Here is a 41,190-nt window from a genome sequence, read left to right as displayed (position 1 = left end):
ACATCGAGGCCGTGCAGACCCTGCGGCAGGTGCTGGTGCAGACCTGCTGTCTGCACACCGATGCGCGCGGGCGGGAGGTGGTCAGGAAGCGGGAGGCCGAGACGGACGGCGTCCCGCCCGGCAGTATCCGCCCGGCCTCCCCCTACGACACCGACGCGCGCTGGGCCGCCAAGGGCGAGGACCTGTTCTGGTGCGGCTACAAGATCCACCTGACCGAGAGCTGCCACGCTCCGGCCGAAGCCGAAGCCGAAGCCGAAGCCGAAGCCGAAGCCGAAGCCGAAGCCGAAGCCGAAGCCGAAGCCGAAGCCGAAGCCGAAGCCGAAGCCAGGGCCGACATCCTGCCTCCGAACCTGATCACCGATGTGATGACCACCGACGCCACTGTGCCGGACGTGAAGGCGACCGCCCCCATCCAGCAGCGGCTCGACGAGCACGGACTGCGGCCCGGTGAGCACTACCTGGACTCCGGCCACCCTTCTGCCGGCCTCGTCCACGACGCCGCGAAGCAGGGCACCGACATGGTCACCCCGGCCCTGCTCGACCACTCGGCGCAGGCCAAGGCCGCGAGCGGCTTCGACAAGGCCGCCTTCACCGTCGACCGGAAGACCCGCCAGGCCCGCTGCCCCGAAGGGCGGACCAGCAGCGGCTGGTATCCCGTCACCCAGCACGGCCGCGACGCCATCGTCGTGGAATTCGCCAAGGCCGACTGCCGCACCTGCCCCTCCCGCGGCAAGTGCACCGCAGCGGCCCGCGGCAACCGCATGCTCACGCTGCGGCCGAAGGAACTGCATGAAACCCTCGCCGCCGCCCGCGCCGAGCAGAAGACCGACTCCTTCAAGACCCGGTACAAGCCGCGGGCCGGGGTGGAGGGCACCATCAACCAGGCCCTGGACGTCACCGGGATCCGCCGGGCCCGCTACCGCGGACTGCCCAAGGTCCGCCTCCAACACGCCTTCTCCGCCGCCGCTATCAACATCGTGCGACTCGACGCCTACTGGAGCGCGCATCCCCTGGACCGCCACCGAACCAGCCGCCTCACCCGCCTCAGCTACCAACTCACCAGCTGACCAACGGAATTGCGCACCAGAGTCAACGCCAACGCGTACGAGTACTGCGCGGGCGACCCCGTCAACTGCTACGACCTCAACGGGACCTTCCGCTACAGTTACTGGAAGAACGCGTGGTGGTCGCCCATCCAGTACTTCTGGCTGAAGGTCAAGTTCACCTGCAATGAGACAAGGACGCTGGCCTGGGGTTCGGGACTGGCCGGCGGACTGCTCGGTATCGTGAAGGACTATTTCCCGGGATACTGGAAGCACGTTGTCAACGGCATGCGTTTCTATGCCTGGTACATCGCCGCCACGGCTGGCTACATCTACTACCGCACCAAGAGCTGTGCGACAGTCCAAGGCGGATCCGCTAAGTGGCGGTACGGCCGGTCGTCGGGGTGGCACATGCTGCCCATGGCCTGGAAGAGCCGATGCTGACCCCGAAAGCGGACCGATGAAAATGAAAACTAATCGCCTGATGGGTGCCGCAGAGGCAATCGCATGCGTGGCCCTGGCCGGAATGTGCATATCTCTGGCGGTGGGCGGACATCCCCTGGCCTGGCTCTTCGGCTTCGGAAGCCTCTCTTTCGCTTGGGACCTGTGGCGCAGGTTCGATAGGACGAAGGCCCACAACGGGGATCCGACGGGTCAGCACGACCACTAACCCGTCCCTATCAGAACAGAGGGTCTGCCGTGGTGCCCACGGCAGACCCTCCGCGTGAGGGCAACCGTCGCCGCTCGGAGGGATGGTGACTGGGTCGACGCGGATAAAGACGGCTGCAGCACTCGCAACGAAGTCCTCCTCGAAGAGGCCGTCAACGCCCCCGAGACCAGCGGGCGCTGCGCCCTGACCGGCGGCACCTGGTACAGCCCCTACGACGACACCTACGTCGACGGCGCCCGCGACCTCGACCACCTCGTCCCCGCACGGAAACCGCAGTTCAGTGGCCCGCTGCTGTCTCAGATCGGTGTCATTTCCTCAGACTGTCCAGCCGCCCCCACCACTGTCCGGGGCGTCACGAACCTGCATCGGCAGCCATCCGTTCCATCCACTCACGCACCTTCACTGCTCGCTCGATGCGGCTGACGATGTCCTTCCAGACCGCCTCTCAAAGATCGGCTCCAGCACCAGTTTCAAGGACGCCTGGACCACCCGGTCGGCCACGGTCGGGATGCCCAGGCGGCGGAGCTTCCCGCCCGCCTTGGGGATCATCCGCTCGCGCACCGGCAGCGGGCGGAAACTGCGGTCCTTGATACTCGACCGCAGTCCGTCGAGGAACTCCTCGACGCCCTGCCATGCCTCGATGGAACGGGCCGTTCGCCCGTCCACCCCCGGCCGTCTTCGCGCCCTTGTTCCCACTCACCCGATCCCACGCCACCAGCAGGAACGCGGGATCGGCAACGAGGTTGAACAGGTCGCCGAACCTGCGACGAGGATCGTCACGGGCCCAACGGTGCAGTTTCGCCTGGATCTTCAGTACCCGTCGCTCCGCTGTGAACAAAGCGTGCTCCAGTTCGTCGGTGTTCACCAACGACCGCGTCCTCCTGACCTTCCAGTAACAGCCACTGCTCGGCTTACTGGCCCCCTTCGCCCTGCGGCCGCCTCTCGCGACCTCCACAGCGGGTCGTCACTCCCGCGACTACTACGGGGCCTCCGCCCCGCCCCACGGTCCTCGGCCGGAACGGGCCTTCCCGCCATGCCGGACCGGCTGTCCGGCAACGGGGCGAACCGGGGAACGGTTCCCACGTTCACCATGCGATCGGTCGGTCAGGGAAGTGCCCAGCTCTACTCCGGCAGCATCGCCGCGTCTACGCCGCAGACCTTCAACGCGGCCTCCCCACCGTCAGAGCTACACGGCTTCGGAGTTGAGGACCCCGGATGACCCGGACCCCTCACGCACTGCACACCGGCCCGGTATCCACCAGGTTTGAGCCGGCTTCGCTGTTACGGAGCTTCGACCACTGGTTCACTCGCGTTACACCTTCTGACCTCGCTCGACGAGCCCGTGCCGTCTGGCAGTTCCGGCACGACTCGCCTTTGTCGGGGCCGCTTGCCACGCCTCACCGGCGTCCCTGGATCAGGCTGCCCCCAGCTTCGTCAGGCCGCTGCGACGGCCCAACGGAAGTGGTCTTGCACCGCCTCCCGATCACCACGGCGCCTCGTGGCGCACAGCTCGGCCGCGAAGAAACTCGCCGCCGCCTTCAGGATCTCGTTGGCCCGCTTGAGTTCGGCGTTCTCCTTCTTCATCGCCTTGAGCTGGGCGGACTCCTCCGTCGTCGTCCCCGGCCGCGCCCCCGCGTCGATCTCGTGCTGCTTCACCCGGTTCCGCAGCGTCTCGCGGGAACCGATGCCGAGCTTCTCTGCCACCGCCTGCAGGGCGGCCGTCTCGTCCGAGTGGCCGTCGCGCACCTCGGTGACCATGCGCACCGCACGACGGCGGAGCTCAAGCGGGTAACGGGAAGGTCGTGCCATGACTCAATCCTTTCATGAAATCGAGTCTCCATTCGAGCCGGGGCGGTTCATCCGCGAGTGAGGACGGAGGGGCCGGCGGCCACGGCAGGCTGAGCCGGAACCCGTGATCCGGCCCCGTCGCGGCAGCGTCGGGGCCGGCCCCGTAGCCGGCATCCCTGCGCCGGTCGGTTTACGCCGGTCGCCCTGCGCCGGTCGGCCTTCACCGCCGCCTGCTTCGCCCAGCTCGACCTGGCCCCCCACCGGCCGCACCGACCGCAGGGCTCCCGCCGCCCTCCCGCCGCCCTCCCCTACCTGGAGGGCGGCGCCTCCCGGCGCTCCCGACCGGCGGTACGGGCGTCCGGGCCGAGCGAACGCGCGGCGACCTGCGCCACATGCCGGGTGAACACCTCACCGGCGTCGGGGGTGAGGGAGCGCAGGGCGACGAGCGCCGTGAGGGCGACATCGCACAACTCCGAACCGACGTCCTCCCAGGAATGCGTGGTGCCCTTGCGCGGGTTCTGCCCGGTCGCGCCGATCACCGCCTCGGCGACCTCGCCGACCTCCTCGGACAGCTTCAGCACGCGCAGCAGCAGCGCCTCCCGGCCGCCGACCGCGCGGTGGGCGTCCAGCCAGGCGTGCAGGCCGTCGACGGAGTCCCAGAGACCGTCCGGTGACGAGCAAGAGGCGGGGGACGGGGAGGAGGCCGCCGAGGGTGAGGCCGCCGTGGGAGAGGCCGGGGAGGGGGAGAAGGGGAAGGAGGGGGACACGGGCGGGTTCGGGATCGGGCTCGGATGCGTGTCGCTCATACGCCAGACCCTGGCACAGGGCGCCGACAACGCCCGACCGGCCGCCCGACCCGCCGGCCGTCGCCCGGCCGTCAGTCGAACAGAACGTCCTGCTCGCCCTCCCGCGCCCGGCGCAGGCGCCGGCTGCGTGCGCCCACGACGACCGCCGTGGCCGCCGCGGTCGCGGCGAAGGCCGCGACGACCATCCAGTCCCGGTCGGCCGAGTGCCCGAGGGCGTGGTCCAGCGAGAGGCGGCCGGGCCCGGTGACGGCGAGGCCGGCCGCCGTCAGCCCCAGGGTCGCGGCGTGTTCGTAGCCGCCCTCCTGGTTGAAGAAGCCGTTGGGCGCGTGCACGGCGGCCGCGCCCGCCATCGCCCCGGCCGCCGCCGCACCCGCCGCCGGAGTGGCGAGGCCGAGTGCGAGCAGCGCGCCGCCGCCCGCCTCCGCGAGGCCCGCGGTCGTCGCGCTGACCCTGCCCGGTGTGTAGCCGATGGTCTCCATGAACTGGCCGGTGCCCTCGATCCCGCCTCCGCCGAACCAGCCGAACAACTTCTGTGTGCCATGGGCCGCCAGGGCGCCGCCCGTCCCCAGCCGGAGCAGCAGCAGGCCCAGATCACGTCGGTCGTAACAGGTCACGTCGTCTCCCGGTCCCCGAGCAGTTCCCAGTCCCCGAGCAGTGCCGGTGCCCGAGCAGTGCCGGCGCCAGTCGCAGTCGTTCGGCGTGACCACCGTCGCACTCCGGCGTCCGGCCCTGCCTGCGGCCGTCCCCCGTTCGGGTGGTGCGGCCGGCGCCCTGGGGCGGCCGCACGCCAGACCGGCGCGGCAGCCGTCCCGCCCACCGGCGCGTACCCCGCGGCCCCCCGCGGGTCCGCCCCCTACCGGTGCGGTGGAACGACTGCCGCCTCCTCCCCCTCGATGTGGTCTGCGGAGTCCGCGGAAGCCATCGGCCTCACATGTGAAGCTTTCGTGCAGGAGGGTTGAGCATACGCCCGCCGCGTGCCTCCCTGCTGCGGACCGTTGCCTTTCGTTTGTGCAGCTTGTGAATTCCGGAGGTCTTGACTCCGGATCGGCTCAGCCGGCTTCCCCGGGGTAGCGGACGCCGATGCGCTCCCGGATCGCGTCGAGCGTCCGCATCACCGCGAGCGTGCCGTCCAGCGGGACGAGCGGGGACTCGGTCTCGCCGGCCCGCAGGGCACGCATCGCCTCGGCCGCCTCGTGCTTGAGGGTGTTGCGGGACCCGTCCGCCGGGTCCGCGGTGAACTCCTCCGCGTCCCGGCCCTCCCGGTGCAGCACGAACCGGTCCGGGAAGAAGAAGCCGTACGGGATGTCGATCCGGCCCTCGGAACCGGTGACCGACGCGGAGGTCGCGGTGCCGCCGACGATGGAGCAGTGCACCGACGCGACAGCCCCGTTCTCCCAGGAGAGCAGCGCGCCCGTCTGGAGGTCGACCTTCTCCTCCGAGAGCGTGGCCTTCGCCACGACGTCCGACGGCTCCCCGAGCAGCAACTGCGTGAACGACACCGGATACACGCCCAGGTCCAGGAGCGCACCGCCGCCCAGCGCCGGGTCCCGCAGCCGGTGCGACGCGGTGACGTTCGCCGCCAGCCCGAAGTCGGCCTGCACCGTGCGCACCTCACCGATCGCGCCGTCGTCGATCAGCGCCTTCAGCCGCCGCACCATGGGGTGGCAGTACATCCACATGGCCTCCATCAGGAAGCGTCCCCGGTCGCGTGCCAGGCCGACCAGTTCCGTCGCCTCGCGCGCGTTGAGGGTGAACGGCTTCTCGCACAGCACGTTCCGCCCGGCCTCCAGGCACAGTCCGGCCGCGGCCCGGTGCGCCGAGTGCGGGGTGGCGACGTAGACGATGTCGACCTCCTCGTCCCGCGCGAGCGACTCCCAGTCGCCGTACGCCCGCGGTATCCCGAACCGCTCGGCGAACGCCTTCGCCGGCTCGGGCGACCGCGAGGCCACCGCCACGACCTCCGCGTCCGGCAGATCGACCAGATCCGCCGTGAACGTCGCGGCCATGCCGCCCGTCGCCAGAATTCCCCAGCGCACGTTCTGCCCTGTCATCCGTTCCGCCCTTGCTCGTTCGTGGTGCATGGTTCGTTCGTCGTTCGTCGTCCCGGTCACTCTTCGGTGGAAGCGCTTCCATGACATCCTCGCGAACATCTTCACCCGGGAACGCCGCTCCGGGCGAGCACCCCGTACGGACTGAGAGCATAGGGAGCCTGCACACCAGAGAGGGAGGGGCCACATGCCCGAGGGCGGGGCGTCCACATCCACCACGACATCGAGTACGGCGCCGGGCACGGCCACTGCGACAGCCACCGCGGGCAGGGGGAGCCCCCGCGGGAACCCGGGGGCCCCGGTACGGGTGACCGCGGCGACCCGGGCGACCCTCCTGCTCACGCTCATCCTGGGCAGCCTGACCGCCACCGCCCCGCTGGCGATGGACATGTACCTCCCCGCGCTCCCCGAGGTCACCCGGTCGCTGGGGTCGACCGCGTCCACCGTCCAGCTCACCCTCACCGCCTGCCTGGCCGGTATGGCGCTCGGACAGCTGGTGGTGGGACCGATGAGCGACCGGTGGGGGCGCCGCAGGCCGCTGCTCGTCGGCCTCGCCGCCTACATCGTCGCCACCGCGCTGTGCGCGATCGCGCCCAGCGTGGAACTCCTCATCGCCTTCCGGCTGGCCCAGGGCCTCTCGGGCGCGGCCGGCATCGTCATCGCGCGGGCGGTGGCCCGTGACCTGTACGACGGCGTGGCCATGGCCCGCTTCTTCTCCACCCTCATGCTGGTCTCCGGCGTCGCCCCGATCATCGCCCCGATCATCGGCGGGCAGGTGCTGCGGGTCACGGACTGGCGGGGCGTCTTCGTCGTCCTCACCGCCCTCGGCGTCCTGATGGCGGCCGTGGTGTGGGCGAAGCTGCCGGAGACGCTGAAGCCCGCCGAACGGCATCGCGGCGGGATCGGGGAGGCGCTGGGTTCGATGCGCAGGCTGCTCGCCGACCGGGCCTTCAGCGGCTACGTCCTCACCGGCGGCTTCGCCTTCGCCTGCCTCTTCGCCTACGTCGCCGCCTCCCCGTTCGTCGTCCAGGAGATCTACGGGGCCTCCCCGCAGACGTTCAGCCTGCTGTTCGGGGTCAACTCGGTGGGCCTGGTGGTCATGGGCCAGATCAACGGCAAGGTGCTGGTCGGCAGGGTCCGGCTGGACCGGGTGCTCGGCCTCGGGCTCGCCGTCGTCGTGACCGCCTCGACCGCGGTGCTGCTGATGGCGCTGGGCGTGTTCGGGGACGTCGGGCTGGCGCCGATGGCCGTCGCGCTGTTCGTGCTGATGTCCGCCATGGGCATCACCATGCCCAACACCCAGGCGCTCGCCCTGATGCGCGTCAAGCACTCCGCGGGCTCCGCGTCCGCCCTGCTCGGCACGTCGTCCTTCCTCATCGGTGCCATCGCCTCCCCGCTGGTCGGGATCGCGGGCGAGGACACCGCCGTTCCGATGGGCGTCGTCCAACTGACCGCGGCCCTGGTGGCATCGGCCTGCTTCCTGGGAATGTGCCGCCCCTGGCGCGGGCGCACGGCCGCGGACGACGGAATCACCCTGCGTCCCCGCGCGGCCGGAGGACCCGGCGGACCCGGCGGAAGCAGTACAGCCGACGGAACCGACGGAACCCGTGGTACCGGGAGAGCGGAGGCGGACAGCTGAGCGCACCGAGACTGCGCCACGGGACACCGGAGCGGGCCGGGCTCGACCCCCGCGAACTCGCCGCCCTCGTCCGCGAGGTCCGCGCCCGCACCGCCGGGGAACACCCCTGGGCCGCCGGCGCCGTCGTGGTCGCCGGCCGGGGCCCGGTGCTCGCCGTGCGGGAGGCGGCGGGCTGGGCCGTACGGTACGCGGCGTACGACGAGCGGACCGGGGCCGCGGTGGAACTGCCGCCCGGCGACCGCGTGCCGATGACCGTGGACACCCCCTTCGACCTGGCGTCCCTGACCAAACTGTTCACCTCGGTGGCCGCCGTCCAGCAGATCGAGCGCGGCACCCTGGGCATCGACGCCCGGGTGGGCGCGTACCTGCCGGACTTCCCGGCGGCCGTACGGCACGGCGTCACCGTCCGGCAGCTGCTCACCCACACCTCCGGGCTGCGCCCCGAAATCCCGCTGTACGACTGCGCCGACGACGCCGAGCGCCTGGCCCGGCTCCGCGCGGAGCGGCCGATCGGGGGGCCCGGCACGTACTGCTACTCCGACCTGAACATGCTGCTGCTCCAGCACCTCCTGGAGCGCCTCACCGGCCACGCCCTCGACACGCTCGTCCGCGACGGCATCACCCGGCCGCTCGGCATGACCGCGACCGGCTTCGGCCCGTGCCCGGGCGCGGCGGCCACCGAGGACCAGCGGCGGCCCTGGGCCAAGGCGGACCGGGGCATGCTGCGGGGCGAGGTGCACGACGAGAACGCCTGGGCGCTCGGCGGTGTCGCGGGCCACGCCGGTCTCTTCTCCACCGGCCCCGACCTGGCGGTCTTCTGCCGCGCCCTGCTGGCGGGCGGCTCGTACGGTCCCGCCCGCATCCTCGGCCCCGACTGCGTGGACCTGCTTCTCGCCCCGCCCGGCCTGGGCTTCGCCGTGGACCAGCCGTGGTTCATGGGGGAGCTGGCCGGGCGGGGCGCGGCCGGCCACACCGGCTTCACCGGCACCTCCCTGGTGCTGGACCGCGCCACCGGCACCTACCTCGTCCTCCTCGCCAACACCGTGCACCCCCGCCGCCCGCCGGCCCCGTCCAACGGCCCCCGCGCGACGGCGGCCACGCGGGTGGCCCGCGCGGTCCGGGGGAAGTGAGGGGCGCCCCACGGACGGGCGGCGCCCGCCGGGCCGGGGCGGCCGACGCGGCGGCCGGCGCACCGTCGTGGCAAGACCGCCGACGTGCTCGAATCCGGTCCCGGCGTGGGCCCCGTCCTTCCGCGGGCGTTCGTCCCGCTCCCGGGACTCTTCCCGGCGACGGCCGCCGCGGTGGAGTGGGTGCGGTGTCGTGGCCGGTGGCGGGGGCCGTCCGCCCGCGCCGTAGAATCGCGAGGTGAACGCCCCCGCTCCCGTCTCGCCCGGCTCTCCCGCCGCCACCCTGCGCGGCGCGCTCGCCGGGCTGCTCGACGGGCTTCCGCCGCGGCAGGCGGCGCAGGCCGTCGAGCGGCTGATCGCCACCTACCGGGGTGCCACCCCGACCGCGGCGCCCATCCTGCGCGACCGCGCGGACGTCGTCGCGTACGCCGCGTACCGGATGCCCGCCACCTTCGAGGCCGTACGGTCCGCGCTGACGGCGTTCGCCGACGCGGTGCCCGGCTGGACGCCCGGCGACCACCTCGACCTCGGCGGCGGAACCGGCGCCGCGGCCTGGGCGGCGAGCGCCACCTGGGACGGGAAGCGGCCGGTGACCGTCCTCGACTGGGCCGAGCCCGCCCTCGCCCTCGGCCGGGAACTCGCCGCCGCCCACCCCGCCCTCGCGGACACCCGCTGGCAGGGCTCCCGGATCGGCGCCGCGCTCACCCTCGAGCCCGCCGACCTCGTCACCGTCTCCTACGTCCTCAACGAACTGACCGGCGCCGACCGCACCGCCCTCGTCGACGCCGCCGCCGGTGCCGCCCGGTCCGTCGTGATCGTCGAACCCGGCACCCCCGACGGCTACGCCCGGGTCATCGAGGCCCGCGACCGGCTGATCCGGGCCGGTCTCCGGGTCGCCGCCCCCTGCCCGCACAGTGCCGCCTGCCCGATCGTCCCCGGCACGGACTGGTGCCACTTCTCGGCGCGGGTCAGCCGTTCCTCGCTGCACCGCCAGGTCAAGGGCGGCTCCCTCGCCTACGAGGACGAGAAGTTCAGCTACGTCGCCGCCACCCGCCTGCCGGTGCACCCCGCCCCCGCCCGCGTCGTCCGCAAGCCGCAGATCCGCAAGGGCCAGGTCCTCCTCGACCTCTGCGAGACGGACCAGGCCCTGCGCCGCACCACCGTCACCAAACGCCACGGCGACCTGTACCGGGCGGCCCGGGACACCGACTGGGGCGCCCCCTGGCCGCCGCCGGCCGGCGAGGCGTATTAGGTGTTCTGTCCCGGGAGGCTGTGAGAGCCGCCGGTATGGGCGAGGGCGCTGGGAGTTCGGCAGCCGACGATCGCGGGGGCCTCCTGGACGAGCGTGTCGTCGGTGAGGGCTTCCACCATGAACAGCGCGAAGTCCACCCGGCGCGTCAGGTCGCCGGCCAGTACCGGATCGCCCACGTGCCGGCTCCACACCGGTAGACCCTGGCTTTCACCTTCCTCCAGGCTGCTGCCGCGCACCACGGTCCACCGGGTGTCGCTGGCGAACACCCGTCGGCACGCCTCCACCTGGTCGTCGATCTCGACGGCGCGGACGAGCTTGCCCAGCGCGGCGGCGATCCGGACGCCCATGGTGAACATCCGCGAGTACTTGTCCTTGCCGTCGCGCGTGATGTGCCAGCCGCAGGAGAAGACCAGGCGGGCGCCCGGCCGTGCATGGTCGAGCACCGCCTGTGCCGTGCCCGACGCGTACTGCTGTACACCCCAGGGCACCAGGACCGTCAGCACCCCGTCGCACCCGGCGACCGCCCGCCGGATCACCTCCGGGTCGTTCGTGGGTCCGGGAACGACGGTCATCCGGCCTTCGAACCCGGCCAGTTTCGGCACGCTGCGCTCCCGGCACACGCCGACCACCTCGTAACCGCGTTCCAGTGCGTGCCCGACCATGTACTGCCCGAGCTTCCCCGAAGCCCCGACGACGCAGACCTTCTTCACACGATCCGTACCCATGGCACAGCCCTTTCACCGGAACGCTTACCTTATGTTGTAAGGCACGCTAGACTTACACCGTAAGGCAGTCAAGGGGGGCGAACAGGAGGGGCGGATGCGTGAGGGAGGCAAGCGCCGGCGCGGGGCGTCGGCGCGCACCCCGCTCAGTCGCGAGCGCGTGATTCGTGCGGCGGTGGCGGTGGCGGACGAGAAGGGGTCGGCCGCGCTCACCATGCGGGCCGTCGCCGAACCGCTGGGAGTCGAGGCGATGTCGCTCTACCACCACGTGGCGGGCCGGGAGGACATCCTCGACGGCATGGTGGACGCGGTGTTCGGCGAGATCGACCTGCCGCCGCGCGACACGGACTGGAAAAGTGCCATGCGTCATCGCGCGGCCTCCGCCCGTGCCGTCCTCCGGCGCCACCGGTGGGCCATCGGCCTCATGGACTCCCGCTCCCGGCCCGGCCCCGCGACCCTGCGCCACCACGACGCCGTCATCGGGGCGTTGCGCGCCGGAGGGTTCTCCGTCCCCATGACCGCGCACGCCATCTCGCTGATCGACAGCTACCTGTACGGCTTCGTGCTCCAGGAGCTGAGCCTGCCGTTCACGGGCGCGGCGGAGCTGGACGAGGTCGCAGGCGCCATCCTGCGCGACATGCCCGCCGACACCTACCCCCACCTCACCGAACTGGCCACCGGGCACGTCCTCGAGCCCGGCTACGACTACGCCGACGAGTTCACCTTCGGCCTCACCCTCATCCTGGACGCCCTCCACCCGGACGAGACCGCGAACGCCTAGAAGATCTTCAGCGGTCTTCCAGACGGTTTCCTGTGCCAGTGGTTGATCCATGGGTGCGACGTGACGTCTCCTGCTGGTGCGTCAGTTCCTCGTCAGGGCCCGAAACCGGAACCGCTGCTGTTGTCCGCCGGTGGGCGGGCGGTGTCGGAGCGGTGGACGCGTCGGGCGACATCGGCCCAGGCACTGGCCCTGCGCGCGCGGATCGTGCCCGCGTGCGCGGGTACGGAGGTGCCGCCGGTCGTGGCGGTCGCCCGGGATCTGCGGGTGGCCGCCGACACCGTCCGCAAGTGGCGGCGACGGTTCCTCGCCGACCGCCGGACGGCCTCGTTGGCGAGCCCCGGCCGGGCCGGCCGCCCGCCATCGGCGTTGATCGGACGGAAAGCGGTCGTGGTCACGTCCGGCCGGCTCCTCCTGGACCAACCAGGCCGAGCGGTGGTTCGGCTTCCCGGCCGACCGGATGATCCGCCGCGGCGCCCACGAAAACGCACAGACCCTCGAAGCCGGCATCCGCCGCTGGGTCAAGGACCGGAGCGAAGGTCCCGAGCCGTTCGTCCGGCCCGAGACCGCCGAAGGGATCCTCGACTCCCTCGCCCGCTTGTGCCGACGGATCTCCGGCGCAGGGCGCCGGGCCCGGTTCAGGACCGGTTCCCGGGCTCTCCGTCACCTCCTTCCCGGTGCTGTTCCTGCTGCTGTTCCTGCTCCCGTCGCTCCTGGAGCCTGCGCAGCAGTTCGCGCTTCCGGGCCCGGGCGTCGAGCCCGCCGCCGATGCGTCCGCCGCGGCCGCCGCCGCGCAGGGCCTCGCGGCCGAGGTGCTGCCGGGTGCCGCCGACGCCCAGCATGTTTCCGGATCCGCCTCGGGACATGGTGATCTCCCTTCTTCGAACATGTGACGATACGTATCGTCTCGCTTGCCCCCACTCTCAGGCGAGACGTATCGTCTTGTCAACTTGGTACATTCGAGACATGGCCTCGAACAGCTCCTCGTCCCCCGACTCCACCCGCCGCAGCGAGCGCTCCCGCCGCTCCATCTACGACGCGGCCATCGCCCTGGTCGTGGAGGTCGGCTACCCGAAGACCACGATCGAGGGCATCGCCGCCCGGGCCGGCGTCGGCAAGCAGACGATCTACCGGTGGTGGCCGTCGAAGGCGGACGTCCTGCTGGAGGCCTTCCTCGACCTCGGCGAGCAGACCGCCCGCACCGCCGCGGAGGAGCGCGGGACCGTCGAGGACGGGCAAGGAGGGCCGCAGGGCCAGGGCATCCCCGACACCGGGGACCTCGCCGCCGACCTCAAGTCCGTCCTGCGCGCCACGGTCGACGAGCTGCGCAACCCGGCGTTCGAGGCGCCCTCCCGCGCCCTGGCAGCCGAGGGCGTCGTCAACGAGGAGCTCGGCCGGAGGCTCGTCGCCAAGCTGCTGGAACCCTCGCTCCAGCTCTACGTCGACCGGCTGCGCTCCGCGCAGGAGGCGGGCGACGTCCGCCCCGGGATCGACCCGCGCATCGCCCTGGAACTGTTCGTCTCACCACTCGCCCAGCGCTGGCTGCAGTACACCGGGCCGATCTCCTACGAGTACACCGACACCCTCGTCGACTACGCCCTGGGCGGCATCGCACCCCGCTGACCGGGCCCGGCGCCGAAGGGCGAGTGCACCTGCGGGCATACCTTTCGCCCCGTGGGGCACCCCTCGTCACGTCCGGGCCCCGCTTGTCCCGGCTGCGCCGATTGCGGGCTCCGGCCCCCGGAGGCGCAGGATGGTGAGACCATGGGGCATGCTGTGGAGCACGACGGCGAGGCGAGGAGCTAGATGAGCGCGGAGTTCGGCGGCAGGGCCGGCAGGCAGGGCAAACTCTCCCGGTGGCTGCGCGGGCGCCGCCCGGAACCGGCCGTCGACGAAGGCGGCCGCGAGGCCCTGCTGCTGGCCGCCGCCGGTGCGGGACTCCCGCTCGCGCCCGCCGCCCACCCGGCCGGATACGGCTGTTCCTGCGACCGCGTCGGCTGTCCCACTCCCGCCCGGCACCCCGTCTCGTTCGCCTGGCAGTCGCAGTCCACCACCGACCGTTCCCAGATCGAGCGCTGGGCCCGCCACCAGCCGCAGGCCAACTTCATCACCGCGACCGGCATGGTGCACGACGTACTCGACGTGCCCCTCGAAGCCGGTCACGAGGCGTGGGAGCGCCTGCTGGAGGCGGGGGTCGAGGTCGGTCCCGTCGCGCAGAGCGACGACGGCCGCATGCTGTTCTTCACTCTTACCCGGGGCACCCCCGAGGACGAGGACGAGTGGTGGCCGTGCGAGCTGGACTGCCACCCCGAGACGATGGACGAGCATCCGGGCCTGCGCTGGCACTGCCGCGGTTCGTACGTCCTGGTGCCGCCCGCGCGGCTGCCCGGCGACGACAGCCGGTCGGTGCACTGGCTCCGCGGCCCCGAGCATCCGCTGCCCGACCCGTTGAGCCTGCTGGAATACCTCACCGACGCCTGCGCCCGCCACGTCGGCGAGCACCCCGACCAGGCGGCCGCCTCGGCCTGGCCCTCGCGCCGCTGACCCGCCGCGACACCCCGGCCCCCCCGCGGTCCGGTCGCGCCGCAGGGCGGCGACGGCGGCGGACGCGCTACTCGCCCTTCGCCGACGTCAGTCCCTGGATCCGCCCCAGGATCTCCACCTCGCCGTCGCCACCGCCGACGTCGCCCGGGGCCAGAGCCACCTCGTTGGACACGAACTCCATCGTCAGGGTCCGCCGTATCTCGCCGGTGGTCAGCGCCAGTACGTCCTTGTTCGGCGTCGGCACGGACGTCCCGGCGGCGGCCGTCTGCCTCTCGAAGTGGCGCGTGGTGAAGAAGACCAGCGCCCCGCCGTCCTCGGTACGCAGCGCCAGCGGCGCGTAGTCGCCGTTCGCCATCGGCTCGTCGATGTACTGCGTGGCCAGCCCCGGCCGGGCCGACTGCTTCGTCCGCAGCGCCCGCCACGCGCTGGTGTGCGGCCCCTCGGCGAAGGCGGCGCTGCCACCGTCCTCGCCGTCCTTCAGATAGCTCGCGTACGCCGCGCTCAACTCGCCGGGCGGTACGGCCACGTCGGTCGCGTTCGCGGGCACCGCCTCGGCCCAGCCGTCCTCGTCCACCGCGAACCCGGGTATCTCGTCCGGGGCGACCAGCGTCAGGTACGCCGCCTGCCAGGTCTCGTCCAGCCCGCTGCGCGTGAACACCAGCAGCCAGCGGGAGTCGCCGCCCTTGTTGCCGGCCGCGTCCGCGAGGAACCAGCGGGGCCAGCCGGCCTTCTTGGGGATGGTGAACTTCGCGTCGGTCAGCTTCAGCGGCGCGTGCCGGGGATTGCCGTCCGGGCTGTCGGCCTTCCCGGCCGTCAGCCGCGCCGTGTCGATGTCGGCCAGCGCGCCGGTGGTGTGGTCGGCGTCCAGGGAACTGTCGTACGCCTTGTCGGCCTTGTTGTAGGCGGCCGTGAACTCCTGGAGTGCCGTGGCCGCCTCGGCGCGGGTGGTGGCCGGAAGCACCTCCCGCTCACCGTGCACCACCACGCAGCCGCTTGCCGTCAGCGACAGAGCGGCCACCGAGGCGGCCGCGATCAGCACGCTCCGGTCGAACCCGTGGGGCCCGTGGAACCCGCGGAGCCTTCGAAGGCCGAGACACCTGCTCATCCGGATCCTTCACCTTCCCCTTCCCCGAGCCGAACCCTACCGGGGCGGGGTGCGGCGCGAACGCCGGGACCGGGTACAGCGGCCACACCGTGACCCGGCGCGGAACCCGCCCAGGTGAGAGGGCTGGAGGGCGAGGGGACGGAGGGGTGCATGACGGCCGGTGTCAGCCGTCCCTGGTCGGGAGGACCAGGACCGCGCCCGTCCGGGGATGCGGGAGCACCTCGACCGGCTGGCCGTACACCTCGGACAGCAGTTCCCCGGAGAAGACCGCCTCCGGCGGCCCGTCGGCCGCCACCTCGCCGGCGCGCAGGACGGCGACCCGGTGCGCGTAGGCGGCGGCGAGCCCCAGATCGTGCAGGACGACCACCACCGCGTCCCCGGCGAGCGCCCGTGCACGGCACAGCCGCAGCACCAGCTCCTGGTGCCGGAGGTCGAGCGCGGCGGTCGGCTCGTCGAGCAGCAGCAGGGGAGCGCGCTGGGCGAGCACCCGGGCGAGGGCGGCCCGGGCCCGCTCGCCGCCGCTGAGCGCGGAGAACGGGCGCGCGGCGAAGCCGGTCACCTCGGTCGCGGCCATCGCCTCGGCCACGGCCGCGTCGTCGTCGGGGCGGGCCGAGGAGGCCGAGGCGGCCGAGGCCCAGGGCGCCCGGCCCATCCGGACCACGTCCTCCACCGTGAAGGGAAACGACAGCGATGCCGACTGAGGCAACACCGCACGGCGCAGAGCGAGTTCAGGCGCGGACCAGGCCGAAGCCGGGCGCCCGTGGATCCGTACCGCCCCTGCGGTGGGCGGAAGATCGGCGGCGAGGACGCTCAACAGCGTCGACTTGCCCGCCCCGTTGGGCCCGGCCAGGGCCAGCAGTTCCCCGGCCCGGACGGTGACGTCCACCTCCGTGAGCACCTCACGGGCGCCGAGCCTGACGGACAGCCCCGCCGTCTCGGCGAGGACGTCACCGGGCTCGGGGGCGGGCGGTGGGACGGGACGGTGACGCAGGCGGATCACGCCCAGCCTCCTTGCTTGCGGCGGGTACGGCGCAGCAGCCAGAAGAAGAACGGGCTGCCGATCAGCGCCGTGAGGACACCGAGGGGAAGTTCGGCGGGCTCGGCGATCGTACGGGCCGTCAGGTCGGCGGCGAGCAGGACCAGCGCACCGAGCAGCGCGCTGCCCGGCAGCAGGAACCGGTGCCCGGGACCGGCCGCCATCCGCAGCAGGTGCGGGACGACCAGACCCACGAACCCGACGACCCCGGAGACGCTCACGGCCGCCGCGGTCAGCAGCGCGATGATCAGCACGAGGACGATCCGCAGCCGCTCCACGTCCACGCCCAGGTGCCGGGCGGGCCGTTCGCCGAGCGCCAGCAGGTCCAGCCGGCGCGCGTACGACGGAGCCACGGCCAGACCCAGGACCGCGCACGGCAGGACGGCGAGGACCTTCGGCCAGGTCGCCTGGGACAGCGAACCCAGCTGCCAGAAGGTGATCTGGTTGACGGCGGCGGTGTCGGCGAAGAAGAGGAACAGCCCGATCAGCGCGCCCGCGAAGGCGTTCACCGCGATACCGGTGAGGATCAGTGTCACCACCTCGGTACGTCCGCCCGAGCGGGACATCACGTACACGAGCAGCACGGTGACGAGACCGGCGGCGAACGCCAGGACCGACACCGTCCAGTTGCCGGCGAAATCGAGCCCGAGCGCGATCGCCCCGACCGCGCCCACCGCAGCGCCGGAGGAGACGCCGATGACGCCCGGTTCGGCGAGCGGGTTGCCGAACACACCTTGCATCAGGGCGCCCGCGCAGCCCAGCGAGGCGCCGACGAGCAGCGCGAGCACGATCCGCGGGAACCGCACGTTCCACAGCACCGACTCGGCGACCCGGTCCAACTCCGCGCCACCGAGCCCGAGCCGGCGCTGGATCGAGGTGAGGACGTCACCGACGGGCACGTGGTAGGCGCCGGTCGCGGCGGCCACGGGCACCAGGACCAGCAGGCCGGCGACGAGCCCGGCGGTCAGCAGGCAGGCGGTGGTGCGCCGTCGCCGGGGCTTCACGGGGGAGGGGGCGGCGGTGGACGGGGGTGGGGGAGCCGGCTCCGGTTCCGGCCGCCGTTCCGGTTCCGGGCGTGCGGGCTTCTCCAGGAGCGTCACGCGGCACCGTCCGTGTCCGCGCCCGTGTCCGTGTCCGTGTCCGTGTCGTAGAGTTGCTCGACGACCGACGTGAGCACCTGGTCCGTACGGGGACCGTAGTTGAGGAGCACACCGTCCTCGACGGAGATGATCCGCCTGTCCATCCCGGCCGGGGTCTGTGCCACACCGGGGATCTCGACCAGTCCGTCCACACCGCCGACGGACTCGAGTCCCTCGGCCATGACGAGAATCGCGTCGGGTGCCGCCTTCACCAGTGCCTCACTGGTGATCGCGGTGAAGTCCTTCTCCAGCCCGGAGTCGGCACCGGCGTCGACCGCACCGGCGGCCTCGATCAGTGAGGTCGCGCCCGAGCCCCTGCCGCCGATGAGGTACACGGAGGCGGAGCCGCGCAGGTAGAGGAAGGCGACCCGGGGCCGGGGGCCCTCGTCCGGGACCGCGTCGCCGACGGCGTCGATCCGCTGCTCGGAGCGGCTGGTCAGTTCCCTGCCCGCGTCCGGTACGCCCAACGCGTCGGCGACGGACCGGATACGCGGGCCGACGTCGCCGAGGCCGGCCGCCGGGTCGACGACCAGGACCCGGACGCCGGCGGCGCGGATCTGGTCCATCGCCTCGGCCGGTCCGGACGTGCCCTCGGCGATCACCAGGTCGGGGCGCAGGGACAGCACGCTCTCCGCGGAGACGTCATGTCCCCTGGTGACGACGGGAAGTTCGGCGGCCTCCTCGAAGGTGGTGGTGACGTCGCGGGCGACGACCCGGTCCCCGAGGCCGAGGGTGAACACGATCTCGCCGAGGCTGCCGGAGAGCGGCACGAGCCGGTCGGCCCGCTCGACGGTCACCTTCCTGCCGTCGGCGGAGCGGACGGTGACCGGGAGTTCGGGGCTCCGGGTGCCGGCGAGGGGTTCCAGGCGGTCGGAGACCGGGGAGGCGTTCCGAGAGCCCCGCGAAGAGCCGTCCGCGCCCTCCGCCCTCGCTTCGGTGCCCTGCGTTCCGGAGGGTCCTCCGCAGGCGGTCGTGGTGAGGGTGAGGGCGAGCACGGACAGCAGTGCTCCCGCCAGTTCGGTGCGCAAGCGTCGCACGGTTCGTCCGTTCCTCTCGTCACTGCGGATGGTGCCTGTGGTGCAGCTTAGGTTAGCCTTACCTCACTTTCTACTGGTCGTCACCCGGAGGATCCCCCATGCCCACCCGCCCACGCGCTCTGGTGACCGTGCTGTGCGCGGCCGTCCTGGGGGCCCTCCTGGGGGCCCTCCTCCCGGCCGCCACCGCGCACGCCGAGAACCGCACCGTCCAGGGCGGGCGGCTCGACTGGGGCATCAAGTCGTCCTTCCAGAGCTACGTCACCGGGCCCGTCGCGAAGGGGAGTTTCTCCCTCACCGGCGGCGCGGCCACCGTCGGCGGCGGCGGATTCCGCTTCCACTCGGCGGCCGGCGGCTACGACGGGGACGAGGGCACCTTCCGCGCCTCCTTCTCCGGCGGAGTGCGCTTCCTCGGGCACGGCACGGAATCCGGCGGCCACCAGCTCGACCTCACCATCAGCTCGCCCACCGTGAGCATCTCCGGCTCCTCGGGCACGCTCCACGTGGACGTCGTGAGCAGGGCGAGGGGCACCGGGGCGGTCACGACGTCCCGTCAGGTGCCCTTCGCCTCCCTCTCCCTCGGCGGCATCGACATGCGCGGCGGCGGCACCTCCGTCGTCCTCGACAACCTGCCCGCCACCCTCACCGCCCAGGGCGCCCGGTCCTTCGCCGGGTACTACACCGCCGGCACCGCACTGGACCCGGTCAGCCTCTCGGCGGACGTGCAGCAGGCGGCGGCCGGCCGGCCGCCGAACACGCCGGAGCCGACGTCGCCCGCGCCGAAGGAGACATCGAAGAAGAAGCCGGCCACCGAGGAGAGGACCGAGCTGACCGACGGCGCCGTCGACTGGGGCGTGCGCCGCACCTACCGCGAGTACGTCACCGGCGACATCGCCCAGGGCAGGTGGACCCTCTCCTCGGGCGCCCTCGACGGCGGTGCCCTCTACCGCTTCCCGGGCGGCGAGGGCACGTTCGAGGACGGCGACCTGACCGCCGCCTTCGACGGCACGGTCCGCTTCACCGGCGGGCACGGCCTCGACCTGCGGCTCAGTGCCGTACGCGTCACCGTCGAGAACGACAGGGGCACCCTGTACGCCGATGTGAGGAGCCCGGACCACAGCGCGAGAAACGCTCCTCTGGTCACCTTCGCGGCGAAGGACCTCAAGGCGGAGGACGGCCTGGCCCGGCTCACCGAGGCACCCGCGAAGCTCACCGCCGACGGCGCCGAGGCGTTCGGCGGGATGTATCCCGAGGGCACCGCGATGGACCCCGTCTCCCTGGCCGTCGCGCTCACCGACGACGCCGGACTCCCCGCCCTCCCCGACCTCGGCAGCACCCCGACGCCCGAGACCGCCTCACCCGAGACCGCCTCACCCGAGGCCGCGACCGGCCCGTCCGCAGAGCCCGTCGCGAGCACGGTGCAGGACGACGGCGGCGGCCTCCCCCTCCTCCCCCTCGCCCTCGCGGCCGGACTCCTGTCGGCGCTCGCCGCAGTGGCCGCGTTCCTCGTCCGCAGGCGCCGCGCACAACCGGCCGCGGACACCGCAACCCTGCAGGGCACCTCGCAGGACACCCAGCAGAGCACCTCGCAGCGCCACTGAACCGATCGATCCCAAGGAGAAACCCGACCATGCCCGTAAGACGCCGCCGCCCCACCGCCGTCGCCGCCGCCGTGGCCACGGCCGCCGCCCTCGGCGCCACCGCCCTCACCGGCGCGACCTCCGCCGCGGCGGCCGAAGTCCCGCTCAGCGGCTACGAGCTGACCTGGGGCATCAAGGAGTCGTACCGCACCTACGTCGCCACCTTCGCGAAGGGCACCTTCACCCCCGCGGGCGGTGCCACCCAGGCCGACGGCAACGGTGCCTTCACCTTCGTGAACGGCATCGGCAGCTACGACTCCACCGCGCACACGGTCGACCTCGGCTTCGAGGGCGCGCTGGCGATCGAGTCCACGGCGCACGGCTTCGCCCTCACCCTCTCCGACGTCAGGTTCGACAGTGCGGCCGCCGAGATCACCGCCGACGTGACCCGGGGCGGCGAGACCGAGGACGACGTACCGCTCGCGACCGTCACCGTCACCCGCGCGATGACGGACATGGCGACCCGGCTGACCGAGGAGGCCGGGGAGGTCTTCGGCAGCGCGAGCTACGCGGGCGCGGCCGGCGACCCGCTGACGGTCGTCCAGAAGACCGAGCCGACGCCCACGGACCCCGAGCCCACGGACCCCGAGCCCACGGACCCCGAGCCCACGGACCCCGAGCCCACGGACCCCGAGCCCACGGACCCCGAGCCCACGGACCCCGAGCCCACGGACCCCGAGCCCACCGAACCCGAGCCGACGGCCGACCCCACGGACGAGCCCACCTCGCCGGAGGAGACGGACGAGCCGACGGACGAGCCCTCGTCCCCGTCGCAGTACCCGTCCCCGTCGGCGTCCACCACCTCCGACGCCCCAACCCCCGCGCCGGCCAAGGGCGGGATAGCCGACGGCACCCTCGGCTGGGGCGTGAAGGAGTCCTTCCGCACGTATGTGGTGGGCCCGGTCGCCAAGGGCAGGGTCACCGCGTCCGACGGCGCGTCCCAGGCCTCCGGCAACGGCGCCTTCACCTTCGCCGACGCGTCCGGCGCCTACGACACGGACGAGGGCACCCTCAACGCCTCCTTCGAGGGCGCGGTGAACTTCAAGGGCCACGAGGAGAGCGGCGGCGCGTACGGCCTCGACCTCACCCTGACCGACCTGAAGGCGACCCTCGACGGCGGCACGGGCAGGCTGTCCGCCGACGTCGACAGCCTGGGCGAGGAGTCGCAGGATGTGGTCCTGGCCACGCTGAAGGCGAAGTCGCCCGGGCTGACCGCCAAGGACGACGTCATCACCGTCAACGACGTCGCCGCCACCCTCACCGAGGCCGGCGCGGAGGCCTTCGGCGACTTCTACACCGCTGGCACGGCCCTCGACCCCGTCGACCTGTCGGTCGCCGTGAGTGACGACGCCGACCTTCCGGGCGGCACCGGCGGCAGCGGTACGGGTGGCACGGGCACCACCGGCTCGACGACCGGCTCCACCACGGGCGGCCTGAACGGCGCCCTGGCCAGCACCGGTTCGAACACCCCGGTCGCGGCCATCGGCGGCGCCGCGGCGGCAGCGGTCGCGGCGGGCGCGGCAGCGGTCTTCGTGATGCGCAGGCGCCGTTCGACGATGGAGTGAGCCGGAGCGCGGTGACGTGACGGCGTGACAGGGAAGGGCTCCCCCTCGGCAGAGGGGGCGCCCTTCCCTGTCCCCACGGTCTAACGGTTGAAGGCAGGCAGGGCGAACCGGGCGACGAGCGGGAAGCCGTCCTCCCGGGTGCTCTCGGCGTTCACCGAGTACACCACCGTCCGGGACAGGTCCCGGGTCGCGGCCAGAACCGTGTGGTAGCCGGACCGGGATCCCGTCTTGCCCCAGAGCCGGGGCCCCGGTCCGCAGATTCCGCACCCCGGGGGCCCCCGCCCAACTCCCCTTGCCGCCGACCCGGACGAGAGCGGCCGAGACGTCCCCGTCGGGAGCCCGGTGAGGGCTTTCTCCAGAGCGCCGACGTCGGGACCGGCGGGGTCAGGGGCGACTCCGACGGACGGGACGGCCGCCGCGGAAGCTGTCCCGGGGGGATGGGCGGCGGCCACCCCGGCCAGGGGGCCGAGAGCCAGCCCGGCCAACAACGCGGAGGCAACGGCGATACGGGCATGGTGATGGGCATTCATGTACGGGTTCTCCTGCTTTCCAGGGGGCAGTGCTTCGGACGGACTCCATCCTGGTGATCACGCGCGCCACCGGGATCCTGCGCGAAGAGGAGCCGACCTCGCATGTCCGAGGCCCGGTTCTCGGGGTGACTAGTCGCACAGGTCGTTTGAACGAGTTGTTTAAAGCGACTCGTTGACATGTGACTGTGTGGTGCCTCACCCTTGTCCCATGCCGCCGACTTCCGAACGACGCCCCGACCCCTTCACGCCCCCGCAGCCGGAGCAGGCGCGGGCACAGCGCGTCCACGCGTCCCTCTTCCGCATCGCCGAGCGGCACGCGGCCACCGACGAGCAGCGCCGCAGGCAGGTCCACCCCTCGGTCCTCGGCCCGCACGAGGCCGTCAGGCTGGTGTCGTTCCTGCTCAGCGGAGCCGCGCAGTTGGACGACGGGGAACCGGAGGTGGACCGGGCCGACGTCACGGCCGCGCTGAGCCTCGTGCCGCTGGTCCGGGGAGAGCTGGACGAACTGGAGACCGGCCTCCTCCAGATGGCCCGAGGCCGCGGGATGACCTGGCAGGAGATCGCCTTCGGCCTCGGCCTCGGCACCCCCCAGGCAGCCAGACAGCGTTACGAACGCCTGGCCGGCCGGACGGCGGCCACCGAGGAAGGCCCTGAGTAGGAGGGTCCGCCGTACGCCTCCGCGCACCTCGCGCCTCCAGGTATTCGGTCAGGCGGTCATCGTGGACTCAGCACCATTCCGACTCCGCACGATCCGCGACGATCTCCACGTGGAGAACGTCTTTCTCCGGGCTCTCCACACCCAGGTACGCGGTCGTCCCGTCCACCGACTTGGTGAAGCAGCCGGGCACGGTCTCGCCGCCGTCCGTGGTCCGAGGCCGCCAACTGTCGGCCTGGGCGGCCTCCCGGTAGTGCCGCACGGCCGTCTTCGGCGAACCGCCGTACCGGTACCGCGTCCCGACGACCACGAAACGGTCGTCGTCGCACTCCTGGTAGCGGCTCGCCCGGTCCGCCCCGTCCGGCGCTGTACCCAGGACCGTCTCGTCGGCCAACGCCTCGGCGGGCCGGTCCTCTCCCTCGCCGCAGCCGTAGGCGGTCAGGAGGTACACCGAGGGCAGTCCCACCAGCAGCAGCCCCGAAGCGGCCACGGCGGCAGCCAGTCCGGATCCCGCCCCGATTCCCCTCATGCCGAAGGACGCTAGCGCACCCACCGTGAAGGCGGGAGGGGAGCCTCAGGCGGCCGGGCGCGCTACCCGCGTCCGCAGCGTGCGGGCGAGCCGGCCGAGCAGCACGGCGTTGAACGGTCCGGACAGAGCCGCACCGGCGGAGAAGCGGAAGGTGTGCCGGGGCGCGATGCCCGGGCCCCCGGGTCCTGCGACGCCCGTGGCGCGGGCCGGCGCGGGCGTCGGTGAGGTGATCGCACGAGTGGTTCTCCTCGGAGGTGTGGTGCCTTCTCGGCATGCGATCGACGGGGAACGGACGAGCGGGGCGAACAGGTCCGCGGCACATGCCGGGCATCCCCAAACACTTCCCGTGCGTGCTCCATCAGATGTGGTGAACCCTGCAGGCCATAAGGGCGATGTGCCCTAATTGCCCCCATGATGGCGTCGTCTCACCCACCCCCCACGCAAGGAGGACGTCCATGCCCGAGGCGACCGAGCCCAACGTCGGTACGTTCACCCTCGGCGATCCGCTGACCGCCGAACCCGCCGTACCGATCGAGGTGCCGGAGCACGACGAGTGGGCCCTGCCCAACGGCTTCGCCTGGGTCTTCCCCGGCGAGGGCAACCGCGGCGGTCTCGTCCGGCCGGTGATCATGGCCGACGGCTTCAACCTCGGCCGGAGCAGGCTCGACGTGCTCTACCAGGGGCTGGAGAGCGGCTACCCCTTCATCACCGAGCTGCGCCGCCGCGGCAGGGACGTGATCCTGCTCGGCTTCGAGGAACGCAGCGCGTCGATCCCGGACAACGCGCGGGCGGCCGAGGCCGCCCTCATGCGGGCCATCGCCGAGCAGGAGGGCGACGCCCGCCTGGTCGGCGGCGGCTTCAGCATGGGCGGGCTCGTCACCCGTTACGCACTGGCGAGGCTCGAGCGCCGGCGGATGGACCACCGGACCGCGCTGTACTTCTCCTACGACACCCCGCACCGCGGTGCTTCCATCCCGGTCGGCGTGCAGGCGTTCTCGCACTTCATCCCGTTCCCGAACGACTTCGCGAAGCAGATGGACAGCCCGGCCGCGCGCCAGATGCTGTGGCAGCACTACGACAAGGACACCGGCAAGATCGGCGTCGCCCCGGAGCGTACGGAGTTCCTGGCCGACCTGGAGCGGCTCGGCGGCTGGCCGCAGATTCCGATGAAGATCGCCGTGGCCAACGGTCGCGGCGACGGGGTCGGCCTGCCGGACATGAAGCCCGGCGAAGCCGCGCTGCGGGTCGACCGGATCTACCCGGGCACCACCTTCTACACCCAGGCCCAGGGCGACGACGTGACGGCCGCCTACCTCAACCGCAGGTTCCCCAAGGCGGAGAAGACCATCACGACCAGCGGCTTCCCGGAACTGGACGGCGCACCGGGCGGAACCCTGCACACCTACAGGATCCTCGCCGACACGATGAAGAAGCTCGGCGGCACGGCGGACCTGCGGCACGAGGACGTGTGCTTCGTCCCCTCGGTCAGCGCGGTAGCGATCTGCGACATCGAGAAGCAGGACGACCTGTACGCGGCCGTCAACGGACTGGAACCGGAGCGGAGCGAGCTGGACGGCTTCCTCTGTTCGTCCACGACCACCGCGCACACGGCCGTCACCGAAGAACTGTGCACCTGGATCATGGACCGGCTCCCCGACTGATCTCCGTCACGCGCCGACCGGGGCTGCCGTCCACTCACAGCAGACGGACGACAGCCCCTTCATCGATTTGCTCGGGGCCAGGGGAGGGCGTGACCCGCGCGTCCGGACAGGCCGTGCACCACGGAAACGACGCGGCGCAGCCCCGCTCCGCAGGGCTGAACGGGCTGTGCCCCAAGTCCGCGCAGCCCGCGGTGGCCGCCTCGAGGTCGCCTGCGGCCGGCCGGTCGGGCGGGCGCTGAACGGACCGCAGGTCAGCGCTTTTCCGGAGTGACTCAAGGGCTGCTTGAATGCCCCCGTGACTGACTACGACGTGGTGCGCGTCTTCTGCGGCCCCCGGGGCGGGTACGGCAACGAACTCGGTGTCGTCCGTGAGGGTTCCGTCATGCCCGGGCGGAGCGAGCGGCAGCTGTTCGCGGAGAAGCTCGGCTTCAGCGAGACCGTGTTCGTCGACGACCCCGAGCGCGGGGTGATCGACATCTACACCCCCACCCTGCGCCTGCCCTTCGCCGGCCACCCGTGCGTCGGTGCGGCCTGGCTGCTCGACGTCCCCGAGCTGGTCACGCACGCCGGGTTGGTGGGCGCCCGGCAGGACGGGGAGTTCTGCTGGATCGAGGCGCGCGCGGAGTGGGTGCCGCCGCGCACCCTGCGCCAGTACGCCACCGCCGCCGAGGTCGACGACCTGGCCGTGCCGCCGAAGGGGGAGTGGGTCTACGCCTGGGCCTGGGAGGACGAGCCCGCCGGCCGGGTCCGCGCCCGCGCCTTCCCCGGCCGTGACGACGGCATCGACGAGGACGAGGCGACCGGCGCCGCCGCCCTCCTCCTCACCGACCGGCTGGGACGTGCCCTCAACATCACCCAGGGCACCGGCTCCCAGATCCTCACGGCACCACAGCCGTACGGATGGACCGAGATCGGGGGACGGGTGTTCCTGGAGCGTTGAACCTGGTCCGCTGGTCTCCCCAAGGCCGTGCTGAGGGCGGCACTCGGCCGGCGGCGCGACGCGGAGCGGGACTTCGGACGGCTGGGGCGGACGGTCGCGCTCGATGCCCTGCGCAAGGTTCCCGCGTACCGGGCCTGGAGCGACGAGTTGCGCAGGGCGATGGAGCGGCTGCGGTTTCTGTGAGCCGCGGGGCGGGCGTCACGCCGACAGCGGGAACTCCTCGCCCAGGGCGCGGAAGACGTCGGTGTTCAGGGCGAAGGCCTGCTTGCACTCGGTGATGACGCGCTGCTTCTCCAGGTCGTCCGCCCGGATGCCGTCGAGCAGTTCGCGGTACTCGCGCTTGAAGGCGGCCGGGTTGGATATCTCCTCGAAGACGTAGAAGCGGACACCGTCGCCCTTCTTCGGGAAGCCCCAGGTGCGCTCCGCCCTGTCGCGGATGATCTGGCCGCCGGAGAGGTCGCCGAGGTAGCGGGTGTAGTGGTGGGCGATGTAGCCCGCCGGCCATGCGCTCGCGCAGTGCGCGACGCGCTCCGCGTACGCCCGTGTGGCGGGCAGCGCCGTCAGCGTCGTGTGCCACCCGGGGCCCCGCAGGTGGGCGAGGTCCCGCTCCAGGGAGGGCAGGCGCAGCAGCTCCGGGCGGATGAACGGGCCGGCCACCGGGTCCGAGGCCAGCCGCTGTGCGCCGGACTCCAGCGCCTCGTAGACGAACCACAGCTGCTCGGTGTAGCGCGCGTACGCGTCCATGCCCAGCCGGCCGCCGAGCAGGTCGCTCATGAACGTCGAGGTCTCCGCCTCCACGTGCTGCTCGTGCGAGGCGGTGCGGATGAGGGTCGAGAAGGAGTCCATGAGTCCAGATCTTTTATGGTTAGGCTTACCTAAGTCAATGCCTTGCCGACGGTTCGTCGGTATCCCGTCGGTGACTTCCTACCCCGTTGCGGAACGACGAAAGCCCGCCCTCCGAAGAAGGCGGGCTCGAGGGGGAAGGGGCTTCGGGTCCGGCTGTCCGGTTACGGCAGGGTCAGGATGTCCGCGCCCGTGTCCGTCACCACCAGGGTGTGCTCGAACTGGGCCGTCCGCCTGCGGTCCTTCGTCACGACCGTCCAGCCGTCGTCCCACATGTCGTACTCGTGCGTGCCCAGCGTCAGCATCGGCTCGATCGTGAACGTCATGCCGGGCTGGATGACCGTCGTCGCGTGCGGGCTGTCGTAGTGCGGGACGATCAGCCCGGAGTGGAACGCGGTGTTGATGCCGTGCCCGGTGAAGTCCCGGACCACGCCGTAGCCGAAGCGCTTGGCGTAGGACTCGATGACCCGGCCGATGATGTTGATCTGCCGGCCCGGCCTGACGGCCTTGATCGCCCGGTTCAGCGACTCCCGGGTGCGTTCCACCAGGAGCCGGCTCTCCTCGTCCACGTCGCCCACCAGGTACGTGGCGTTGTTGTCGCCGTGCACCCCGCCGATGTACGCCGTCACGTCCAGGTTGACGATGTCGCCGTCGCGCAGCACCGTCGAGTCCGGGATGCCGTGGCAGATCACCTCGTTGACCGACGTGCACAGCGACTTGGGGAAGCCGCGGTAACCGAGCGTCGACGGGTACGCCCCGTGGTCGCACATGTACGCGTGCGCCACCCGGTCCAGCTCGTCGGTGGTCACGCCGGGCGCGATGAGCTTGGCGGCCTCCGCCATCGCCCGCGCCGCGATCCGCCCGGCGGTCCGCATCGCCTCCACGGTCTCGGGGGTCTGCACCTCCGGGCCGGTGTACGGGGTGGGAGCGGGCTTCCCGACGTACTCGGGTCGGCGGATGTTTCCGGGTACGGAACGGGTGGGAGACAGTTCCCCTGGGATGAGCAGCGACTGGCCAGACATGGCGGCGAGTCTAATTCAGTGCCCACGGGGCACCGTCTTCCGTGGCGAGAGGAGCCGGTCATGCCCCTGTTCAAGAAGCGGACGGTCGGAAAGCCGGGCGAGTGGTACTACTGCCTGGAACACCAGAAGGTCGAGGAGGGTCCGGACTGCCCGAACAAGGACCGCTTCGGGCCCTACACGAGCCGCACCGAGGCCGAGCACGCCATGGCGACGGCCCGCGAGCGCAACCTCCAGTGGGAGAACGACCCCAGGTGGCACGACGACGCCGAGGGCGACGGCGGACGCGGCGACGCCTGACCGGGCGGCCCGCGAGCGGACCCGCTCCGGCTACCAGCGGTCCGGGGGCGGGGCCGTCAGGAGGTCGGCCAGGCGCGACATGCGGTCCCCGAAGGGGCGGCGGCCCCGCGACGGCGGCAGCGCGTTCTCCCCGGCCGCCGCGCCGACCAGGTGCTGCACGGTGTCCAGGTCCAGCTCGGCACCGTCCGGGACGGCCAGCGCCTCGTGGGCCAGCTCCGGCAGCTCGCCGTCGCCGGGGCCCAGGGACAGCAGCGTCGCGCCGGCCCGGCGGGCGTCCGACACCCGCTCCAGCAGCGGGGCGGTGGGCTCCCCGGGCGCCACCACCAGCAGCGTCTCGCCCCGCCGCGCCGCCTCCAGCCGTCCGAGGCCCACCGCCAGATGCGCGGGGTCCGAAGGGCGCGCGTCGTGCCGTACGAGCGTCGGGGCCAGCTCCGGCGTGCCCGACCAGGCGGCCTCGTCCACCAGATGCGCCGCCAGGTGCCACGGCTCGTACTCCCGCGTGCCCACCAGCAGCAGCCCGCCCCCGTGCGACACCACCGATCCCCGCAGCGCCCCCGCGAACCGCCGGGTGGCCCCCAGCCACTCGGTCCCGGCGAGCACGTCCCGCAGCAGCGCGACCCGTACGGCATCCATGGGCCGCACCCTGCCCCGACGGGGCCCCGGAGATCCGGTGTTCGCCGCCGATTCACCCGGCCGAGGGGGCGGCGGGCGGCACAGTGACGGGGCTCACGTGGGCCGGCCGGGCCGGAAACGGACTCCCCGCGCCCGTAGAGTCGGGCCATGACCTCCCGTACCCCCAGCGACAGCGCACAGCAGCCCGAGAACGCCCCCGCGAAGGCGCCCGCCAAGGACCCCTGGGACCTGCCCGACGTCTCCGGGCTCGTCGTCGGCGTGCTCGGCGGCACCGGACCGCAGGGCAAGGGCCTCGCCTTCCGGCTCGCCAGGGCCGGCCAGAAGGTGATCATCGGTTCGCGCGCCGCCGAACGCGCGCAGGCCGCCGCCGAGGAGCTCGGCCACGGTGTCGAGGGCGCCGACAACGCCGAGACCGCCCGCCGCAGCGACATCGTGATCGTCGCCGTGCCCTGGGACGGCCACGGCAAGACGCTCGAGGGCCTGCGCGAGGAACTGGCCGGCAAGCTCGTCGTCGACTGCGTCAACCCGCTCGGCTTCGACCGGCAGGGCGCCTACGCGCTCAGGCCGGAGGAGGGCAGCGCCGCCCAGCAGGCCGCCGCCCTCCTCCCGGACTCCCGGGTCACCGCCGCCTTCCACCACCTGTCCGCGGTCCTGCTCCAGGACCCGGAGACCGACATGATCGACACCGACGTGATGGTGCTCGGCGAGGTCCGCGCCGACGTGGAGATCGTGCAGGCCCTCGCCGGACGCATTCCCGGCATGCGCGGCATCTTCGCCGGACGGCTGCGCAACGCCCACCAGGTGGAGTCCCTGGTCGCCAACCTGATCTCCGTCAACCGCCGCTACAAGGCACACGCCGGGCTCCGCGTCACGGACGTGTGACCCCATGGGGGACACTGGTCGGCGAAGCAGTGTCCCCCGACAGGAGCCCAGCCGCCATGCCCCGCCTCGCTCTCCACGCCCTCACCGTCTGCCTCCTCGCCGTCGCCGCGGCCGTCGTGTCCTTCGTCCAGGGCAGCTGGCTGGGCGTCGTCTGGATCCTGCTCGCGGGGCTGTCGTCCAACATGACCTGGTACTACGTGCGGCGCGGGAAGGCCGAGCGGGAGGCCGGGAGGGCGGCGCGCGCGGCCCGGGCCGAAGGTCCCGTCACGGGCTGAGCCACCCGCCGCCGGCCGGACCCCTCATGCCGCTGCCGCGCAGAACTCGTTCTCCCCCTGCCAGAAGCGGAACAGCTCCAGGCCGCAGTACGTCTCCGCCTCGTGGATGCCCAGCGCCGACAGGACCGCGTCGATCACCTCGAAGAACACGCCGTTGACCGCCGGCACCCACAGCAGCGCGAACACGAACAGCAGGCCGAACGGAGCGAACGGCTCCACCTGCCGCCGCAGGCCCGGCGACAGCCAGGGCTCGAGCACGCCGTAGCCGTCCAGGCCCGGCACCGGCAGGAAGTTCAGGATCGCCGCCGTCACCTGGAGCAGCGCCAGGAACGCCAGCGCGAACCGGAAGTGGACCGGCACGCCGTCCAGCGCGCCCAGCCAGAACGGTGCCGTGCACACGAGCGCGAACAGCACGTTCGTCAGCGGGCCCGCCGCCGAGATCAGGCTGTGCCGCCGGCGCCCCCGGATCCGGTGCCGCTCGATGAACACCGCGCCGCCCGGCAGACCGATCCCGCCCATGATCACGAACAGCACCGGGAGCACGATGCTGAGCAGGGCGTGGGTGTACTTCGCGGGATTCAGCGTGAGGTAGCCCTTCGCGCCGATCGAGATGTCGCCGCTGTGCAGCGCCGTGCGGGCGTGCGCGTACTCGTGCAGGCACAGCGAGACGATCCAGGCGGCCGTCACGAACAGGAACACGGCCACGCCCGGCTGGTTCGCGAACCCGGTCCAGGTGGCCCATCCGGTGACCGCCGTGACGGCCAGGATGCCCAGGAACACCGGGCTGATCCGCCGGTCGCTGTGGCGGGTGGTGGCGGTGGTCATGGGGCTCCCTGGGCTGACTGTCGGGCACGCGGCCGTCGGAGACACGCGGGCGGACTGCCCGACCGTACCCGGCGCACCCGGAAAACGTCTCGCGTCGGCCACCGGTTCCGGAGAGGATGGAGGACCTGCGGGCGGCGGCGGGCGAACAGGGCCGCCCGCCCGACCCCGGCCCGTGACCGCCCCCGGACCACCGGAGACAATGGACCCCGTGCGCTATCGCATCCTCGGTACCACCCAGGCACTCCGCCCCGACGGCACCGCCGTCCCGGTCGGCGGGGCGCGGCTGCGTGCGCTGCTGGCGGTGCTCGCGCTGCGGGCCGGCCGTACGGTGCCGGTGCGTCACCTCGTCGACGAGGTGTGGGACGGCGAACCGCCGGCCGACGCGACGGGCGCGCTGCAGGCGCTGGTGGGGCGGCTGCGCCGGGTGCTCGGCGCGGACGCGGTGGCCTTCGACGACGGCGGCTACCGCCTCACCGCCGCACCCGACGACGTCGACCTGCACCGGTTCGGGCGGCTGGTCGGCGAGGGCCTGCGCGCGCTGTCCGACGGGGGCCCGGCCAAGGCGTGCCTCGTGCTGGACGAGGCCCTCGCCCTGTGGCGCGGACCGGCCCTCGCCGATCTGCCCGACCGCACCGGCGAGGCGGCCCGGTCCGCCGCCCGGCGCCTGGACGCCCTGCGCGCCCGGCACGGCGCCGCCCTGGCCCTCGGCGAGGCCGAGCAGTCGCTGCCCGAGCTGACCGCCCTGTGCGACGGCCACCCCCTCGACGAACCCCTCCAGGCGCTGCGGCTGCGCGCCCTGCGGGACGCCGGACGCACCGCCGAGGCACTGGCCGCCTACGAGGACGTACGCCGGCTGCTCGCCGACCGTCTCGGCTCCGACCCCGGCACCGAACTGCGGTCCCTGCACGCCGCGTTACTGAGACCGGAAGCGACGCCGGCGGTCGCACCGGCGCCACCGCCCCCACCCCCGTCCGGCGGCCTGCGGGCCCGGCTGACCTCCTTCGTCGGCCGGGAGGCCGACATCGAGGCCATCCGGGGCGATCTCGCCTCGGCCCGGCTGGTCACCCTGCTCGGGCCCGGAGGGGCCGGGAAGACCCGGTTGTCGCAGGAGGCCGCCGACGCCCTCCTGCGGGCGTCCGCCGCACACGGCGGAGCGTCCGCCGGGCACGGCGGCACGGGGGACGGTGCGGCCCCAGGCGGGCTCCCGGACCTCGTCCGGGACGGCGTCCGGGTCGCCGAACTCGCCCCGGTCGACGACCCCGACGCCGTCCCCGAAGCGGTCGTCACCGCCGTCGGCGCCCGCGAGACCGTGCTGTACGGCGCCGGCGCCGAGGGCATGCGGGCCGCCACCGAACGCGGCGACGACCCCGTGGGCCGCCTCGCCGAACACTGCGGCAGGCGCCGCATGCTGCTGGTCCTGGACAACTGCGAGCACGTCGTGGACGCCGCCGCCCGGCTGGTCGAGACCCTCCTCGAACGCTGCCCCGGACTCACCGTGCTCGCCACCAGCCGCGAACCCCTCGGCGTCCCGGGGGAGGTGCTGCGCCCGGTGGAACCGCTGCCGGAACCGGTCGCGCTGCGGCTGCTCGCCGACCGCGGGGCCGCCGCCCGCCCCGGCTTCCGCGTCGACGACGACCCGAAGGCGTGCGCGGAGATCTGCCGCCGGCTCGACCGGCTGCCCCTGGCCATCGAACTCGCCGCAGCCCGGCTGCGGATGCTGACCCCGCGCCAGATCGCCGACCGGCTCGACGACCGCTTCCGGCTGCTCACCTCCGGCAGCCGTACCGTCCGTCCCCGCCAGCAGACCCTGCGGGCCGTCGTCGACTGGTCCTGGGACCTGCTCGACGCCGGTGAACGGGACGTCCTGCGGCGGCTGTCCGTCTTCGCGGGCGGCTGCGACCTGGCCGCCGCCGAGGCCGTGTGCGGGCCCGCCGTACTGGACGTGCTCGGCTCGCTCGTGGACAAGTCCCTGGTGGTGGCGGCCCCTTCGGACGCGGGCGCCGGTGCCGGCGCGGGTGGTGACGAGATGCGCTACCGGCTGCTGGAAACGGTCGCCGAGTACGCGTCCGAACGGCTCGACGAGGCCGGACAGCGGCCCGGCGCCGAACGCGCCCACCTCAGGCACTACCGCGAACTCGCGCGCACCACGGATCCGTTGCTGCGCGGCCCCGACCAGCTGCTCGCCATCGAGCGGCTGGAGCGCGAGTACGAGAACCTGCGTACCGCGCTGCGCCACGCCCTCGCCGCCCGCGAGGAGCAGGAGGCGCTGTGCCTGACGCTGTCGCTGGTCTGGTACTGGCAGATGCGCGACCAGCGGATCGAGGCCCGCACCTGGTGCCGTGAGGTGATGGCGCTGGGCCCGGACCCCTTCACCGAACCGGCCCGTCCCGTGCCGTCGTTGTGGCAGAGCTGCACCGACGCCCCGCCGCCGATGACCGACGAGGTGCTCGCCGAGGCCCGGCGCGAGGTGCATCTGGCCCACATGGCCTGCATGGACACGGAGCTGGACGACTGGATGACACCCCAGGCGCAGCGCAGGCTGCGGGTCATCGCCGCGACCTACGAGCCCGGCCAGCCGCAGGCCTGCCGCCCGCCCGGCACCTTCTGGGCGTTCGCCCTGCTGCTGAACGGCGAGATGAACACCCTGCACAAGGTCGTCGACGCGGCCGTCCGCACCTGCCGGCAGACACCCGGCTTCGACTGGGAACTGGCCTCCAACCTGCAGATGAGGGCCAACTTCCTCGCCAACCGCAGCGACTGGGCCGACGACGCGCTGCGCGACGCCGACGAGGCCCTGGAGATCCACCGGCGGATCGGCGACGCCTGGGGAGCCGCCGAGGGCCTCGCCGCCCGCGCCGAGGCACGCGAACGTCGCGGCGAGTGCGCGCTCGCCGCCGCCGACTACGAGGAGGCGATCCGGTACGCGGAACGTCTGGGCGCCCACGCCCAGACCGCGGTGCTCACCGCCCGGCTGGGCGGCGTGCTGCTGGAGGCGGGGGAGGAGGAGCGTGGCGAGCGGCTGCTGCGCGACGTCATCGACCGGCGCGGCGGCGGACACGAGCCGGCGCTGCCCGCCGCCCGGCTCTTCCTGACCGGTTGGCTCGGCATGACCGGGCGCGTCGCCGAGGCGCGCGAGCAACTGCGCTCGTTGCGTGAGGAGTTCCGTATCGCGCACTACGTCGTCTTCGACGCCTTCATCCTCGGCGCCGAGGGCTGGCTCGACATCGCCGACGGACACGACGAACGGGCGCTGGGCACGATCCGCGCGGCGCTCGCACAGTCCAACAACCCGCTGACCCTGGCGATCGCCGTCCACATGCGGGCCTCGCACATGACCATGGCCGCCATGGCCCTGGCCGGCGTGGACGGTGGCCGGCACGCCCGCGACGCGGCCCGTTGCCTCGGTGCCGCCGACGCCTCCCTGCCGTCCCGTCACATCGCCGGGCGCATGGAGCGCGAGGTACGTGAACGGGCCGAGCGGCGGATCCGGGAGGCCCTCGGCGACACCGCGTACGCCGCCGCGTACGCGGAGGGCGGCCGCCTCTCCCCGGAGGAGGCCGCCGCCCTGGTGTGACCGCGCACGGGGCCGGAGGACCGGTTTCCCGGTCAGCTCTTCGTACGGAACTTGTGGATCGCGACCGGTGCCATCACCGCCGTGATCCCCACCGACCAGGCCACCGTCAGCCACAGGTCGTGCGCGACCGGGCCGCCCACCATCAGGCCGCGCGCGGCGTCGGCCAGCGAGGACAGCGGGTTGACGTCGGTGAAGGTCTGCAGCCAGCCCGGCATCGACTGGGTCGGCGCGAAGATCGACGAACCGAACTGCAGCGGCATCAGCACCAGGAAGCCCATCGCCTGCACCGACTGCGCGCTCTTCATCGTCACACCCAGCGTGATGAAGATCCACATGAGGGCCGAGCCGAACAGCACGGACAGCCCCACGGCGGCGAACAGCCCCGGCCAGTGGGTGATGTCGAAGCCGACCAGGACACCGACGACCATGAGGATCGCGGTGGCGATCAGCATGCGCAGTATCTCGACCGTGATCTTGGCGAACAGCACCGAGCCCCGGCCGATGGGCAGCGACCGGAAACGGTCCATGACACCCGTGTTGAAGTCCTGGTTGAAGCCGGTACCCACCCCCATGGCCATGTTCATGCCCATCATGGCCATCAGGCCGGGCACGATGTACTGCACGTACGCCTCCTGCCCGCCGCCCAGCGACTGCCCGATCGAGCCGCCGAAGACGTACACGAACAGCAGGGTGAACACGATCGGGAACAGCACGGCGTCGAACATCGACTCCGGGTCCTGCCGGATCCACAGCAGATTGCGCCGGACCAGCGCACCGGTGTGCCGCAGATGGGAACGCAGCGGGATCCGGCCGTCCCCGACGGCCACCCGGGCCGTACCGGCCCCACCGGCGGCACCGGCGGCACCGGCGGCACCGGCCGCCGCGGCCCCGCCGGCCGGGGTGACGTCGGTCTTCGGAGTGGCCGTGGTCGTCGTGGTCTTCGGTGACGTCGCGGAGCTCATGCGGCGGCCTCCTCGTGGGTCTCGGCGGGCACGGTGTCCTGCGGGGCACTGGCGCGGTGGCCGGTGAGCGAGAGGAACACCTCGTCCAGGCTGGGCAGTTCGGTGGTGAGGGAGGCGAGGGTCAGGCCCCGCGCGGTGACGGCGCCGACCACCGCGGTCAGCTGCTCGTCGCTGAGGACCGGTACCAGGACGGCACTCCGCTCGGAGTCCACGGTGGTGGTGGCGAGCCCGGTGATGCCCAGCTCGTCGAGCGCGGCGGCGAGCGGGCGCAGCTGGAGCGGATCGGCCGGGCGGATCCGCAGGGTACGGCCGCCGACCTTGGCCTTCAGCTCCTCGATGCCGCCGTTCGCGATGACCTTGCCGCGGTCCACGACGGTCAGCTCGGAGGCGAGCTGCTCGGCCTCCTCCATGTACTGGGTGGTCAGCAGCACGGTCACCCCGTCCCCGACCAGCCGCCTGACCTCCACCCACACCTCGTTGCGGGTACGCGGGTCCAGTCCCGTGGTCGGCTCGTCGAGGAACAGCACCGCGGGCCGGCCGATCATCGACGCGGCCAGGTCCAGCCGGCGCCGCATGCCGCCGGAGTACGTGGCCGCCGGACGCCGGGCCGCCTCGGTGAGCGAGAACCGCTCCAGCAGCTCGTCGGCGCGGCCACGGGCCTCCCTGCGGGACAGGTCGAGCAGCCGGCCGATCAGATACAGGTTCTCCCAGCCGGCGAGCTTCTCGTCCACGGAGGCGTACTGCCCGGTCAGTCCGATCACCCTGCGCAGCTGCCGGGGCTGGCGGAGCACGTCGTACCCGGCGACGGTGGCCCCGCCGGAGGTCGGGGCGAGCAGGGTGGAGAGAATGCGGACGAGGGTGGTCTTGCCGGCGCCGTTCGGTCCGAGAACCCCCATCACGGTGCCCTCGCGCACATCCAGGTCGACACCGTCCAGTGCCCTGGTCCCGCCGTAGTGCTTGACCAGCCCCCGGACGGTGACGGCGTTGCCCGCGCCACCGGAGTCGTTGTCGTTTCGCGTCATGCCCCGACCCTGACACCCCCCCACCGACAAACCCCCGACAGCCGTCCGACAGAGGGCCGTCGGGGGTTTGTCGGGGCTTGCCGGCGGGGCACTGCTGCGACGCGGCCGGCATGACCGGCCGTCCGGCGTTCGAGGACGAGGCCCTTCAGGCCGACGGGGGTCCGGGGGCTCAGCCCCCGGGACAGCGGCCCTCACGGGGGGACGGGCCCGCCGATGGGGGAAGTCGGCGGGCCCGTCCGTGTGCGGCGTTGGCTCAGCGGCAGCACCACGGCAGCGCCGCGGCGCTGTGGTTCAGTGAACGGAGTGCTCCTCCTGCGGGAACGTTCCGCCCACGACGTCCTCGGCGAACGCCTTCGCCGCGCCGCCCATGACCTCACGCAGGTCCGCGTACTGCTTCACGAACTTCGGCACCCGGCCCCCGGTCAGCCCGAGCATGTCGGTCCACACCAGCACCTGCGCGTCCGTCCCGGGCCCCGCGCCGATCCCGACCGTGGGGATGTGCAGCGTCCGGGTCACCTCGGCGGCCAGCTCGGCCGGCACCAGCTCCAGGACGACGGCGAAGGCGCCCGCGTCCTGCACGGACTTGGCGTCCCGCAGCAGTTGCTGCGCGGCCTCCTCGCCACGCCCCTGGACGCGGTAGCCCATGGCGTTCACGGACTGGGGGGTGAGGCCGACGTGCGCCATGACCGGGATGCCGGACTCGACCAGCAACTCGATCTGCCGGTGCGAGCGCTCGCCGCCCTCCAGCTTCACGGCGCCGGCCCCGGCCTCCTTGACCAGCCGGGTCGCCGAGCGCAGCGCCTGCACGGGACCCTCCTGGTACGAGCCGAAGGGCAGGTCGGCGACGATCAGGGCGCGGCTCGTGCCGCGCACCACGGCCGCGGACAGCATGGTCATCTCGTCGAGGGTGACGGGGACGGTCGTCTCGTACCCGAGGTGGCAGTTGCCCGCGGAGTCGCCGACGAGCATGACCGGGATGCCTGCCTCGTCGAAGACGGACGCGGTCATCGCGTCGTACGCGGTGAGCATGGGCCACTTCTCGCCCCGTTCCTTGGCGAGGGCGATGTCGCGAACGGTGATACGGCGTGTGCCCTTTCCCCCGTACAGCGTCTTGCCGCCGTCGGAGGGGCGCGACTCCGAAGTCGGGGCAGCCGAAAGCTGCGTCATGGCAACTGCTCCTCACACGTCATCTCGAGGCGCCCTGACGGCGTCCCCGGATCCCCTCCATGGTGGCACTTCACGAGAGCCGGTGCCAGGGGTGGTCACCGGCGGAAGGACCGCCACCGGGGCGGCGACGGGGAACTCCCCGCCGACAGCCCGCCCCGTGCGCCCCGGCCGCCACCATGTGCGCGTTCCGTCACAGAGCGCGCTTTCCCCGGTCCCCTCCGGAACTCCCGGGACGTCTCCGTTCGTCCTCGCCTCCGTACGGCCGTCGACGGACGGCGGGAAGGACATCGATCATCCCCTAGGGTCTACGCACACAGGGGGAGTCGGTGTGCACGGCAAGGTGTGAGGCGACGGTATGGCGCAGCAGGCGTACACGACGGAGACGGACGACGGCGGCCCGGGGCCCGAGCAACGCCGGACAACCGGGCTTCGGCGCCTGTGGGACCGCCTGACCAGAGGCTGGCGCGGAGACCGCCGTATCTGGCGCCGGGGCGTGGTCCTCGCCGTGTGCGCGGTGCTGCTCGCCCTCGTCATGGCGGTCCACGCCCGGATCCCCAACGTGGTCGGCAACCTGGGCAGTCTGCTCGAGACGTTCCTGCCGTGGCTGGGTCTGGCCATCCCGGTGCTCCTGGTACTGGCCCTGGTCCGCAGGTCCGCCACCGCGCTGATCGCGGTGCTGCTGCCCGCCGTCGTCTGGCTGAACCTCTTCGGCGGCCTGCTCACCGACCGGACCGGCCCCGGCGGCGACCTCACGGTGGCCACGCACAACGTCAACGCGCAGAACCCCGACCCGTCCGGAACCGCCCGCGATGTCGCCGCCTCGGGGGCGGACGTCCTGGCCCTGGAGGAACTGAAGGCGTCGGCGGTCCCGGCGTACGAGACGGCGCTGGCGTCGACGTACGAGTACCACGCGGTGGTCGGCACCGTCGGGCTGTGGAGCAAGTACCCGCTGAGCGACGTGGCGGCCGTCGACATCCGTCTCGGCTGGAAGCGCGCGATGCGGGCCACGGTGACGACGCCCGAGGCACAGGTCGCCGTCTACGTCGCCCATCTTCCGTCCGTACGCGTCAAGATGGAGGCCGGCTTCACCGCCCGCCAGCGCGACAAGAGCGCCGACGCCCTGGGCGCGGCCATCTCGAGGGAGCCCCTGGAGAACGTCGTCCTGCTCGGCGACCTGAACGGCACGATGAACGACCGCGCACTGAACGCCGTGACCTCCCAGATGCGTTCCACCCAGGGCGCGTCGGGCAACGGCTTCGGCTTCAGCTGGCCGGCGGCGTTCCCGATGGCGCGGATCGACCAGATCATGGTCAAGGGCGCCGAACCGGAGAGCTCGTGGTCGCTCCCCCAGACGGCGAGCGACCACCTCCCCATCGCGGCCCGGGTGAAGATCGCGACGCCGGACGACTGAGACCGTTGGGCGGCGCAGACCGTTGGGCGGCTGGGACTGTCGGACGTTTGGGACCGCAGTGCGTCTGGGACCGCCGGGCGGTTGAGACCGTTGGGCGGCGGAGGCCGTAGGGCGCCTGGGACCGCAGGGCGGCGGAGGCCGTCGGTCGGCTGGGGCTGTCGGGCGGCGGAGGCCGCAGAGCGGCCCCGGGACGCGAGTTCCCGGGGCCGCTCTGGTCCTGCTCCGCGCTCGTGTGCCGGCTACTCCCGCCAGCCGTTCGTGATCGGCAGCCGGCGGTCCTTGCCGAAGCCCTTCGGGGAGATCTTCGTCCCCGGCGGGTACTGCCGCCGCTTGTACTCGGCCCGGTCGACCATCCGCAGTGTCTTCTTCACCAGTTCCGCGTCGAACCCGGCCGCCACGATCTCGTCCGCGCCCCGGTCCCGGTCCACGTACAGGTCGAGGATCGCGTCGAGGACGGGATAGTCCGGCAGCGAGTCCGTGTCGACCTGGCCCGGCCGCAGTTCCGCACTCGGGGGCTTCGCGATCGAGTTCTCCGGGACGGGCGGGGTCTTCCCGCGCGCCGCCGCCGAGCGGTTGCGCCATTCCGCGAGCCGGAACACCGACGTCTTGTAGACGTCCTTGATGGGCCCGTACGCCCCCACCGAGTCCCCGTAGAGCGTCGAATACCCGACCGCCAGCTCCGACTTGTTGCCCGGCGCCAGGACGAGGTGACCCTCCTGGTTGGAGATCGCCATGAGCATCGTGCCGCGGAGCCGGGACTGCAGGTTCTCCTCCGCCAGCCCGGTAAGCCCCAACGACCCCATGTACGCGTCGAACATCGGCTCGATGGAGACGGTCCGGAAATTCAGCCCGGTCCGCCGCGCCAGCTCCGCCGCGTCGCTGCGGGAGTGGTCCGAGGAGTACTTCGACGGCATGGACACGCCGTGGACGTTCTCCGCGCCCACCGCGTCGCAGGCGATCGCGGCGACGAGCGCCGAGTCGATCCCGCCGGACAGGCCGATCAGCACCGACTCGAAGCCGTTCTTCACGACGTACGCGCGGAGCCCCGCGACCAGCGCCGCGTACACCTCCTCGTCGTCGTCGAGCGGCTGAGCGGACGATCCGTGCCGCTCGGGCGCGTACGCGGGCAGCGGCGCCTCGGACAGGACGACGCGGTCGATCCGCAGCCCGTCGTCGACGACCTCGCCGGCCGACGGCACGTCCGCGGCGGCCCCGGGGAGGTCGAGGTCGAGCACCATGCACTCCTCGGTGAACTGCGGCGCGCGCGCCACGACGTCGCCGGCCCGGTCGACGACGATCGAGTCCCCGTCGAAGACCAGGTCGTCCTGCCCGCCGGTCATCGCGAGGTAGGCGGTCGTGCAGCCGGCCTCCCGGGCCCGCCTGCGGACCAGTTCGAGCCGGGTGTCGTCCTTTTCCCGCTCGTAGGGGGATGCGTTGACGGAGAGCAGCAGCCCGGCCTTCGCCGACCGCGCGGCCGGGACCCGGCCGCCGTCCTGCCACAGGTCCTCGCAGATGGCGAGGGCGACGTCCACGCCGTGCAGCCGCAGGACGGGCAGGGTCTCGCCCGGCACGAAGTACCGGAACTCGTCGAAGACCCCGTAGTTCGGCAGATGGTGCTTGGCGAAGTTCAGTACGATCTCGCCGCCGTGCAGCACGGCCGCGGCATTGCGCGGCGCACCGGCCGGCTGGCCGTACTTCGGCTGGGCGGCGGCGCTGCGGTCGAGGTAGCCGACGAGCACGGGCAGCTCCCCGAAGCCCTCCTCGGCGAGCCGCGCGGCGAGGGAACGCAGCGCCTCGCGGGAGGCCTCCACGAAGGACGACCTCAGCGCGAGGTCCTCCACGGGATACCCGGTCAGCGCCATCTCCGGGAACGCCACGAGGTGGGCTCCCTGCTCGGCACAGTGCCGGGTCCGGCGGAAAATCGTGTCGGCGTTGCCGGCGAGGTCGCCGACACGCGAGTCGATCTGATTCAGAGCGAGACGAAGTTGAGGCACGCGGCCCAGTGTAATCGTCAACTCGACACTAT

At 72.6% G+C, this 41,190-nt stretch carries 40 protein-coding genes and 1 pseudogene; 20 read left to right on the top strand and 21 right to left on the bottom strand.

Features of this window, described 5'->3' with window-relative positions; genetic code table 11:
- The 3 genes from TU30_RS35605 to TU30_RS38385 form a co-directional block, all read left to right on the top strand.
- Nucleotides 1–1,067, top strand: a 1,067-nt coding sequence (locus TU30_RS35605) for a transposase (protein WP_042173598.1), incomplete at its 5' end; no start/stop codon positions are given.
- 9 nt (nucleotides 1,068–1,076) lie between these two features.
- Nucleotides 1,077–1,487 carry a hypothetical protein gene (locus TU30_RS24450; protein ID WP_042173596.1) on the top strand — a complete coding sequence of 137 codons (411 nt, stop codon included), beginning with the start codon at nucleotides 1,077–1,079 and terminating at the stop codon, nucleotides 1,485–1,487.
- Nucleotides 1,488–1,767: 280 nt separating this feature from the next.
- The gene (locus tag TU30_RS38385; RefSeq protein ID WP_370626705.1) at nucleotides 1,768–2,136 is read left to right on the top strand and encodes a hypothetical protein; all 369 of its coding nucleotides are present in this window, start codon (nucleotides 1,768–1,770) and stop codon (nucleotides 2,134–2,136) included.
- Between the two features lie 21 nt (nucleotides 2,137–2,157).
- Here TU30_RS38385 and TU30_RS34535 read toward each other — a convergent pair.
- The 5 genes and pseudogenes from TU30_RS34535 to TU30_RS24420 all read right to left on the bottom strand — a co-directional run.
- Nucleotides 2,158–2,578: pseudogene (locus TU30_RS34535) on the bottom strand (group II intron reverse transcriptase/maturase); the annotation flags it as partial.
- A gap of 569 nt (nucleotides 2,579–3,147) precedes the next feature.
- Nucleotides 3,148–3,522 (bottom strand): IS3 family transposase, encoded by a 375-nt coding sequence (locus TU30_RS24435; RefSeq protein WP_042173592.1) that lies wholly within the window; start codon nucleotides 3,520–3,522, stop codon nucleotides 3,148–3,150.
- 287 nt (nucleotides 3,523–3,809) lie between these two features.
- Complete coding sequence (locus tag TU30_RS24430; protein ID WP_234307975.1) at nucleotides 3,810–4,307, bottom strand: MazG-like family protein; 498 nt, start codon at nucleotides 4,305–4,307, stop codon at nucleotides 3,810–3,812.
- Nucleotides 4,308–4,378: 71 nt separating this feature from the next.
- Nucleotides 4,379–4,921: a DoxX family protein gene (locus TU30_RS24425; RefSeq protein WP_042173590.1), complete on the bottom strand. Its 543-nt coding sequence runs from the start codon at nucleotides 4,919–4,921 to the stop codon at nucleotides 4,379–4,381.
- A gap of 435 nt (nucleotides 4,922–5,356) precedes the next feature.
- Nucleotides 5,357–6,358, bottom strand: coding sequence for a Gfo/Idh/MocA family protein (locus tag TU30_RS24420; protein ID WP_042173588.1), 1,002 nt, complete (start codon nucleotides 6,356–6,358; stop codon nucleotides 5,357–5,359).
- Nucleotides 6,359–6,542: 184 nt separating this feature from the next.
- On the opposite strand from TU30_RS24420, the gene TU30_RS24415 reads away from it, so the two are divergent.
- The 3 genes from TU30_RS24415 to TU30_RS24405 all read left to right on the top strand — a co-directional run bounded on the left by TU30_RS24415 (nucleotide 6,543) and on the right by TU30_RS24405 (nucleotide 10,373).
- Complete coding sequence (locus tag TU30_RS24415) at nucleotides 6,543–7,994, top strand: multidrug effflux MFS transporter (protein WP_078878481.1); 1,452 nt, start codon at nucleotides 6,543–6,545, stop codon at nucleotides 7,992–7,994.
- Between the two features lie 11 nt (nucleotides 7,995–8,005).
- Nucleotides 8,006–9,124, top strand: a complete 1,119-nt coding sequence (locus tag TU30_RS24410) for a serine hydrolase (RefSeq protein ID WP_042173651.1) — start codon at nucleotides 8,006–8,008, stop codon at nucleotides 9,122–9,124.
- 235 nt (nucleotides 9,125–9,359) lie between these two features.
- Nucleotides 9,360–10,373, top strand: a complete 1,014-nt coding sequence (locus TU30_RS24405) for a small ribosomal subunit Rsm22 family protein (RefSeq protein ID WP_042173586.1) — start codon at nucleotides 9,360–9,362, stop codon at nucleotides 10,371–10,373.
- Here the strand turns inward: TU30_RS24405 and TU30_RS24400 are convergent.
- Nucleotides 10,370–11,098 (bottom strand): NAD(P)-dependent oxidoreductase, encoded by a 729-nt coding sequence (locus TU30_RS24400; RefSeq protein ID WP_042173584.1) that lies wholly within the window; start codon nucleotides 11,096–11,098, stop codon nucleotides 10,370–10,372. The two genes, TU30_RS24405 and TU30_RS24400, sit on opposite strands and share 4 nt — an antisense overlap.
- 94 nt (nucleotides 11,099–11,192) lie before the next feature.
- On the opposite strand from TU30_RS24400, the gene TU30_RS24395 reads away from it, so the two are divergent.
- On the top strand, nucleotides 11,193–11,876 hold the full coding sequence (locus TU30_RS24395; protein WP_042173582.1) for a TetR/AcrR family transcriptional regulator: 684 nt from the start codon (nucleotides 11,193–11,195) through the stop codon (nucleotides 11,874–11,876).
- Nucleotides 11,877–11,968: 92 nt separating this feature from the next.
- Here TU30_RS24395 and TU30_RS36135 read toward each other — a convergent pair whose 3' ends face one another.
- The gene (locus tag TU30_RS36135; RefSeq protein ID WP_042173580.1) at nucleotides 11,969–12,271 is read right to left on the bottom strand and encodes a hypothetical protein; all 303 of its coding nucleotides are present in this window, start codon (nucleotides 12,269–12,271) and stop codon (nucleotides 11,969–11,971) included.
- Between the two features lie 240 nt (nucleotides 12,272–12,511).
- Complete coding sequence (locus tag TU30_RS24385; RefSeq protein WP_042173579.1) at nucleotides 12,512–12,739, bottom strand: DUF6243 family protein; 228 nt, start codon at nucleotides 12,737–12,739, stop codon at nucleotides 12,512–12,514.
- 100 nt (nucleotides 12,740–12,839) lie between these two features.
- Here TU30_RS24385 and TU30_RS24380 point away from each other — a divergent pair, with 100 nt between their 5' ends.
- Together TU30_RS24380 and TU30_RS24375 are read left to right on the top strand one after the other, a co-directional pair.
- Complete coding sequence (locus TU30_RS24380) at nucleotides 12,840–13,496, top strand: TetR/AcrR family transcriptional regulator (RefSeq protein ID WP_042173577.1); 657 nt, start codon at nucleotides 12,840–12,842, stop codon at nucleotides 13,494–13,496.
- Nucleotides 13,497–13,679: 183 nt separating this feature from the next.
- Nucleotides 13,680–14,417 carry a bifunctional DNA primase/polymerase gene (locus TU30_RS24375; RefSeq protein WP_042173575.1) on the top strand — a complete coding sequence of 246 codons (738 nt, stop codon included), beginning with the start codon at nucleotides 13,680–13,682 and terminating at the stop codon, nucleotides 14,415–14,417.
- Between the two features lie 67 nt (nucleotides 14,418–14,484).
- Here the strand turns inward: TU30_RS24375 and TU30_RS24370 are convergent, their stop codons facing one another.
- The 4 genes from TU30_RS24370 to TU30_RS24355 all read right to left on the bottom strand — a co-directional run bounded on the left by TU30_RS24370 (nucleotide 14,485) and on the right by TU30_RS24355 (nucleotide 18,725).
- Complete coding sequence (locus TU30_RS24370; RefSeq protein ID WP_199816892.1) at nucleotides 14,485–15,522, bottom strand: hypothetical protein; 1,038 nt, start codon at nucleotides 15,520–15,522, stop codon at nucleotides 14,485–14,487.
- A gap of 163 nt (nucleotides 15,523–15,685) precedes the next feature.
- Nucleotides 15,686–16,522 carry a heme ABC transporter ATP-binding protein gene (locus tag TU30_RS24365; RefSeq protein ID WP_199816891.1) on the bottom strand — a complete coding sequence of 279 codons (837 nt, stop codon included), beginning with the start codon at nucleotides 16,520–16,522 and terminating at the stop codon, nucleotides 15,686–15,688.
- Nucleotides 16,519–17,562 carry an iron ABC transporter permease gene (locus TU30_RS24360; protein WP_042173644.1) on the bottom strand — a complete coding sequence of 348 codons (1,044 nt, stop codon included), beginning with the start codon at nucleotides 17,560–17,562 and terminating at the stop codon, nucleotides 16,519–16,521. Before TU30_RS24360 ends, TU30_RS24365 begins: the two co-directional genes overlap by 4 nt.
- 92 nt (nucleotides 17,563–17,654) lie before the next feature.
- Entirely contained in the window at nucleotides 17,655–18,725 is a 1,071-nt protein-coding gene (locus TU30_RS24355) for an ABC transporter substrate-binding protein (RefSeq protein ID WP_078878479.1), read from the bottom strand.
- Nucleotides 18,726–18,832: 107 nt separating this feature from the next.
- Here TU30_RS24355 and TU30_RS24350 point away from each other — a divergent pair, with 107 nt between their 5' ends.
- The 3 genes from TU30_RS24350 to TU30_RS24340 all read left to right on the top strand — a co-directional run bounded on the left by TU30_RS24350 (nucleotide 18,833) and on the right by TU30_RS24340 (nucleotide 23,124).
- A complete protein-coding gene (locus TU30_RS24350) occupies nucleotides 18,833–20,332 on the top strand; it encodes an HtaA domain-containing protein (protein WP_042173572.1) in 1,500 nt (499 codons plus the stop codon).
- A gap of 29 nt (nucleotides 20,333–20,361) precedes the next feature.
- A complete protein-coding gene (locus tag TU30_RS24345) occupies nucleotides 20,362–21,936 on the top strand; it encodes an HtaA domain-containing protein (RefSeq protein WP_042173570.1) in 1,575 nt (524 codons plus the stop codon).
- A 738-nt stretch (nucleotides 21,937–22,674) separates the two neighbouring features.
- Nucleotides 22,675–23,124: a hypothetical protein gene (locus TU30_RS24340; RefSeq protein ID WP_042173568.1), complete on the top strand. Its 450-nt coding sequence runs from the start codon at nucleotides 22,675–22,677 to the stop codon at nucleotides 23,122–23,124.
- A gap of 67 nt (nucleotides 23,125–23,191) precedes the next feature.
- Here TU30_RS24340 and TU30_RS24335 read toward each other — a convergent pair whose 3' ends face one another.
- Nucleotides 23,192–23,650, bottom strand: a complete 459-nt coding sequence (locus TU30_RS24335; RefSeq protein ID WP_234307974.1) for a hypothetical protein — start codon at nucleotides 23,648–23,650, stop codon at nucleotides 23,192–23,194.
- Between the two features lie 455 nt (nucleotides 23,651–24,105).
- On the opposite strand from TU30_RS24335, the gene TU30_RS24330 reads away from it, so the two are divergent.
- The 3 genes from TU30_RS24330 (at nucleotide 24,106) to TU30_RS36130 (ending at nucleotide 26,434) form a co-directional block, all read left to right on the top strand.
- Nucleotides 24,106–25,311 carry a triacylglycerol lipase gene (locus TU30_RS24330; protein ID WP_042173566.1) on the top strand — a complete coding sequence of 402 codons (1,206 nt, stop codon included), beginning with the start codon at nucleotides 24,106–24,108 and terminating at the stop codon, nucleotides 25,309–25,311.
- A gap of 295 nt (nucleotides 25,312–25,606) precedes the next feature.
- On the top strand, nucleotides 25,607–26,251 hold the full coding sequence (locus tag TU30_RS24325; protein ID WP_042173564.1) for a PhzF family phenazine biosynthesis protein: 645 nt from the start codon (nucleotides 25,607–25,609) through the stop codon (nucleotides 26,249–26,251).
- A 27-nt stretch (nucleotides 26,252–26,278) separates the two neighbouring features.
- The gene (locus TU30_RS36130; protein ID WP_158719358.1) at nucleotides 26,279–26,434 is read left to right on the top strand and encodes a hypothetical protein; all 156 of its coding nucleotides are present in this window, start codon (nucleotides 26,279–26,281) and stop codon (nucleotides 26,432–26,434) included.
- 15 nt (nucleotides 26,435–26,449) lie between these two features.
- Here the strand turns inward: TU30_RS36130 and TU30_RS24320 are convergent, their stop codons facing one another.
- Nucleotides 26,450–27,097: a heme oxygenase (biliverdin-producing) gene (locus TU30_RS24320; protein WP_042173562.1), complete on the bottom strand. Its 648-nt coding sequence runs from the start codon at nucleotides 27,095–27,097 to the stop codon at nucleotides 26,450–26,452.
- A 161-nt stretch (nucleotides 27,098–27,258) separates the two neighbouring features.
- Nucleotides 27,259–28,116 (bottom strand): type I methionyl aminopeptidase, encoded by an 858-nt coding sequence (map, locus tag TU30_RS24315; RefSeq protein WP_042173560.1) that lies wholly within the window; start codon nucleotides 28,114–28,116, stop codon nucleotides 27,259–27,261.
- A 60-nt stretch (nucleotides 28,117–28,176) separates the two neighbouring features.
- Here map and TU30_RS24310 point away from each other — a divergent pair, with 60 nt between their 5' ends.
- Nucleotides 28,177–28,413: a hypothetical protein gene (locus TU30_RS24310; protein WP_042173558.1), complete on the top strand. Its 237-nt coding sequence runs from the start codon at nucleotides 28,177–28,179 to the stop codon at nucleotides 28,411–28,413.
- A gap of 30 nt (nucleotides 28,414–28,443) precedes the next feature.
- Here the strand turns inward: TU30_RS24310 and TU30_RS24305 are convergent, their stop codons facing one another.
- Complete coding sequence (locus TU30_RS24305) at nucleotides 28,444–29,046, bottom strand: hypothetical protein (protein WP_042173557.1); 603 nt, start codon at nucleotides 29,044–29,046, stop codon at nucleotides 28,444–28,446.
- 147 nt (nucleotides 29,047–29,193) lie between these two features.
- On the opposite strand from TU30_RS24305, the gene npdG reads away from it, so the two are divergent.
- Both npdG and TU30_RS24295 read left to right on the top strand, forming a co-directional pair.
- Nucleotides 29,194–29,928 carry an NADPH-dependent F420 reductase gene (gene npdG / locus TU30_RS24300; RefSeq protein WP_042173555.1) on the top strand — a complete coding sequence of 245 codons (735 nt, stop codon included), beginning with the start codon at nucleotides 29,194–29,196 and terminating at the stop codon, nucleotides 29,926–29,928.
- A gap of 56 nt (nucleotides 29,929–29,984) precedes the next feature.
- Nucleotides 29,985–30,203 carry a hypothetical protein gene (locus TU30_RS24295; RefSeq protein ID WP_042173553.1) on the top strand — a complete coding sequence of 73 codons (219 nt, stop codon included), beginning with the start codon at nucleotides 29,985–29,987 and terminating at the stop codon, nucleotides 30,201–30,203.
- A 24-nt stretch (nucleotides 30,204–30,227) separates the two neighbouring features.
- On the opposite strand, the gene TU30_RS24290 is transcribed toward TU30_RS24295, so the two are convergent.
- Nucleotides 30,228–31,028 carry a site-2 protease family protein gene (locus TU30_RS24290; protein WP_042173551.1) on the bottom strand — a complete coding sequence of 267 codons (801 nt, stop codon included), beginning with the start codon at nucleotides 31,026–31,028 and terminating at the stop codon, nucleotides 30,228–30,230.
- 199 nt (nucleotides 31,029–31,227) lie between these two features.
- Here TU30_RS24290 and TU30_RS24285 point away from each other — a divergent pair, with 199 nt between their 5' ends.
- Nucleotides 31,228–34,602, top strand: a complete 3,375-nt coding sequence (locus tag TU30_RS24285) for a BTAD domain-containing putative transcriptional regulator (RefSeq protein ID WP_042173549.1) — start codon at nucleotides 31,228–31,230, stop codon at nucleotides 34,600–34,602.
- Between the two features lie 32 nt (nucleotides 34,603–34,634).
- Here TU30_RS24285 and TU30_RS24280 read toward each other — a convergent pair whose 3' ends face one another.
- The 3 genes from TU30_RS24280 to panB all read right to left on the bottom strand — a co-directional run bounded on the left by TU30_RS24280 (nucleotide 34,635) and on the right by panB (nucleotide 37,753).
- Entirely contained in the window at nucleotides 34,635–35,564 is a 930-nt protein-coding gene (locus TU30_RS24280; RefSeq protein ID WP_234307973.1) for an ABC transporter permease, read from the bottom strand.
- Nucleotides 35,561–36,586 (bottom strand): ATP-binding cassette domain-containing protein, encoded by a 1,026-nt coding sequence (locus tag TU30_RS24275; protein ID WP_042173547.1) that lies wholly within the window; start codon nucleotides 36,584–36,586, stop codon nucleotides 35,561–35,563. The genes TU30_RS24280 and TU30_RS24275 overlap by 4 nt, the downstream gene beginning before the upstream one ends.
- A 291-nt stretch (nucleotides 36,587–36,877) precedes the next feature.
- The gene (panB, locus tag TU30_RS24270) at nucleotides 36,878–37,753 is read right to left on the bottom strand and encodes a 3-methyl-2-oxobutanoate hydroxymethyltransferase (RefSeq protein WP_042173546.1); all 876 of its coding nucleotides are present in this window, start codon (nucleotides 37,751–37,753) and stop codon (nucleotides 36,878–36,880) included.
- A gap of 355 nt (nucleotides 37,754–38,108) precedes the next feature.
- Between panB and TU30_RS24265 the strand changes: the two genes are divergently transcribed.
- The gene (locus TU30_RS24265; protein ID WP_042173544.1) at nucleotides 38,109–39,164 is read left to right on the top strand and encodes an endonuclease/exonuclease/phosphatase family protein; all 1,056 of its coding nucleotides are present in this window, start codon (nucleotides 38,109–38,111) and stop codon (nucleotides 39,162–39,164) included.
- Between the two features lie 239 nt (nucleotides 39,165–39,403).
- Here the strand turns inward: TU30_RS24265 and TU30_RS24260 are convergent, their stop codons facing one another.
- The gene (locus TU30_RS24260; protein WP_042173541.1) at nucleotides 39,404–41,158 is read right to left on the bottom strand and encodes an NAD+ synthase; all 1,755 of its coding nucleotides are present in this window, start codon (nucleotides 41,156–41,158) and stop codon (nucleotides 39,404–39,406) included.
- Nucleotides 41,159–41,190: the final 32 nt, after the last annotated feature.

This window comes from Streptomyces sp. NBRC 110035, from assembly GCF_000829695.1.
Classification (GTDB): Bacteria; Actinomycetota; Actinomycetes; order Streptomycetales; family Streptomycetaceae; genus Streptomyces.
Note: the sequence above shows the minus strand (reverse complement) of the source record. Positions and strands in the feature narration are given on the sequence as shown.

Bases quoted from the DNA above. Each gene is read 5' to 3' on its own strand.
- TU30_RS24275 (WP_042173547.1), bottom strand. From the start codon at position 36,586: ATGACGCGAAACGACAACGACTCCGGTGGCGCGGGCAACGCCGTCACC.
- TU30_RS24295 (WP_042173553.1), top strand. From the start codon at position 29,985: ATGCCCCGCCTCGCTCTCCACGCCCTCACCGTCTGCCTCCTCGCCGTC.
- TU30_RS24350 (WP_042173572.1), top strand. From the start codon at position 18,833: ATGCCCACCCGCCCACGCGCTCTGGTGACCGTGCTGTGCGCGGCCGTC.
- TU30_RS24280 (WP_234307973.1), bottom strand. From the start codon at position 35,564: ATGAGCTCCGCGACGTCACCGAAGACCACGACGACCACGGCCACTCCG.
- TU30_RS24335 (WP_234307974.1), bottom strand. From the start codon at position 23,650: ATGAGGGGAATCGGGGCGGGATCCGGACTGGCTGCCGCCGTGGCCGCT.
- TU30_RS24420 (WP_042173588.1), bottom strand. From the start codon at position 6,358: ATGACAGGGCAGAACGTGCGCTGGGGAATTCTGGCGACGGGCGGCATG.
- TU30_RS24430 (WP_234307975.1), bottom strand. From the start codon at position 4,307: ATGAGCGACACGCATCCGAGCCCGATCCCGAACCCGCCCGTGTCCCCC.
- TU30_RS24330 (WP_042173566.1), top strand. From the start codon at position 24,106: ATGCCCGAGGCGACCGAGCCCAACGTCGGTACGTTCACCCTCGGCGAT.
- TU30_RS24265 (WP_042173544.1), top strand. From the start codon at position 38,109: ATGGCGCAGCAGGCGTACACGACGGAGACGGACGACGGCGGCCCGGGG.
- TU30_RS24305 (WP_042173557.1), bottom strand. From the start codon at position 29,046: ATGGATGCCGTACGGGTCGCGCTGCTGCGGGACGTGCTCGCCGGGACC.
- map (WP_042173560.1), bottom strand. From the start codon at position 28,116: ATGTCTGGCCAGTCGCTGCTCATCCCAGGGGAACTGTCTCCCACCCGT.
- npdG (WP_042173555.1), top strand. From the start codon at position 29,194: ATGACCTCCCGTACCCCCAGCGACAGCGCACAGCAGCCCGAGAACGCC.
- TU30_RS24375 (WP_042173575.1), top strand. From the start codon at position 13,680: ATGAGCGCGGAGTTCGGCGGCAGGGCCGGCAGGCAGGGCAAACTCTCC.
- TU30_RS24380 (WP_042173577.1), top strand. From the start codon at position 12,840: ATGGCCTCGAACAGCTCCTCGTCCCCCGACTCCACCCGCCGCAGCGAG.
- TU30_RS24435 (WP_042173592.1), bottom strand. From the start codon at position 3,522: ATGGCACGACCTTCCCGTTACCCGCTTGAGCTCCGCCGTCGTGCGGTG.
- TU30_RS24340 (WP_042173568.1), top strand. From the start codon at position 22,675: ATGCCGCCGACTTCCGAACGACGCCCCGACCCCTTCACGCCCCCGCAG.
- TU30_RS24415 (WP_078878481.1), top strand. From the start codon at position 6,543: ATGCCCGAGGGCGGGGCGTCCACATCCACCACGACATCGAGTACGGCG.
- panB (WP_042173546.1), bottom strand. From the start codon at position 37,753: ATGACGCAGCTTTCGGCTGCCCCGACTTCGGAGTCGCGCCCCTCCGAC.
- TU30_RS24345 (WP_042173570.1), top strand. From the start codon at position 20,362: ATGCCCGTAAGACGCCGCCGCCCCACCGCCGTCGCCGCCGCCGTGGCC.
- TU30_RS24385 (WP_042173579.1), bottom strand. From the start codon at position 12,739: ATGTCCCGAGGCGGATCCGGAAACATGCTGGGCGTCGGCGGCACCCGG.
- TU30_RS24370 (WP_199816892.1), bottom strand. From the start codon at position 15,522: ATGAGCAGGTGTCTCGGCCTTCGAAGGCTCCGCGGGTTCCACGGGCCC.
- TU30_RS24285 (WP_042173549.1), top strand. From the start codon at position 31,228: ATGGACCCCGTGCGCTATCGCATCCTCGGTACCACCCAGGCACTCCGC.
- TU30_RS24320 (WP_042173562.1), bottom strand. From the start codon at position 27,097: ATGGACTCCTTCTCGACCCTCATCCGCACCGCCTCGCACGAGCAGCAC.
- TU30_RS24395 (WP_042173582.1), top strand. From the start codon at position 11,193: ATGCGTGAGGGAGGCAAGCGCCGGCGCGGGGCGTCGGCGCGCACCCCG.
- TU30_RS24310 (WP_042173558.1), top strand. From the start codon at position 28,177: ATGCCCCTGTTCAAGAAGCGGACGGTCGGAAAGCCGGGCGAGTGGTAC.
- TU30_RS24290 (WP_042173551.1), bottom strand. From the start codon at position 31,028: ATGACCACCGCCACCACCCGCCACAGCGACCGGCGGATCAGCCCGGTG.
- TU30_RS24400 (WP_042173584.1), bottom strand. From the start codon at position 11,098: ATGGGTACGGATCGTGTGAAGAAGGTCTGCGTCGTCGGGGCTTCGGGG.